A 49,305-nucleotide genomic window follows, 5' to 3' on the forward strand; every position below is an offset into this window, starting at 1 on the left:
CGCTGATCTGTATGTCGGCGTTGATCTTGATCAGTACCTGGAGGGCCTGAAAGGTGCCAGTCTTCAGGTTAACGTCACCAACCTGACCGACAAGTCCTACATCGGTGGTGTTGCCGGTGGCTGGGGTGGCTGGATCGCCCCACCGCGCACTGCCACGGCAACCCTGACAGTCGACTTCTGAGCGACGTCAATTGGCTAAACAAAAAGGCCTGCAGTGTTAGCTGCGGGCCTTTTTTTTCCGACACGCCGACATGGCTTGTCATGATTGCAGGAGAAAAAATGAAAACCCGGCTGCCAGTTATGTTTATGCTGCCGATCTTGTCTGGCCCCATCCGGGCCGCAGAAAATGTGATACTGATAACAATTGGTTGTCTTCGCTGGCAGGAATTGTATTGTGCCTGACAGTTGTCTCACTGCCGATGCTATTGCCGCGACCCTGATGCAGTGGCTCGGCGAGGACTACCGGGATTACAATGACGCCATGGTCGCACCGATGAAGGAGTTCTTACCGTGACAATAAGTATTGCAAGAGCAGGCACAGTGGTACTGGGTTTGATGTTGGCGATGACAATGTCGTCACAGACCTCGGCACAGAGTCGCACGGTCATCGCGTTTGGCTCGTGTGTGCATCAGGACAGGCCGCAACCGATATGGCAAGCGGTACTGGCGGATGCTCCCGAAGTGTTTGTGTTTCTGGGTGACAACATTTACGGGGACAGTGAAGATCCCGCCGTACTGCAATCCAAATACGAGCAGTTGGGCGCCGTTGAAGGCTTCCGGCGTTTGCGTGAACAGGCCGATGTGGTCGCCATCTGGGATGACCATGACTACGGCGTCAATGATGGCGGCATTGAGTATCCGGCTAAGGAGGCCTCGCGGCAGGTCATGCTGGATTTCTGGAATGAGCCTGAAGACTCCGTACGGCGCTCGCGCCCGGACGGCATTTACACGGCGTATGAGTATGGTGAGGCGGGTCAGAAAGTACAGCTTATCCTGCTGGATTTGCGCTGGAATCGCACGTCGTTGGTTGAAATAGAAGACACGGCCAAGCGTGAGGCGCGCCTGGCACAGGATATGGGACCATACGATGCCGATTTGTCTGCGGCGGCGACCATGTTGGGAGAGACTCAGTGGCAGTGGCTGCAACAACAGCTTGAGGTGGCGGCCGACCTGCGTATCATCGGATCCAGCATCCAGCTACTGGCAGATTTTACCGGCTGGGAAAGCTGGGCTAACTTTCCAGCCGAGCGGCAGCGTTTTTTTGAGCTGTTGCAGGCTGCGCCGCGGGTACCCACGGTGATTATTTCCGGTGATACGCACTGGTCCGAGGTCAGTCGTATTGATGATGCCGGTTTGCCATATGCGCTGGTGGAATTGACATCGTCAGGTCTGACTGAGGAATGGCACGCCATCAGCCCCAATCGTCACCGTGTAGGTGAAGCGTTTGCTGTGGCCAATTATGGTCTGTTGGAGGTGGACTGGTCCGGCGACTCCCCTGTGCTGGACATGTCCATTCGTGATGAGAGCGGGGCAACCTTACTCCAGCAAACCGTCAGTTTCTGAGGAAACCCCGGATGCGCCTGCAGCGTCAGGATGAGTTCAGGCCGGAAAACGCGTATGATGCCGGGCGTATAAACACTGAAACCATCCGGGTCTGATCACTATGGAAACGTTTGCCGCCGCTGTCACCCTGTTCCTGATTATGGACCCACTGGGCAATATCCCGATATTCCTCAGTGTGCTTTCCGGGGTTGTGCCTGAGCGCCGCCGACGTATCCTGATCCGCGAATTGCTGATCGCGCTTGGTATCATGCTGTTGTTCCTGTTCACCGGACCGACCATTCTGACGGTGCTGGGCTTGTCACGGGAAGCCATATCGATAGGTGGTGGCCTGGTATTGATGATTATTGCCATTCGCATGATCTTCCCCTCGCGCGGCGGCGTGATGGGAGATGATGGCAGTGAGGGTGAACCTTTGATTGTGCCGTTGGCAATGCCCCTGATTGCCGGGCCATCGGTGCTGGCGACACTGGTACTGCTGGCGGAAACCGGGCCTGATCGCAGTGGTGACTGGTTGCTGGCGCTGATGGGTGCCTGGACGCTGACCGCAGCAATACTGTTACTGTCGCAGCGTCTTTACAAGCTGTTGGGCGCCCGTGGCCTGAAAGCCATCGAGCGCCTCATGGGCATGATTCTGGTGACCATCTCGGTGCAAATGCTGCTCGATGGTTTCAAAAGCTACCTGGGCTGACAGGAACAGCGCAACGGCGTTTAATCCGCGATGCTGTCTCTGTCCTGGCTGCTGCCCTGGGTCGCACCTTGTGCCTTGTCGTGGCGCTTCTCCCAAAAGGTGGCATTCTTGATGCCCAGTTTGCGCGGATCAAAGGTGATCGGCTTGCCGCTTTTCAGTTGTTCCTCATAGTCCTTCAGACAGGCAATCGCCGGACCGGCGACGAAATAGATCGCCAGGATACCGACAATATTGATCCAGGCCATCAGGCCGACGCCAATATCACCGATGGTCCAGATGAAACCGGCATTGTTGACCATGCCATACGCCACCATAAACATGATCAGGAACTTCACTAGCACCAGCGGTATTCTGGCCTTGAAATAGCGATTGAGATACGCGGTGTTGGTCTCGGCGATATAGTAGTACGCCAGGATGGTAGTGAAGGCAAAGAAAAATAGCGATATCCCTACAAACATCGGTCCAAAACTGCCGAAGACGCTGCCCAGTGCCAACTGGGTAAATGCCGCCGAGTTGATTTCAGTGCCGGCATCAACGTTCTGTACGATGAACTGACCAACTTCCAGCGTGCCCTGTACGTTGTACTGCTGCGTGATCAAAATCATGAAAGCGGTTGCCGAGCACACAAACAGGGTGTCGACGTAAACCGAAAACGCCTGCACCAGGCCCTGCTGGGCCGGGTGGTCAACCTCAGCGGCGGATGCCGCATGCGGGCCGGTGCCCTGGCCGGCTTCATTGGAATAGATACCGCGGCGAACGCCCCAGCCGATAGCGGCGCCGAACCCGGCCTGCGCGGTGAAGGCGTCACTGAAGATCATGCCGATGACCCCGGGCAATTGACTCAGATTCAGGAAAATGATGATCATCGCCATGACAATGTAGCCAAGCGCCATAAATGGCACGACAATCTGGGTGAAGTGTGCGATACGTTTGATGCCACCAAAAATAATGAAGGCCAGGATCATCAGGATGACGGCCAGTGCGACCAGTTTGTTGGAGCCGACTTCACCGAACTCGGTCACTACCATGGTACCTTCGCCAAAGACCTGGGCGACGGCGTTGCCCACGGCATTGGCCTGAACGCCGGGCAGGAACATGCCGCAGGCGATGATTGCAGCCAGCGCAAACATGACCGCCAGCCATCGTTGTCCCAGGCAGCGCTCAAAATAGTAGGCAGGGCCACCCCGGTATTGTCCGTCTTCCTCAACCTTGTAGAGTTGACCCAGTGTTGATTCGGCGTAGGCTGTGCTGGCGCCCAGAAACGCAACCACCCACATCCAGAACACGGCACCCGGTCCACCAAAACCAATGGCTGCTGCAACCCCGGCAATATTGCCGACCCCGACTCGCCCGGACAGAGATACTGCCAGCGCCTGAAACGATGAAATACCCTGTTCGGATTCGTTGCCCTGAAATAGCAAGCGCCACATTTCGCGGAAATGGCGCAATTGCGCGAACCGCGTCAACACCGAATAAAACAGGCCGGCGGCCAGGCACAAAAAAACCAGTGCGCTGCTCCAGATAACATTGTTCAGTGACGTAACCAGACCTTCCATTTTACTGTCCTTGGGTTGTTTTTTTGTGGCTCAGCCGGCGAACTGGGTAGCTTGCCCGGCAACAATATACCAGCTCACGAACAGCGCATTGACAAAAGCGCCGGGCAGATAGCTGGCGGTGCGGCGATACGTGTAAGTACTGACAATGCCAACGATCAGCAACATGGGCACAAACTGTATCATAACAATGGTGTTCAGTGGCTCACCGGGCGTTATCAGCACGCCGCGTGTAAACAGGCTGCTGTACTGAGCAATCAGGAACAACAGAAAGCCGCCCATAAGCGCCAGTGAATTGCTGCAGTACTGAAGCAGTGGCCGGTCGCTGGCAACCGAAAGGCCGCTGTGTAATGCGCGCAGAGCCAGCACAAAAAACACGGTGAAAGGTATCAGGTAGACCAGCATGATCTGCAGTTGATCCAGGCTCATGGCCTTGACGCCGACGAACCAGAAGCGGAAGTCGACCTTGAACAGGAAGTCTGCTGCCAGTACTGATACATAGGCAATGCCTACCGTTAGCAGAGCAATGCTAATGGATGGCAGTAGTTGATGGGAATACGTCAATTTGCCCGTACGAATTATGAATCCGAGCGCAGTGAAAATCAGTCCATTGACTACCGCCCACACCGCAATCTGGCTGGTAATGGCTTGCGGGAACCATGCTGAGGCTGGCAGCAAGGCAGCGCCCCAACCCATGGCAGGATAGAAGGTGGCCACCGGGATGATGGCGGAGATGATGGCGGCAACCCACCATTTGCCGGTGCGGCGGACATACGCTGACGGGCTGTTGGCAGAGATGAGCCGACTGAAATAAGGGGTCAGGAGCAATACGTTGAAACTGCCCAGCATGAGCATCACAAATCCGATCAGTGCAATCAGGGTGCCGATTTCCTTGAAGAACCAGATCTGGTCATTGACCGCGTCGGGATTGCCGCCTTCCAGCGTTTGCGCAAACCAGTCGATGGCGTGTCCGATTGACGCGTGCGACAGGTGATTGCCGGGATGCGTCACCGGCGGTGATTGCCAGACCCGTGCGTTACCGTCAGCAATATTGCCATAGACTTGTCCCTCGACAATTGGGGCGCTGGTGCCAAACAAGGCCTGCAGTTTTGTGCTGTCGGCAGCATTCCGGCCTTCAGCCACCTCCCACATCAGCGGTGCAAACTCGTCGTATTGGGCGAACACCACTGACACGTTTCGTGGCCAGTCCGGCGTCCCCGGCAGTGCCATGCCACTGCCGGTGCTGGAGCCTTGCAGGACCATGGACCGGTAAGCGTCCGGCGCAGCGGCAGCTGCCGCCAGTACGGTCCAGCCGCCCATGGAGTGACCTTCCAGGCCAATGTTGTTGGTATCGACAATATCCAGGCTGCGCAGATAACTCAGCGCCGCAGGGCCACCAAAGCCGTTGGCAAAAGCAGGCGCATCCGAATAACCGTGACCGGCCTGATCCAGCGCCAGCACGACGTAACCACGTCGGGCGAATTCAATAGCAAAACCAGACTGCACTTCGCGTGAGTTGATGTAACCGTGAACCGCCAGAATGCCGGGCGCGGGCGTATCAGCAGTGGCATTGTCGGGGATGTAAAGCAACGCGCTTAAGGTGTTGCCGTTGGCGCCGGTGAAGCGTACATCCTTGATTTCGATATTGCCGGCGGTCTGTATCTGGTGCGCCAGTAACGAGCCGGCCAGGATCAGCAGGCAGGCGACAATAAACGTGCGCCAGTTAGGTTTGTCTGACATTGTTGTTCTTCCCCGCGCAGGTATGCGTCTGGTTTTAGTTGTTAAGCTCGTCGTAAATGATATCGATGGCTATCTGGCGCATATTGGCTGCCCCGGGTCGGTTGCCGCCCTGGCTTTGAATCATGCCGATCCAGAACATATCGTATACCGGATCGATCCAGAACCAGGTGCCGGCCGCACCGCTCCAGTAGTAGGTGCCTTCGCCCTGTTTCGAGCGCGCCGCCTCAGGGTCGAAAATAACGGCGAAATCGACACCAAAGCCCTGTCCGGCCTGTCCCGGGCGGTTGTCGCCACCACGCAGCAGCAAGCCGTCACGCAGACTGTTGGTGCGCATGGTCTCGACTGATTCGGGCGAGAGAATGCGCTGGCCGTCCAGTTCGCCGCCATTGACCAGCATCTGCAGAAAGCGGGCGTAGTCGTGAGTCGTGGACACCAGGCCGCCACCGCCGGATTCGAGCCGGTCGGCATCAAGGTAGCTGGGACGATCCGGTCGCGGCGGGTTGCGCATCAATTTGCCTTGTTCGCTATCCCAGCGGTAAACATCCGCGAAACGCTCGCGGTCTGCCTCGCTTACGTAGAACGCAGTGTCAGTCATGCCCAGTGGTGCATACAGGTGTTCAGCCAGGAATTCACCAAAGGGCTGGCCAGACAGTTTCTCGACGATGTACCCCTGTATATCCACGGCAACGGAATATACCCATTCATCACCGGGCTGATACATCAGCGGGATGTTGGACACCCGGCTGATCAGTGCATTCAGATCCGGTGACGCCAGTACTTCCAGCTCGCGAAAAGCATCGTTGACCGGGTCGTTGCCACTCAGACCATAACCGAAGCCGGCGGAATGGTTCAGCAGCTCCCGCATCGTGGGTTGGCGCGTTACCGGGCCCAGTTCGATATTGCCGGCCTCATCGTAATTCAGCACCACCTCGAGGTCGGCAAATTCGGGGATATGTTTGCTGACGGGGTCGTCGAAATCCCACAAACCCTGCTCATGCAGCATCATCAAGGCAACACCAGTGATGGGCTTGGTCATGGAGTAAATTCGGAACAGGGTGTCTTTGGTCATCACACGCTGATCTTCGATGGAGGCAAAACCGGCGCTGTCGTAGGTGGCGATCTGACCATCTTTGGCCAGCAGCCAGACCATGCCGGCAACGTCATTGTCGGCGACGATTTTTTCCATGGCAGCATCAAGGCGGTCGATGGTGGCGACAGAGAAGCCGGCAGCTTCGGCGCCATCGGCAGTTGTTGGCCAGCTGGTATCGGCATGGCCGAAGGTGGTCGCCAGCAGCAGACTGATGGCCAGCATGGCAGGCAATCTGAAGGTCGGGTGTCGCTGCTTGCGCGGTGACGTCATTCGCTGTGAAGTCATAGTCGTGGTGTCCTGTTAGTGTTGTTATTTACCTCCAAGAGTACCCGTTGCGGCGGCGTTGCACAATCATCAGGCGGGCTCAGGACAGCTTCAGAAGTACTCAAGCAGGGCGCTCAGACCGGCTGCGCCGCCGAAGATGTAAATGGCGCAAATGATACCCTCGCCAATGGAGGCGCCGAGCAAGGTCTTCCACAGTTTGATTCGCAGGACGCTGCATACGTAGACAATCATGTCGGTGGGCACGACAGGGATGAATCCCCAGGCACTGATGACGATCAATTCCCGTTTTTTCAGCAGGGCTGTTAAGCGCTCTACCTGGGTCGGGTAATGCGCATGGAAATAATGATCGAAGCGAAACTGACGGGCCATGAGATAAACGATGGCAGAGGAGGAATACACCGCCAGTTGATTGACCAGAAATAGCGGCCACGGCGGGAACACCAGAATGCCAGCGAGTACAATGGGTGTGGACGGGATCAGGGTGAACCCGCGCAACGTCGAAATGACGAAGTAGCCCAGCAGCCCCAGCGCCAGGTTATCGGAAAAAAACTGCCGGATATTTTGTGGTGCGAACAGGTCGGGGTAGAAAAAATACAGCGACAACGAAATCGCCACGACGGCCAGCCACGTGTACAAACCAAAAAAGTTGACGGTTTCCAGCTTCTCTTTATGCACGTTGTTCGACGGGGCCCTTGGTCATGCTGTACACAAACGCTGGCAGGATGTTCAGGGCGACAAAATCAACGTCATCCATGGGTTTGCCGAATATCGACTCAATGTCTGCCTTGTTGCTGCGGAAATACTGATATTGCAGGTAAATCCCGCCATCTCTGAGCCCGAACCTGAGCGCTTCGATGACTTTGTGCAAAAACGCATTGTTGTCCTTCATGCCCTCGAAGTTCTTCAGTGGCAGGGACGACAGGATGACATCATACCGACCTGCTTCCGTCAGCAATTCGGTGACACAACAATTATGTAATTGCACCTGTTTGTCAGGGTTGCCGGACATCAGCTGTTCAATCCAGGGGTTGTAGTTGGCTTTGATCTCGCACACATCCAGTTGCGACCGGTGGCACATGCGTTGAATGAGTTCGCGCGTGAATGCGCCACGCCCGCTGCCAATCTCCAGAATACGCAGTGGCCGGGAAAAATCTATTTTACCGACCATGGATTTGACCAGAAAACCTGAGCTACTGACGATAAGGCCGTCTTCGGCAATATTGCGTCTGATGTTTCTGTAGATTTTGATGAGCATCGTTCTCCCGGGCGCAAGCCCGCGTACCAGACTGAGTGTCGCACCTGCGCTGAGGAGAGATCATACCCTTAAAGGGCGTGTTGTTGTAGTCAATTCAAAGGCCTAGTCCCAGACCGCCACGAATACGGTGGTCAGCAACAGAGCAATAAGGCCGGTCACAACCATCTCGCCGGAGGGCTGCCAGAGCTGTTTTAATCCCAGTTGCCATGAGGTGCCGGAGAGCATTTGCCCGGCATGTGTGGCCCACGTTGAAGTCAGCGGCTGCAAGTGAGCCGCCCAGGTCTCAAACTGCGTGGTGGCAACGATCAGTGCCGCCATGATTGCCAGCGCCCATAGCGCCAGCAGCGTTTGCTGACGCCGCCGCCGCTGCGCGGCAATGCGGCGCAGGACGGCCTGGCTGAAGCCGTGGTCGGTAATGGGCGGCCGTTGCCGCAGTTGATCTTCCAGAGACTCAAGATCAATGGTCATACTGGTTTCTCCCTGCCAGCGCTCGCTGGGTTGTGCTCTGCGGAGGCGGATAACTGCAGTTTCAGTTTCTCCAGTCCTCGCTTGATGTGCGATTTGACTGTGCCCGGTGGCAGTTGCATCACGGTAGCGACTTCCCGGTGAGAATATCCCAGCGTCATGTTAAGGGTAATGGCGGCTGACTCTGGCGCCGGCAATCTTAGCAGGGCACGCTCCAGGTCGATGTGCATGGGGTCTGCGTCCGGTGTCGAGTTGCCGTTTGCCAGTTCTTGCCAGGCTCCGTACTCGGCATGAACGTCACGTTCCCGTTTCCGTTGACGGTGGTTCTGCAAGTACTGGCGGTAGGCAATGCTGCACAACCATGCGCTAAAACGCCCCTTACCTCTATAATCAGACAATTTCTGATAGGCAATGACAAAAACGTCCTGGGCCAGATCGTCTGCCGTATGAATGTTGTCGCACAAGCGGCGTAACAGCGCCCGCACCCGGCTCTGATGCATGACCACCAATTGCCCGAACGCCCTGTCATCCGCACCGCCGAGCGCTCGCAGAATCAGGCCCGCCTCCAGCGACCCGTTGTCAGTCACGCCAGTGTCCGTCAATCCAGTTCCTGCCGACCACCTTGATGACTGTTACCATATTTCATCACTACCAGATACGCCAGTCCTGCGCACAACAGTATGCCGCCAACAAAAATCGCGGCGGTCCAGTTACCTTGCACGATAAAACCCAGAATCACCGGCAAGCTGATCGCTATCAGGATGAGCCCTTTGCGCATGTCATTAACAGCTTTATTGTTTTCGCCCAACAACTGCAGCATCTGGTCAGTGACCTGGCCACCATGCTCGGCCAGCTTCAGTACCGTGTCCATTTTGCGGACCTGGCCAAGATGGCGCAGGTAGAGGAATACGATCAGACATGCAGCGATGCACAGAAACAGCACGATAGGGATCCACTCTTCATACATGGTCATTCTCCTGTCTTTCAATAATTGTGTTGTGTTGTTATATGATGCATGTCAGTGCAGGTTTGGATGCAGCTCCTTTACATTTGGGTGTACAGCGGCGGTGTCCGGCAGCTAGACTTGCGTTTTGCCATCAGTTGAATGCATTGCTTTCAGGAGAGTCAGGGGTGTCCGCGTTACTGGAGTTTGAACATATCATCGAGGTCAATGATCTGACGAACCCGGACTTGATTGCACTGAGCCGCGAGGTCTTGTGGCAAGGGCTGGTGTATCGAGCAAGTTATCCCGATCACTTCAATCCTGCGCTCAGCTGCACGCTGGAGCCGGATGCTGACGACCGGTTTGTGCGTTACATTGAGGTCGGCGAAGTGCAGCTGCGTGATGAAGTGACGCTGGTGCCGATGCAGGAAATTGTGACCCTGATAGATGGTCGTACGCAGGCGATGCACGCCGAAAGTATCACCGCGATTGAAGAGCCGGAGCCGGGACGGTTATTTGTCCGCTTCCGTTACCGGCGCGACGCCATCGTGGTTGAAGGCGGCCTCAACGCCAATGACTACCTCAAGGAAGCGTATCGCCAGCAGGATCGGGACGCCATCGTCACTATCCGCGAGATGGCGGCTAACAAGCAGTTGACCGTCAACAGCGGGCACTAAAGGAGATCTCCATGCATCCGCTGGATACCGCAATCAGTCTGCAACCGCAGTCGAAAGGCAGTTACCGGGCGCACACCAGTGCCGCCTATGCCAATATGATCGGCCCGTTTGGCGGCACGACGTCAGCATTGTTGCTGAATGCAGTGATGCAGCATGAGGACAAGCTGGGAGACCCGATTGCGCTGACGGTCAATTACGCCGCGCCCATTGCCGATGGCGAGATTCTGGTGGAGGCCCAGCCGGTGCGCACCAACCGCTCCACCCAGCACTGGCTGATGCAGGCCACACAGAATGACGAGCTGGTGGCATTTGCTACCGCGGTCACGGCTGTCCGCCGGGAGACCTGGTCTGCGCACGAAGCAACACCGCCGCAGAATGTACCTGAGCCATTAACGCTGGCCAGAATGGAAACCGTTGGCAAACCGACCTGGACGCAGTGTTATGACATGCGCTACCTGGACGGTGAGATGCCAGGAGAGGCTGGTGGCGACGAGCAGGACAATTCCTATTCCTGCCTGTGGGTGCGCGATGAGCCCCCGCGGCCGCTGGATTTCCAATCGTTGTCAGCGATTTGTGACAGCTATTTTCCGCGCATATTTATCCGGCGCCAGCGTCGGTTGCCGATTGGCACGGTCAGCCTGACCACCTATTTCCATGCCGACAGCGCCGTGCTGGCTGCTCAGGGCGAGCAGTTTCTGCTGGCGACGGCCAGGGCGCTGAATTTCCGCAACGGGTACTTTGACCAGACTGCCGAGGTGTGGTCGGCAGACCGACAGTTGCTGGCCAGCACCCATCAAATGGTTTATTTCAGAGACTGACACCAGCGGCCAGGGCGCATCAGCCAGCCGGTCGGGCACTTTCCTGTCGGGAGATGATCGCCATGGTCAGACGCGAAACACACACGGTTTTACCCGTTTCAGTTTCGATTTTTATTTCCCATACCTGAGTTGTGCCGCCGATATGCACCGCGCGCGCGGTGCCGATCACCCAGCCTGAGGAAATCGGGCGAATGTGGTTGGCATTGATATCCAGACCCACGGCGACCTGGTCATCGCGGCGCAGGCAGCGGTTGGCAGCAACGCTGCCCAGGGTTTCTGCGAACAGCACCGAGGCCCCGCCATGCAGAATGCCGAATGGCTGCACGGTGCGGTGATCAACGGGCATGCGCCCGCGCAGGTAATCTTCACCGATGTCAGTGAACTCGATGCCCAGCGCCGTGACGGCGGAGTTCCTGGCGCTCTCGGCCATTTGCTGAAGTGTTGTGTCGCGGGTCCAGATAGTCATGCAAAAGGTCTCGTGTTGGTTTAGCCCATGGGGTAAGGGAACTCTTTGTGCACCGCGTCGCATTGTTTCATGATCTCGTCGCTCAGCGTCACATCCAGGGCCGCCAGTGATTCATCAAGTTGGTCCGCAGTGCGGGCGCCGATGATGGTGGAGGCAACAAAATCAAAATTCATGCTCCAGGCGGTGGCCAGCGTGGTTGGCGACATGCCAGCCTCGCGTGCGATGTCTATATAACGGGCGGTAGAGGCCAATGTGCCGTCATTGACAAAGCGGTCTGCCATGGCGCGTTGTCGCGGATTATCCATTTGCAGGTATTCACCGAAGCGGCTGTTGGGCGGCGCTGTCTCTTTGTTGTATTTGCCGCTGAGCACGCCGCCGCCGATTGGCGAGTAGGGCAGCAGCGACACGTTTTCGCGGCGGCAGACAATGGCCAGCTCATCAAGAAAGCGTCGGTTGAGCAACGAGAAGTTGTTCTGGATAGACTGGAAACGCGCGTAGCCTTCGTATTCGGCAACCGTGTTGGCTTTGGTCAGGCCGTAGGCGTTTTCATTTGACGTGCCCAGGTAGCGCACTTTGCCTGACTCCACCAGCCGGTCCAGCGCGTCCATGGACTCATCAATCGGCACCACGGTGTCAGGCCAGTGCACCTGATACAGATCGATATAGTCGATGCCCAGCCGCTGCAGGCTGCCTTCCACGGCGCGCTCGATATGGTGACGGTCGATGGCGGTCAGGCCCTGTCTGATCGGCGGTACAAACCAGCCTGAGGCAGCGCCCGCGACTTTGGTGGCAATGATCAGCGAATCGCGGTCGCGGGTCTTGATCCATTTGCCGAAGATGGTCTCGGTGATGCCAACGGTTTCCTTGCGTGGCGGTACCGGGTAGACCTCGGCGGTATCGTAGAAATTGATGCCGCGTTCATAGGCCTTGTCCAGAATCCGGAAAGACTCTTTTTCATCACTCCAGCTGCCAAAACTCATGGTGCCCATGCAGATGGGACTGACGCGCAGGCCGCTGCTGCCTATATATCGATAATTCATAACAGGTCTCTCTAGTGTCTCCGGGATCAGATCTTCCGGGTGGCGGGTCGAATTTACAGGTAATCCTCCGATTATGGCATTACTTGCTTGTGGGCTGTCAAACTACGTTAAGGTGATGCTAAGCTTCGATCACGCACAATAGTCGAACAACTGTCCGAACAAACATTTGTAACAACATCATCAATACGGGAGTCAACATGAATACAACCATCAAGTCTGTCTTTGTCGCCGGTCTGCTGAGCCTCGGGGCCAGCGTCAGTTTTGCTGCCGGTCCGGCCGCTACCATCGATCAACTGGCATGGATGACTGGCAACTATGCCGGCAACCTGGGTCCGAACACGCTGGAAGAAAACTGGATCGCGCCCGAGGGCGGCTCCATTGCTGCGATGGTGCGTATGACCGGTAACGGCGGCACCAGCATGTTTGAAATGATAACCATCGAAGAGGTAGACGGTTCGCTGGTGTTGAATGTGCAGCAGTTTGATGCCGGTTTCAAACCCCGCGCGCCTGAGCCCACCACCATGGAGCTGGCCATGATCATGGACAACCATGTGCACTTTAATGCCGTGACAGAGGGCGGCATGCGTTCGCTGGGATACACTCTGGAGGGTGACACTTTCACCATTCACGTTGAGCAGGCCAGCGGACAGACCATGAACATCGAACTGCAGAAACGCAGCCTGTGGGATTGATCACCAGCGTGAAAGGGTAGCTTTGATGGCTGAGTTCCAAGGTAAAACCGCCGTCATCAGTGGCGGCGCAGAGGGCATTGGTTTCAGTATCGCCAGGGCAATGGGTGCTCAGGGCATGAACATTGTGCTCGGTGATATTGACCCGGTGCAACTGGAGAAAGCAGTTGCCACCTTGACCGCGCAAGATGTGCCGGTACTGGGTGTGGTGATGGATGTCACCCAGCCTGCACAGTGGCAGGCGCTGGCCCGGCAGGCCAGTGAACGCTTCGGCAACATCCATATGCTGGTCAACAATGCCGGTGTTGGCGGCGGCACCGGTACCGTGGAGCAGATTTCCGAGCGCGACTGGCGCTGGGTGCTCGACGTCAACCTGATGGGTGTTATCTACGGCACACAAACGGTGGTGCCTCTCATCAAGCAGCACGGCGAGGGAGGCTGGCTGATCAATGTCGCGTCCATGGCCGGTATGGTGGGCGTGCCGTACGCGGGTGCCTACACTGCCACCAAGGTCGCTGTTGTGGGCATGTCGGAGAGCTGGTTTGCCGAACTTCAGCCGCATCACATCAAGGTATCTGTGCTGTGCCCGGCGTTTGTGCAGACCCGCATCAATTTGTCCGAGCGCAACCGGCAGGCAGGTTATCAGCACGCGGAGGATGCCACTGAACAGGACGCTGCCATCGCCGCGCGCATGCAGGCCATTATCGACAATGGTCTGGCCGTCGACGTCGTCGGGGAACGCGTCGTGGAAGCGGTCCGTCAGGGCGAGCTGTATATTTTTACTCACCCCAATTATCGCAAGGTTGTGCAGCAGCGTTATCAGGCCATTGACGATGCGTTTGCGCGCGCCGCCGACAGTCCCTTGCTGGCCTCGGTGCTGGATGAGGACATCGTTGGTTTTACCTGATTCAATCTGAAAATTTCACTTCCAGGCGGGAGCAGAGTGATGGCAGAACGTAAGCTGGACATCGTGGTTTATGGCGCCACCGGCTTTACCGGTCGACTGGTATGCGAGTATCTCAACCAACAATACGGCGCCGATGGCGACGTGGCCTGGGCGATGGCCGGCCGCAGCCAGGACAAGCTGGCGCGTGTGCGACAGGAATTGGGGATACCTGACTCTATTCCGTTGGTGATCACCGATGCTGAGGATCCCGCCAGCATTGATGCCATGGTCGCTGATACCAAAGTGGTACTGACCACTGTTGGTCCATATCAGTTGTACGGCAGCGCGCTGGTCGCCGCCTGCGCTGCCGCGGGCACTGACTATGTGGATCTGTGCGGCGAGCCCAACTGGATGCATGACATGATTCAGACGCATGGAGAAACTGCCAAGGCCAGTGGTGCCAGGATTTTGTTCTCCTGTGGCTTTGATTCCATCCCGTTTGAACTGGGTGTTTATTTTTTACAACAGCATGCCAGAGAAACGTTTGGCGCCGTCCTGCCCCGGATCAAGGGGCGCGTGCGCGGTATGAAAGGCGGTTTTTCCGGCGGTACGCTGGCCAGTCTGAAAGCAACGATGGCAGCCACTGCGGTTGAACCATCATTGCGCGAATTGCTGGCCAGTCCGTTTGCGTTAACTGAAGGTTTTACCGGCCCTGATCAGCCTGCCGGACTCGCACCGGTGCATGACGCCGATATTGGCAGCTGGTCAGCGCCGTTTGTCATGGCCACCATCAACACCAAAAATGTGCATCGTTCGAATCTGCTGATGGGCCACCCTTATGGCAAGGATTTTGTCTATGACGAAATGCTGCTGACGGGGCCCGGGGAGAAGGGCGAGGCGGCGGCCAAAGCGGTGGCTGCGGACAACTCAATGGCATCCAGCAAACTGCAGCCTGGAGATGGCCCGTCACGGGAGGAGCGCGAAAGCGGCATGTTTGATGTGCTGTTTGTGGGTTCAAATGCCCACGGTGATGCGTTGGCGGCAAGCGTTAAAGGCACCATGGATCCCGGTTATGGCACTACATCAAAAATGATTGCAGAAACCGCTATCTGCCTGGTCAAACATCCGGATGTGGCCAAAGGCGGTATCTGGACGCCAGGCGCAGCTTTGCAGGACTTGCTGATTGCACGGCTGGAAAAGCATGCGGGCATGAGTTTCGCTGTCGAGCAGCGCTGAGCCTGAAACGTCTGACAAACCTGCCTGTCATGATACAATTGAGGACTTAAGCAGTTCCCTGAAGAGACAGATTTCATGAAACAGATTTTGGCATTGGGCATATTACTGAGCGTCAGCATCAATGCGTACGCCGATATGTTCGCCGTATTCCGCGACGAGGACGGCACCACCAACTGGCAATACATCGCAAATACCAGCGCCAGCCTGCTGATTCTGATTCTGTTGGTGGTATTGTTTTTCCTGGTACGTGCCAACCTGCGGGCAGGTCGCTCGAACCGGGCGCTAAAAGAAATCAAAGCGACGCTGGAAGATCGTGTGGCCAGGCGCACCCAGGTACTGGAGGAGACTGCTGAGCAGTTGCGCAAGCGTGAGGCCTATATCACCAGCATAGTCAATTCCATGCCGGTGATGCTGATTGGTATCAATGATCAGCTTCAGGTGACCCAGTGGAACAAAACTGCCGAAGAAATTACTGGCCGGCCATTTGCTGATGTCACAGGTAAAAACCTGTGGGCGGCGTACCCGGCCATCACGCTGACCGATGAGCAGGTCAACAGTGTACTGACCTCCGGACAAACGCTGCACCTGAAACATACCCAGCGCGGTCAGTACAGTTTTGACATCACGTTGTACCGTCTGCGCGACTCCGATGACACCGGAATTGTGATTCTGATCTCCGACATCACCAAGCAGGTGAATGCCGAGAATAAGGTGGCGGAGCGCGACAAGTTGTCTGCGCTGGGCGAACTGGCTTCTGCCATGGCCTATGATATCAGTCTGCCCATCAACACCATTTTGCAGCATGTGTCTGATGCCAAAGACAAGATAGAGGCGACAGACCTGGGATCGGTGCAGCCGGCGCTGTTGCAGGAGGTTGAGGTTGTGCGCCAGAGCGCTCAGCAGGCGACGGCGATTTCGCAAAACCTGCTGGATCTTGCCCGCAGTCATAGCAATGCCAAACAGGTTGCTGATATTCCTGTGATCATGGATCAAAGTATCGAACAGGCCAGTGATCTGTTTACTGACAGTGATGGCCTGGCTTTCAGGGATATCGAGATTCGTCGCAGCTACGCCGATGACCTGCCGCCAATGTCGTGTTTCCCTGCCGAACTGGAGCAGGCCTTTTCGCGTGTGCTCCGCAGTGCGTACTACGCGCTCAAGGCCAGTGCGCTGAAAGACGGCGAACAGTCGCCACCTCGTATACATATCGAGATCGGTCAGTTCTTCGACTCACTGTGGATCAAGGTACTGCATAAAGGCAAGCCACTGGCTGCCAGTGAGCAGCTGGAGATATTTGAGCCGTTTTTTGTGGCAACGTCGGATAACGGGTCGTATCCGGTCGAGTATCGGCTGTCATACCCCTATTTCATCATCACCGAACATCATCGGGGCCATATGTCAGTGACGTCTGATGAGCATTTTGGTACCTGCTTCAATATTCAATTGTCACTGGTTTGATTCAAAACAGACCATCTGCGTCGAACTACCCAGGCCCGGGTGCAGCTGGCCAATGTCTGCATAACGTGCAGTGTAGTGGTGACGTCCGGCAACGCCTTCACACCATGATCTGAACTGTGCCCGGGTCCACTCGAAGTAGTGGCCGGGATGACGGATTTCGTGATCGGCCATGCCATGTATCGGGTTGTATTCCTTGTTTGGCGTGGTGATGACCACCAGTGGCGGCCGCAACACGCGGAACACGGTGTCCTCAACACGTGACAGGCGGCCCGGCTCAATATGCTCAATGGTTTCCAGCATGATCGCGGCATCAATTTTTCCGTCGACGCCTTTTGCGTACCAGTCGGTGTTTTCAAACGAGCCGCGGCAGACCTTGAGCTGCGCCGGCGGATTGAGCAAGTCGATATTCAGCGCATCACGCGCATCGTCCAGAGCGGCGGCATCAATGTCGATGCCGATCAGGCGGGATATCTGTGTGAGCTCGCGTAACCACACCAGCAGTTCGCCATTACCACAGCCCAGGTCGACCACGCGCCGGGCACCACTGTGCTGGATTTCATGGAGGACGGCGTCGATACGCGCACGGTGCAGGTCAGTTGTCATGCGCGTATTATACCGCGTGTGAGGCGCCGTGTATCACGGAGTTGAGGCAGGTGCGCGACGCTGCGACCAGGACTGCTCAATGGCATAACCGAGCGCCAGCAACTCTGCATCGCTTAGCTGCCGACCCAACAACTCCATGCCCATGGGCAATCCCGAGCCGCTGAAACCAATCGGCAGGGACAGCGCCGGGAAGCCGGAATTGCCGCTAAGGCTGCAGTTGTTGCCGGGCTGGTTTTCCCCGATCAGCACGGGCAGCGCGGAAATCGGTGGATAGGCAATCAGGTCCAGTTGTTGTGAGTCCATCACGGTGTTGATGGCGCTTTTCAGGTCATCACGCGCGGCCATGGCTGCGGCGTAACGTTGCGGGTCCTGCTCGCCGGCCGCGCTGCGGCTCAGCAGCGTGGCCACCGCGGCATGATACTGTCCACTGGCGACTATGGCTTCCAGGTCGGGATATTGCGTGCTGCCAAAGGTCTGCAGGTAGACGTCCAGGTCGGTCTCGAATTCGTGACCAATCAATCCTGAATTGCTGATCAGTGTCGCCATGTCGGGAATGTTGATGTCGACGATGTCGGCGCCCAGTGACTCCAGGTGCGCAAAGGCCTGTTGAAACAAGTCCCGGATTGCCGGTTCGGCGTCAGCCAGGTAGGCGTCCAGCTTGCCTATCCGTAAATCCTGCAATGACGCGGTGCCCAATGCCGCTGAGAATTGTATTGCGTCGTGCTGGTGCATCAGTGCGGTATCAGCATCCAGCGGGTCGTAGCCGATGGTCAGGTCGAGCACGATCGCCAGATCTTCGATTGTTCTGGCCAGCGGGCCGGCAACATCCTGAGTATGGGATAGCGGCATGATCCCATAAATACTGCTTAAACCTTTGGTCGGCCGCAGACCCACCAGGTTATTGAAGGCAGCAGGAATACGGATGGAGCCACAGGTGTCAGAGCCCATGCCGGCGGCGGCAAAACTGGCGGCCACCGCGGCTGCGGTGCCGCCACTGGAGCCGCCTGGCACCCGGGCCGGATCATACGGGTTACGGGTCTGTCCACCCAGCGAGCTGACACTGGTGATGCCGTAGGCAAATTCGTGTAAGTTGGTTTTGGCCAGGATCACCGCGCCGGCTTCTCGCAGCAGGCGCACCTGGGTGGCCTCCTGATTGGGCACAAAATCAGCCAATGCCTGCGAAGCGCCGGTGGTTGGCATATCGGTGGTGTTGTAGTTGTCCTTGATCACCACGGGTATGCCATGCAGCAAGCTGCGCGGACCACTGCGCTGGCGCTCCGCGTCCAATGCACGAGCCTGTTCGCGCGCGTTGTCATTGAGCCTCAGAATGGCATTAAGCTGCGGGCCCTGCTGATCATAGGCTTCAATGCGGGCCAGATAGCTGTCAACCAGTTGCACGGAATTCAGTCTGCCTTCAGCCATCTGCTGCTGCAGTGTCAGGATGCCGGTTTCAGTGATGTCATCAGAAGTAGTGGTAACTGGCGCTTCAGCAGTTTTCGGTAGCGGCATGGCCTGCATTTGCATGACGCTGCGCAGTCGGTCAGGGTAGTCAGTGATGATGCCATCAACCCCTATGTCGATCAGGTGTGCCATGGTGGCTGTGTCATTGATGGTCCAGGGGATCACTGTCATTCCCAGTGTATGTGCCTGCTCGACCATCTCACGCGTAGTGAAGGCCTCGTAGCCGGCATCGTCGATTCGCCCGCTCTGTGGCGAGCCGTGGACCGGTGAAATGGCGTCGGCGCCAAATGACGCTGCGGCGGCCGGCAGGTTGCAGTCGAAATCGTCCATGTCGATGCCACCGGTCCAGGGTGATGCCCCCGGCATGCCACATTGCAGGAAGGACTGCGCATTGGACAGGGCCACAATCGGCAGCTCCGGCGCGAGCTCGCTGACCCGCATCAATGTGGCCCAGTCGAAGCTTTGAATGCTGACCTGATGCTGCATCCGGTGCTGGCGAATCTGCCCGACGACGGCCGCGACAAATACATCACGCGGCGCGGTTTCCTGCGGTGCCCCGGCTTCCACTTTGGTTTCGATGTTCAGCATGACATCGTAGGCACGATAACGTTTAACCAGATCAAACACTTCGCTGAGCAACACCATGCGAGCGCCCGGCACGGTCTGCTGGCCGGCATACGCCTCGGCGCGCTGCGTGCCACAGTCCAGCGTGCGTATCTGGTCCCAGTGCAGGTCCTTGATGTACTTGCCCACGTAGGGAAATTCGGGGTCATTGGCGGTGGCCGGCCCGGTGTCCAGGCAGCGATGAGCCAGCACCTGGCGGTCGTGGGTAACCACCACATAACCGTCCTCGCTGACCTGGGTATCCAGCTCCAGCGTGCTGACGCCCAGTTCCAGGGCGTTGGCGAAGGCTTTCAGCGTGCTTTCGGTGACCAGGCCGATGCCGCCGCGATGGGCTTGCAGATCGAAGGGCCGGGCCTGTTCCTGGGCGAGGATAGGCAGGCTGGTCAGTCCCAGCATAGTGGTCAGGAGTAGGGTGGCCCGGCGCATGTAATGGCATTCCCGTCTTTAGAAAATTGGCAGATAGCACATGGAGAGTCTATAACACTTATGCAGGGAGCGTTAATCGAAAGAGGTATGACAAGATGAGAGTTCTTAGTGAGAAGGAAATACTCTGTGTGTCGGGCGGATCAGACTTTGATCCGATGGATGTGGCCATCAGCTACTCGTCTACTGTTATTGGCGCTGGCGTGGGTATGGTCGCAGGCGGTCCAGTAGGTGGTGTCGTTGGAGCTGCCGTTGGCTTTGGCGCGGGTTTGGCGATGTCGTTTGGCTACTCTTCGGCCTCGGGACCAGGTGGGTCCTACTATGACGATGGGTCGTCCTGTCAGGCGTCGAGTTAATTGAGTAACCTGGCTCAGGGCTCGCATGGGGCACACGCAGGGCTGCGAAAAATCATAAGAATCAATGGGGGTTATTGTTTTGAACGCTGCAAAAACTTCAAAGAGATTTCAACTGCAACAGGCGTCCCGTATGGCAGCCAGAGGAAGTCACAGGACGCTTTTTAATTTCTTGTTTCCGATCACTATAACTCTATCTTTCACTCTGTTTTATCTTGCACCTCTGGTTGTGACCCAATATACGGAACCGTCTGCTCTGGCTGAGTTCATTAGAATCTATCTCAAATGGAGTGTATTGGTAGTTGTTACAGCGACTCTGCTTTTGTATCACAAAGCCCGGCAGTGGATGCTGGCACCTTTTATCAAGCAGATCGAAGAACAGGCAGCAGAGCACTGCAAGGAACCCTGAGACTTCTTCAAAGGTTCCCGTCAGGGTGTGGCGACATCACCGTCGAACGACTATCTCGTTCCTGACTTCGGTGACGCCGTTGACACCGCGAGCGATAGACCCGGCCGTTGCTTTCTCAGTGGCGCTGGTTGCGAATCCTGAAGGCATCACCGTGCCATCGAGCGTTTCGACGCTGATGCTGGTGCCTGAGACGTCCGAGTCACTGAGCATGCGCGCCTTGACCTGTGTTGTGATAGTTGCATCGTCTATATAGGCGCCGACTGTCTGTTGATCGCGTGCGACCGAGCAGCTGACGGTGCCGGAGATGATGACCAGGCCCGTGATAATGGCGATCAATGTCGTTTTCAATTTCATGATAAAGCTCCTGTCTTGCTAGAGGAAGTCGGTGAACAGCAGGAGCACATTAGCGACATAGCGAGATTCTGTCTGTGCGGTCCAGCACGCAGGAGGGGAGTCAAACAACCATTCGTCGTCGACGAATAGAACGTCAGTGCTCCCCGGTGAGCCAGTCTATTCCGCGTACAGAAAGCTGTAGCGATATTCCTGCGCCCGCGTTGCCGTCAGCACGCCCGCCGGGACAAAGTGGCTGTTGGGCACTGCGCCCGCAGTAAGCTCTGCAAACACTGTATCGGCATTGCCGCCCGTTGCGGAAGCAATGGCCATGGCAAAGCGTCGGGTGGCTCTGCCGCAAATGGCGAAATGAACGCCTCGGGCCACGGATGAGGCAATACTGTTCTGGCCATTGGATGCGCTGGGGGTACTTAGCGGGTTGCGGGTTGGCGCTGGGTCGGCATTGCGATTGAATATGGTGCCGTATTTGGCCCAGATGCCATCGTCGAAACCATAGGGCGTTGACATGTGCCGGAAACAGACCACCATGGCGAAATCCGACGCTTCGCCGTCGTACTCTTCTTCATGGGCACTGATCATATTGTTCGCATACCAGAGGCCAGCAGGGCCGCCTGCCATGGTAGATGAATCAATAAAAACGCGGTGGCTGCCGGACAGCTCGTTCAGCCACGCATCCTTGTCATGGCGCGCTGGCTGAAACCCCTCTGTTGCTGGCTGCGCCTGAGCCGGGCCCGCGCTGACAGCCAGCCCGGCGACGGCGGCGACACTCATGCCTGTCAACAAGCGACGACGTGCTACTTTATTGTGATCGTTATTTTTCATGATGCTCTCCGGTTGCGGCAGTTGGTTTAAGAATCCTGGAAGTTACAGTGATACCAGCTCAAGCTCGCTGCTTGCGCCAAGTCTCTCAAGAAACTTGCGTTGTTCGTCGTTGATCAGCAGTGTCAGTTTGGTGCCTTGAGCAGCCATTTGTCTGGATTCGCGGATAAAGAAATCCACCGCAGACTGATCGACATGAGTCGTGTATTGAAGGTCGACGGTGAGGTCTCCATCAAGGTGGCGGTGAAATTTTTCTGTGAGGTGCGCCACTGACGCATAGAATAGTGCGCCTTTTACTTTGAGGACGGTGCCTGTGTTCGCTGACTCCATCTTCAGTTCCAACTGACTGATATGCAGCATGAACACACTGACAGACAGGACGACCGCAACGGCAACGCCTGCTGCGAGGCCGAAAAACATGATACAGAGGAAGGTGGTGAAATAGATGATTAGCTCTGAGCGGACCTGGGCGTAATGTTTTATATCCCGCCACTTGATCATGTTAGCGCCGACGATAAACAGTGTTCCTGACATGGCGGCCATTGGCATGAAGGTCAAGATGGGACCAAGAAACGTGATGAGGATCAGCACAAACCCGGCAGCAGTGATGCCGGAAAGTGGCGTTGTGGCTCCCAGACTCTGGTTTGCCCGGGTACGGTTAAAGCTGCCGGCGCCGGCAAAACCGGAAAAAAACGGAGCCAGAAAATTGGCCATACCCTGAGCATAGACTTCTTTGTCCAGGTTGATGTCCTGGTCAGTCTCCATTTTCAGTTCGCGTACAATCACCAGTGACTGGGCCAGACCGATAAACGCGATGGCAATCGCATAAGGGATCAGTTTTGTACTGATCATCAGATATTCGATGTTGATATTGGGAATACTCAGCGGCAGCCACTCCAGCGGCATGCGGCCAAGGTATTCCAGCTCGGTAATTGGCTGTGGCCAGACAAAGGCGACTAACACGCCGCACAGATAACCTGCGGTTACCGCAATGATAATAAAGTAGCGAGGGGAGTACCGTTTACCAAGATAGCCGCTGGCTATAGTAGTCAGGCCGATGGCAAGACTGTAGGGGTTAACCAGATTTCCAGCGTCACTCGCGATGACGTAGAGCTTTTCGTAGAAAAATGTAGTTTGGAACGTGGACAGGTCAAGCATGCTGTCCAGTGAAGACATGATGATCAGGAAGCCAGCGCCTGCTGAAATACCGGAAATTGATGCCGGTGACAGATATTGAAAAATGCGGGCTCCTCGCGCCAGCCAGAACATCAATTGAATCAGGCCGACCATCAGGCAAAGCAGGAATACAAAATCGATATACAGCGGGCTGCCGCGGCCGGCAAGCGGAAGAACTGCAGTACCGATAAGAATCGCCACAGCAGTGTTTGGTCCACTCATCATGGATGAACTGCCGAGCAGACTACAAAACAGCGTAACAAAAATGGCGCAATACAGGCCGTACTCCGGCGGCAAACCTGCCAGGTAAGCGAAGGTAATGCCCTGGGGAATCACCAGTATGGCGCCCACCAGGCCAGCAAACACTTCCACACGCCAGTTTCCCGATCGGCTTCTCCAGCTAAGTGAAGGCGTCGCCTCTGCAATCAGTTGTCTGATCAATTTATCAGTTGTTCCAGTAGCTTAAGAAACTTGCTGTCTCTGGGGTCAGCGGGGCGGACCTGCAGATTCAGATAGGCCGACACATCCAGTGCCTGTTGGTGAGTCAGGGATTTGCCGTTGCCCAGTGGCATATTGGCCCAGATAAAACCGGCGGCTTGCTGGATGTCATTCATGCCCGCGCCCTTGTTATAAGCATTCAGCCCCCACACTGGCGGCATGCCTGCCGTGCCGCCGCCCCTTTCGCCATGACAGCTTGAGCATTGCTCAAGATAAACGGCGCGGCCATTGGCGGGGTTGGGATCGTAACCGGTATCGGGCAGCGTGGGCACGCCGCGGCCCGGGGGTTCGGCGCCCATCACCTGCCCCTGTGACAGGTAAGTGACATAGGCGGAGAGTGCCAGCACTTCCGGAGCATCTTCCGGTGGCATGATGCCATCCATACTGTAGAGAAAACATTCTCGAATGCGCAGGCCAATACCATTGCGCTTGCCGTTCTTGGCTCGCCATTTGGGGTACATCCCTGCCACATTAAGCGGCAAGGCGTCCGGTTGCGTGCCAGCCTGCAGGTGGCAATTACTGCACTGAAGGCTGTTGCCAACATAGCGACTGGCATTATCCTGAGTATTGGTAGTGATTTCGTAGCCATAGACTACATTGGAATAGTAATCGTCCAGAAATGGCTCCTGCAGCAGCTGCTCGATAGAGGGCTGGTTTTGTTGCGCGTGAGCAGTCGCCAGGGCAAAAGATAGCCCGACGAGCAAAAAGACAGGACTGATTTTCATGATATACAATTCGGGAATAAGTTTATTCCTGAATTGTATGTGAAATTTGGTTGTTAGAACACGATTTAGATCAAGGCTTGTGAACAAAGGCGGAGTAATGAGTCTGCCAGGAGAAGCAAAAAAGGCCACCTTTGTGGGGTGGCCTTTCTGCGGTGTTTGGTGGAGGCGGGGGGATTTGAACCCCCGTCCGCCAGCTCTCTGTCCTTGGATCTACATGTTTAGCGTCGTCTATTAAGTTAACCCGTGCCGACCCGACGAGCAGGGTGGTTTGGGCGAGCTCGATACTTTTAGCCGCTTCACGTCGAGCGCGATCCACTGGCGATCCTGTTCTATATGACAGTCGCAAAACACCGGTTTACAGGCATCCCGGGGCGACCGCTAGCCTTACTTAGTTCTTAAGCGGCTAGTGCGTAGTTTTCGTCGTTGGCAACTATAGAAGTTGCATAGATTGATTTACGAGAGTCTATACCCTCTCGACATGCACCTTGGAGTTTGATACCGGCGTCGAATCCTGATCGCCCCCAATGTGTTTAACGCTATCAGTCTAACACACTATAAGACATGCGGCCGGGCATATTTATTTCAAGGGGGTGCGCGGAGCATGGCCGCTATCGAAGCAGGTCGCGCAACTCGGCAACACTGTTGACGATGGCAATGGGCTGGTGCCGTGCCAGCACGTCGCGATGGTGGGCGCCCCAGGGCACGCCGATAGAGGGCATGCCGATGTTGGCGGCCATTTCCAGATCATAACTGGTGTCGCCGATCATGACTGCGTCAGCGGGCTCCAGTTCCAGATGAGCCAGAATCTCGACCAGCATGGACGGGTCGGGTTTGGAGCGGGTTTCATCGGCGCAACGGGTAACGTGGAACCAGTCGCCCAGTTGGCTGTGCTCCAGGGCGCGGTCCAGGCCACGGCGGCTTTTGCCGGTAGCTACTGCGCAATGACGGCCGCTATTGTGCAAATCCTGCAGGATGTCAGTGATGCCGGGAAATACTTTCTGCGCTGTTGCGGCGGTTGCCATGAAATGCGTGCTGTAGGCATCGCGCATGGCGACCATGTCGTCACTGGTGATGGTGGGGTAAAGCGTTCTGAGTGCTTCAACCAGGCCCAGGCCGATAATATTGCTGTAGGCGGAGCGCTCCAGCGCGGGATATCCGATACTGGTGGCAGCGTGATGCAGGCAGGTCGAAATATGTTCGATGGAGTCCACCACGGTGCCATCCCAGTCGAAGATGGCGGCTTTGATAGTCATAAACGGCTTACCGGTTTTTGTGACGGACGATGCGTTGTTTCTCGATCTGCCACTCGCGATCCTTTTCGGTATCACGTTTGTCGTGGTCCTTCTTGCCCTTGGCCAGGGAGACCTGACATTTGATCAGGTGGCCTTTCCAGTACAGTTTGGTTGCGACACAGGTGTGACCTTTCTGTTGCACGCTGGCAAACAGTTTGGCCAGCTCCTTTTTGTGCAGCAGCAATTTCTTGGTGCGGTCGGGATCAGCGATAACGTGGGTGCTGGCGCTGTTCAGCGGGTTGATATGGCAGCCAAGCAGGTAGGCCTCGCCGTCCTTGAGCACGACGTAGCTGTCCACCAGTTGCGCTTTCTTCTCGCGCAGGCTCTTCACTTCCCAGCCTTCCAGTGCCATGCCCGCTTCAAACGAGTCTTCCACGAAATAATCGTGAAGGGCTTTCTTGTTGCGGATAATGGTATTATCCGGTGCTTTAGACTTCTTTGCTTTACTCATGGCGGCGGATTATACCTTGAATCTGCCATTGCCGCTCAAATTGACCGGCTAAATTTCCGGTTGCTACACTTTGCACAGTAAATGTGAGTGCCGGTGCACGTGGACAGTGGACAGGACGACTGCCGGCGAGGCATCCTAGACGCTTTGTGGCGGCTGATGGCGACTGCCAGGTACAGGGTCTGACACGCAGATCCAATAACAATACAGTGAGGGTAGTATGTCAGCAGACCGCGGTCAGTTCAGTTCACGTCTGGGGTTTATCCTGGCGGCAGCGGGCTCCGCTGTTGGTCTGGGCAATCTGGTCGCGTTTCCGGTCATGGCCTCAAAAAATGGCGGCGCTGTTTTTCTGATCGTTTATGTGATGTTCGTGGCCCTGATCTGCTTCCCAGTGCTGTTGGCCGAGATAGCCATGGGGCGACACTCAAGGCGCAATCCGGTCGGTGCCTTCTCCGCCCTTACCGGTGGCCACAAGGGCTGGCGCTGGGCCGGCAAACTGGCGATCCTGACGCCGTTCATGATCGCAGTGTTTTATACCGTGGTAACCGTCTGGATTCTGATATACCTGTTCCGGGCCGCCACGGGTGGTCTCAATGAGCTGGCTGACCCCGCTGCGTTTGGCCAGATGATAGGTTCACCTTCAATATTTCCCTGGTTTGTGCTGCTGCAGGTCGCGGTCTTCGGTGTTCTGCTGGGTGGCGTCAAGGGCGGAATCGAGCGCATGGCCCGGGTCCTGATGCCGACGCTGGCAGTCATGCTGGTGGGGCTGATCGTGTTTGTCATGACGCTGGATGATGCCATGTTGGGCGTGCGGTATTACCTGGTGCCGGATTTCAGCCGCCTCAACGGCGCCGTCATCAGCGCCGCCCTGAATCAGGCTTTCTTCTCGCTGTCGTTGGGTATGGGTATCATGATTACCTACGGCTCCTATTTCAGCCGCGAGGACCGGATTGTCAATTCGGGGCGTCTGGTGGCGGTGGCCGATACCAGCGTGGCGTTTCTGGCGGGTCTGTTGATCCTGCCCGCGATTTTTGCCTTTAATCCGGCAACCAACCCCGATGACCTGTCCAGCAGTAGCATCGGGTTGATATTCAGCTATCTGCCACAGATTTTCCTGTCCATGCAGGAAGTGGTCGGGTATTGGGGCGCGAGTACAGCCGCCGCCGTGTTCTTTGCTCTGGTGTTTTTTGCCGCGATGACATCGCTGGTGTCGATCCTGGAGATCCCGATCGCTTTCATGATTGATGAGTTGTGCTATTCGCGACGAAAGGCGGTCCTGATACAGGCCGGGCTGGTGACTTCCATCGCCATTCTGGCTGCGCTGTCGTTTGGCATGTCGGGTTTCCTGACCGATTTCATTTCTTACGGCGGGGCACAGAAATCGTTTTTTGACCTGATCGCTGACACTTTCTCCGAGGTCATATTGCCGCTGGTCGGTTTCTTTGCCTGCGTCATTTGTGCCTGGCGTTGGCGGGATGGTTTCATGCAGGAGCTTGCCGTTGGTGATGATGGCTTTCGAAATTCTGCCCTGTCGCGATATCTGGGCTTTTCGTTACGAACCTTTGTACCGGTGGTGCTGCTGTTCGTTTTTATCAATTCGGTGGCGCAAAAGTACTTCGCCGTCGATCTGCTGCGCCTGTTCGCGTCCTGAGCTGAGTTATGGTAACGATTGAGCGCAGTGCGCTGGTGAACTATTCAGCGACACAAATGTATGCCCTGGTAGACGATATCGAACAGTATCCTGCGTTTATGCACGGCTGTCAGTCTGCCGAGGTATTAAGCCGTACAGACAACGAAGTGGTCGGCAAGCTGACTTTGGGCAAAGCCGGATTGCGCTATACCTTTACCACGCGTAATGAGCTGGCGCCGGGTGAGTCCATGGACATGAGCCTGATAGAGGGTCCGTTCAAAAAATTCAGTGCTACATGGCGCTTTGATGAACTGGCCGCCGATGCCTGTAAAGTCAGTTTGCGCATGGAGTTTGAGTGGGCGGGCGGGTTGTTGGGTGCGGCGATGGGAAAGCTGTTTCAGCATTCGGCGAACACACTGGTCGATGAGCTGGTTAACCGCGCTCAGGTGCTTTACGGGAAATCGACAGGATGATCCGCGTTGAGGTCGCTTATGCGTTGCCGGACAGGCAGATCCTGATTCCTTTGCAGCTTGCTGAGGGAACCACCGCGCTGCAGGCTGTGCAGATGTCAGGCATTGCCGGGGAAGTCGGTGGCCTGGATTTGTCTGCCATTTCCATGGGTATATTTTCGCGGCTACTGGACGGGCGCGCGTCCCCGATGCCCAAAGACTATGTGTTGCGTGACCACGACCGCATCGAGCTCTACCGGCCATTGCAACTGGACCCCAAGCAGGCGCGCCTGCTTCGCGCCGCCCGCAAAGTGGAACGTGAACAGCGCGCCGTTCAGCACAACAAAGAGCAGGCATAGCCCGGTCGGGCTTGATCGCGATCAAATTGAATCAGGTATTGTTATGACGGATAAAAAAACAGGTCGCCCGGAAGGATTTTTTACGCGGCTGGAAAAAGGCTTGCGGGAGTTTTACGTTGCCCCCTATCGCCAATCATTTGCTCGCGCTCAGCGTGATGAAGATGATCTGTTTATGCTGATGGTGTTCTCCGAGTCGCTGGGAGTGCCCAACCCGGCCGCATTCTACACCCTGGAGCTGCTGCCGGTGGCCTATGACCGGTTTCACGACTGGCATCGCCGCATGGGTATGGAGCGCTCGCCACTGGATCATATCTCATGTTGTTAGAATTGATAGCACAGCGCCGCATCGTTTTTTTTGGCGGCAAGGGCGGTGTCGGTAAAACCACCGTGTCGGCAGCACTGGCTGTTGCTGCAGCAGATGCGGGAAAAAAAGTATTACTGGTGTCAACCGATCCGGCTCACAACCTGGGGCATCTGTTTAACCGGAAGGTGGGTGCGGCGCCGGTGAAACTTGCGCCGGGGCTGGATGGCCTGGAGCTGGATCCCGAGCAGACGGTCAGGCAGCACCTGGACGAAGTGACACGCGCCCTGCGTAAACTGATGCCTGCGCATTTAAGCGGAGAAGTGGACAAGCACATGGCGCTGTCCCGCGATGCCCCTGGTATGCAGGAAGCGGCGATGCTGGAACGTATCGCGGAGGTTGTTGAACAGGCGTCTGCCTATGACCTGATAATCTTTGATACCGCGCCATCGGGACACACGGCAAGGCTGATGGCGTTGCCGGAGATGATGTCGGCGTGGACGGACGGGCTGATCAAGCGTCGCGACAAGGCAGACCGCTTCAGTGCCGTGCTGAATAGCCTGAACCGCGACAGTAGCGTTGGCGACAAGATGCTGGGTGATGACTCGGATGATGGTGGGGAGGATCGGGAAAGCCGGATCCGGCGGTTGTTGAATCGCCGCAAACAGCGTTTTGCGGGGCTGCGCGATGTCCTGTCTGATCAGCATCAAACCGGCTTTGTGATCGTGTTGGCGGCCGAACGGCTACCGGTACTGGAAACCATCGAGCTATACGCGCAGTTGCAGCGCGCCAGGGTTGATGTCGCCGGGCTGGTGGTTAACAAGCGATTGCCTGAAGGCATGACAGGGTTTCTGGCGGAGCGGCGCGAACAGGAAGACGTCCATCTGGCTACGCTACGGGAAAAGCTGGCGCATCTGCCGCGCAAGGATCTGCAACTGGCGGCGCATGATGTGCTGGGAGTTGAGGCGCTGCGGGCATTTGCCGCAAGTTTCTGAACACACAGTCATGGCCTGTCATGGTATTGTGATTGTCTGGCAGTGATGATTGTCTGACAGGGATGATGGGCGTAGCATAACAATCTGAAAATACACGCGATAACGATTCCGACCGGGAAGTGACCCACCTACAAAAACAACGACACAGGAGTGACGCGATGCAGAGCAGTACACGGTTGATTAAAATGGCAGTTGCGGGATTGACGCTGACGGCACTGGTAGCCTGCAGTGATAACGGAACTACGTCTCAGTCCGGCAGTCAGGGGCCTGCCCTGCCGGTCAGCCTGAATGATGTCATGGTGGCGATGGTCAATAAATCGACCGACCCTGCCTGGACCGCAGTGTGGAACAATCCTCAAAGCGAGCGCGACTGGCGCGAGCTTGAACATCTGGCATTCCAGGTACAGGTCGGCGGTGGTCTGATGCAGGCGGCGGGTACCGGCCCCATGGATGCTGAGTGGGTCGCAGAACCCGAATGGCAGCGTCTGGCTGCGCAGCTTGAGCAGGATGGAATCAGGGCAGTGAACGCGGTCCGCAGTCGCAATATCGAGTTGATGCAACGTGCCGGCGGACAATTGATTGAAACCTGTGAGTCCTGCCACCGACTCTTTGCTGAAGACCTGCCAATGCTGAGCGAGATGAGCGAGCCGCCGGCAGTGTCTCGGTAAGTCAGTGGCCGTCGCCTGGCAGGGGTCGGGTTCAGGTGCCGGCTTGCTGACAAGCGTTGCAAATACCGTGGAATTCGATTTGCTGCCGTGCCAGGGTAAAACCGGTGTCTTCGATATTGGCGCTCAACTCGCTTAGAATTTCCTTGCGGATACCGACCTCGTTAACACCGTGACATTTGTCGCAAATCAGGAACTGCGGCACTTCATGATCATGCTTGCAGGTAATGTGTGAGCACGGTAAGTACTGGTTGGTTGTTTCCAGCCGGTGCACCAGCTCGTTCTCCTTGAGAAAGTTCAGCATCCGGTACACTGACATCACTGACAGGGTCTGGCCGTGATGATCCCGGTATTGATCAGCGATCTGATAGGCGGACAATGGCTCGGAGGACTCCAGCACGACCTGAAGCACCCGTCGCCGTTTTTCCGTCAGCCGGGCACCCTGCTCGGCGCAGATTGTCTGTGCCTGGTCCAGAACATTGGTAACATCACGATCGGCTGTGGGATGGGGCTCGGTGCGCATATCGATTCCGGACTCAGGAGTTGCTTTCTGTCTCATCAGTGCTGGTGCCACGTTGTGACCATGCAGCATCCTCGCCGGGCTCGAAATCACCTTCAAAACGACTCAACAGGTCATTCTCGAAAAACAGGGTCATGCGTTCCTGACCACGTTCACCGCCACCAGGCTGGTAATTGAAGACATAGTCCCAGCGATCCTGATGATAGGGGTCGCGAACCAGCGGAGTACCCATGACAAAAACAACCTGGCGCCTGGTCATGCCGGGCTCCAGCTGATCGATCATTTCCTGGGTAATGATATTGCCCTGGGCAATGGGTATTTTGTAGACGCCGGGGAACTGCGGCAAAGGTATGGAGGAACAGGCGGCGACGGTCAGGGTCGCAACCAGCAAAACAAGAATTCTTAGCATGAAACGCACCTGGTGTAGTGTAGGGCTGAACTTTCATCTGCCGACATTAGTGTGCATAATACCCTAGCTGTTGCCTGCGGTAAAACGGCCTGTTCGGGCAGCATCACCAAACGACAACCAAGAGAAACGATATGTCTGCAGAAAATCAGGAGTTACGCAAAGCAGGGCTGAAAGTTACGTTGCCCCGCGTGAAAATCCTGCAATTGCTGGAAAACTCGGAAACCCGTCATCTGAGCGCGGAAGACGTATACAAGGCGCTGATCGACGCGGGTGAGGAAGTAGGGCTGGCAACAGTCTATCGGGTTCTGACCCAGTTCGAGTCGGCCGGGCTGGTGATGCGGCATCGGTTTGAAGGTGGTCATTCGGTATTTGAGCTGACCACAGTGGAGCATCATGATCATCTGGTCTGCAGCAAATGCGGACTGGTGGAAGAGTTTTTCGACGAGATCATTGAAGATCGCCAGGATAAGATTGCCGCCAATTTCGGGTTCGAAATCACCGATCACAGCCTCTATCTGTATGGTATCTGCGCAGATTGTCAGAAAAGCTGAACACCGGTGGCGTCCTCAGGCGCTTGTGGTCAGCTCCCTGGCATGGGCCAGCGCTTCGTTGCTGAGCGCAGGTCCATCGGAATCTCCGCCCAGCATGCGGGCGATTTCCTGCAATCTCTCCTCTTCATCCAGTTGATAAATTCTGCTCTTGGTGGTTTTCGCGCTGGCCTCCTTGCTGACCAGCAGGTGCTGATTGGCGAGGCTGGCCACTAACGGTTGATGCGTCACGCAGAGTACCTGACTGCGCGTGCCAAGTTGCTTCAAGAGCTTGCCGACGACGCGAGCCACGCCACCGCCAATACCCACATCCACTTCATCAAATACCAGGCTCGGGGTGTCCGAGGTCATGGCCGTGATGACCTGAATGGCAAGGCTGATTCGTGACAACTCGCCGCCGGATGCGATTCTGGCCAGAGGTTTGGCGGGTTGGCCCGGGTTGGTGCTGATCAGAAACTCAACCTGCTCCAGGCCATGAGGCTGCGGTTTGTCGCTGTCTGTGCTCTGCAGTTCAATGCTGAGCCTGGCGTCCGCCATGCCCAGCGTGCCCAGTTGTTCGTTGACCGCCTTGGTCAGTTTGCGGGCAGCCTGCTGGCGCTGGCTACTTAATTCACGCGCCAGCTTCAGCCACTCCGTTTGCAGCGTCTGGGTTTGTTTTATCAAGGTGTCCAGGGTCCCGGTGCTCTGCGAAGCGGCCGCCAATTGCTCTTCCAGCTGCTGCTGCAGCGCACCGAGCTCTTCCGGACGTACCTTGTGTTTGCGCGCCAGTTGGTGAATGCTGGCCAGTCTCGCATTCAGCTCCTCCAGCCGTGCCGGGTTGATTTCAATCTGATCCAGTTGCCGGTTGAGTTCGCTGGCGGCCTCATCCACCTGAATCAGCGCCGTGTTCAGCATCTCCTCGACGTTTGCCAGCGATTTGCCGGCCCCGCTCTGGCGCAGCAGGCTTAAGGCCTGATGCAGGCTCTGGCTGATATTACTGTCATCATCTTCGTGACACAGTTGCACCAGTGCGCGCATACCCACAATTCGGGATTCGGCATTGCTGAGATTGTCCAGCTCCTGTTCCAGCTCATCCAGCTCGGCCTCGCCCAACGCCAGCTCTTCCAGCTCGGTAAGCTGATAGCGCGCGAGCTCGTTCTGCGCCGCCTGTTCGCTGAGAGTCGCTTGTAAGGCCGAGAGCTGTTTATTGGCCGATTTCCATTGTTCGCTGAGCTGTCTTAGCTGTTGCACGCGTGATTGTTGGCCGCCAAAATCGTCCAACAGCATTTGTTGAGTGGGTTTTTGCAGCAAAGAGTGGTGTTCATGCTGGCTGTGAATATCCATCAGCAGGCTGCCCAGTGCGGTCATGGCCTGCAGGGTGACCTGGGAGTTGTTGATCCAGGCCCGGGAGCGGCCATCGGCGGCCACGCTGCGGCGCAGCAGACACAAGCGGTGGTCGCCTTCAGCCGTCAGTTCGTGCTCGCTCAACCATTGGCAGGCCAGCGGCAATCGGTCGACATCGAATTCAGCGCTGATGTCGGCACGTTCGCTCCCGCTACGCACCACATCCCGGTCGGCCCGATCGCCCAGAGCCAGGCCCAGTGCGCCCAGAATAATGGATTTGCCGGCACCGGTTTCGCCGGTGATCGCGGTCATGCCAGCCTTGAACTCGATATCGAGCTGCTCAGCGATGGCGTAATTGCGGATCGAAAGGTGTGTCAGCATAGTATTGGTAATATAGTCCGGCCGCTTATGTTTGACACGGTTAATTGAATCCGTGAAAGGACTTGAATCATATCATGCCGTCCCCATATTGAGCAGATATCAGCAATTGTTGTGTGCGCAGGACCTGAGCCTAGCGACAGGCATGAGTGCGGCAACAATCAGAATTTTGAGCAACACTGACAATCAGGGTGGGGACATGGCAGATCAGAAAACCAGTGAGCAAGAACACAAGGATCAGGAAGCCCAGGCGCAGGAGCCCGGACAGCAGGACGCGCCGGAGCAAAAGGGCAATGACAGCAGCAATGGCGTTGATATCCCGGTTGAGGACCTGACGCTGGAGCAGGCGCTGGACCGTTTGCAACAGGCGGAGGCAGCGGCGGCCGGGCACCAGGCCGATATCCTGCGTTTGCATGCAGACATGCAGAATGTGCGTCGACGTGCGGAACAGGATGTGGAAAAGGCGCACAAATATGGTCAGGAAAAACTGGTTTCGGATTTGTTGCCGGTGCTGGATAACCTGGAGCGGGCTCTGCAAGCGGCCGAAGGTGATGAAAACGAAAAGCTGGGTGCGCTGCGCCAGGGTGTTGAATTGACGCTTAAAAGCTTTCTCGATTGCCTGAAAAAATTCAATGTGGACGTTATTGATCCGAACGGTGAGCCGTTTAATCCGCAATATCATCAGGCCATGGGCATGCAGGAAAGCGCTACCGCGGAACCTGACACGGTGATTGCGGTAATGCAGAAAGGTTACAGCCTGCATGGGCGTGTCTTGCGCCCGGCCATGGTGATGGTATCCAGGGCGCCGACAGAGGGCGTGGATGTCAAGGCATGATCAGGGTAAGTCGGGATGATAAAGCCTGATGAATTTGACCCTCTGGCTCTTGAATTCTGCGCAAAAGTACCAATATAGAGCTTCAACGTTACTTTAAACACAAATTTTGGATTGATCAGCCCGGGTCTCGAGTCAGACAGGACGGGTAGATTTAAGTGGAGATGAGATTATGGGCAAGATTATCGGTATAGATTTGGGTACGACCAACTCCTGTGTCGCCGTAATGGAAGGCGGCAAGGCAAAAGTGATTGAAAATGCCGAGGGTGATCGCACCACCCCGTCAGTCATCGCCTACACAAAAGACGGCGAGACTCTGGTTGGTCAGCCGGCCAAGCGCCAGTCTGTGACCAACCCCAAAAACACGCTGTTTGCGATCAAGCGATTGATCGGGCGTCAGTTTCAGGATGATGTCGTGCAGAAAGACATCAAAATGGTGCCTTACGAGATTACCAAAGCTGACAATGGCGATGCCTGGGTGCGTGTGAACGACAACAACATGTCGCCGCCGCAAATTTCTGCACAGATTCTGAAAAAGATGAAGAAAACGGCCGAAGACTACCTCGGCGAGTCGGTAACGGAGGCGGTGGTGACAGTGCCGGCCTACTTTAATGACTCGCAACGCCAGGCCACCAAGGATGCGGGCAAGATTGCCGGTCTGGAAATCAAGCGTATTATCAATGAGCCAACTGCTGCGGCACTGGCCTATGGTATGGACAAGAAGGGTGGTGACAGCACTATCGCGGTTTATGACCTGGGTGGTGGTACCTTCGATATCTCCATCATCGAGATTGCAGAAACCGATGGCGAGCACACCTTTGAAGTGCTCTCCACCAATGGTGATACCTTCCTGGGTGGTGAGGATTTCGACCTGCGCCTGATTGATTACCTGGCAGACGAATTCAAGAAAGAGAGCGGCATGGATCTGCGCAGCGATCCGCTGGCACTGCAGCGTCTGAAAGAAGCAGCAGAAAAAGCCAAGATTGAACTGTCGTCTGCCCAGCAGACCGAAATCAATCTGCCTTACGTGACTGCCGACGCATCGGGTCCCAAGCACCTGGTGCAGAAGCTGACACGCGCCAAGTTCGAGTCGCTGGTGGAAGAGCTGGTCGAGCGCACGATTGCGCCGCTGAAGATGGCGCTGAAAGATGCCGGCCTTGATGTCAAGAAGATCGATGATGTCATTCTGGTCGGTGGCCAGACCCGTATGCCGCTGGTGCAGAAAAAAGTTGCTGAATTCTTTGGCAAGGATGCGCGGCGTGACGTCAACCCGGATGAAGCCGTGGCAATTGGTGCATCCATTCAGGCGGCGGTACTGGCCGGTGAAGTAAATGACGTATTGCTGCTCGACGTGACTCCGTTGTCTCTGGGTATCGAGACCATGGGTGGCGTCACCAGCATACTGATCGACAAGAACACCACCATCCCGACCAAGAAGACGCAGGTGTTCTCGACGGCAGATGATAACCAGACTGCGGTTACCATTCACGTGGTACAGGGTGAGCGCAAGCAAGCCAACCAGAACAAGTCTTTGGGGCGTTTTGACCTGAGCGACATCCCGCCCGCTGCGCGTGGCATGCCACAGATTGAGGTTGCTTTTGACCTGGATGCCAACGGTATCCTGAATGTGTCGGCCAAAGACAAGGCCACAGGCAAAGAGCAATCCATTGTGATCAAGTCATCCAGCGGTCTGTCTGATGACGAGATTGATCGTATGGTCAAGGATGCCGAAGCACACGCAGCCGATGACAAGAAGTTCGAGGAGTTGGTGACGGCTCGCAACACCGCTGATGGCCTGATTCATGCTACCCGTAAGACGCTGACGGATGCAGCCGACAAGGTAGAGGCCGATGAGAAGGAGAAAATCGAGTCCGCTATCACAGCACTGGAAGAGGCCATGAAGACGGGGGACATTGAGCAGATCAATACCCGTACCAATGAGCTGACTGAAGCTTCGTCCGGGCTGGCGCAGAAAATGTACGCCGAACAGCAGGGTGCCGAGCAGGCTGGTGACGCGGGCGATGAGGCCGGTGGTGAATCAACTTCAGACGACGCCGTAGATGCCGAGTTCGAAGAAGTTAAAGACGATAAATAAAAAAACAGCCTGGCTGATGGACTATGTCGAAAAGAGATTATTACGAAGTATTGGGTGTAGGTCGCGACGCGACGGAAGGTGAATTAAAAAAGGCCTACCGTCGGGTAGCGATGAAACACCACCCCGATCGGAATCCGGATAACAAGGAGTCCGAGGAGAAGTTCAAGGAGGCCAACGAAGCTTTCGAAGTGCTGTCCGACCCTGACAAAAAGGCACGCTATGATCAGTACGGTCATGCCGGTGTCAATCCGCAGGGTGGTGGCGGTGCCGGCGCCGGTGATTTCGGGGATATCTTCAGTGATATTTTCGGCGATATTTTTGGTGGCGCTGGCGGTCGCGGTGGTCGCGGCGGCGTTCGTAAGGGCGCCGATCTGCGTTATAACCTTGAGCTGGATCTGGAAAGTGCCGTCAAAGGTACCACCGTCAAGATTCGTATTCCGACTGCGGTTAATTGTGGAACCTGTGACGGCACGGGGGCCAAGAAAGGTTCGTCGCCGGTTGATTGTGCCACCTGTAATGGTATCGGCCAGGTACGCATGCAGCAGGGATTCTTCTCTGTGCAGCAGACCTGTCCGCGCTGCCAGGGCAGCGGCAAGCAGATCAAGGATCCGTGTAATACCTGCCATGGTCGAGGCCAGGTAGAGGAGCAGAAAACCCTGTCGGTGAAAGTGCCTGCTGGTGTTGACGACGGCGACCGCATTCGTTTGACCGGTGAGGGTCAGGCCGGTGTCAACGGTGGCCCGCCCGGCGACCTGTATGTGCAGGTGCATATGCGGGCGCACAAGCTCTTTGTCCGTGACGGACGGGACCTGCACTGTGAAATTCCGATCAGCTTTGTCGATGCGGCCCTGGGTGGCGAGCTTGAAGTGCCGACGCTGGACGGCCGTGTGAAGTTGAAAATACCGGCGGAAACTCAAACCGGCAAACTTTTCCGTTTGCGTGGAAAGGGTGTCACGTCGGTACGAGGTGGTCCTCCGGGCGATCTGTTGTGCCGTGTAGTGGTGGAAACGCCGGTCAAGCTGACGCGGCGTCAGAAAGAAATTCTGCAGGAGTTTCAGGCAATCGGCGAAAGCGAAGGCCAGCAATCACCCAAGATGACCTCCTGGTTTGATGGTGTGAAAAAGTTTGTTGATGACCTGCGGGCGTAATGCCGGCTTGTCTTTCTGAGCTACAAAAAAGGCGCCATTTGGCGCCTTTTTTGTAGCAACGATGTCTGGCCCGTCTCAGGCGGCCTGAAATTTCTGCAAAACTGCACCATGTGCGTCTGGCGCCAGTCTGGGTCCGAACTCGGATACGACGGTAGCCGCTGCCAGGCTGGCCAGTTCACCAGCCTGTTGAAAATCCATGCCCTGGGTAATCGCGAACATGAAGGCACCGGAGAACATGTCGCCGGCACCGTTGGTGTCGACCGCCTTCACGTTGTGCGCCGCAATATCAATATAGCCGGAACCATCAAACAGTCGTGCTCCGCGAGCGCCGCGGGTTATGGCAAACTGTCTGGCTATGGTTTTGAGTTTACTGCAGGCAGCTTCAAAGTCGTCTTCGCCTGACCAGATTTTGGCTTCCTGTTCGTTACAGAACAGCAGGTCTACACCGTCGCCCAATACTTCGTTTACACCATCCCTGAAGTATTCAACCATGGCAGGGTCGGAGAAAGTCATCGCTATTTTTACATTACTGTCGCTGGCTATCTGTCGGAGGCGTTTGGCCGCTGCGCGGGCAGAATCCGAGGTAACCAGGTAACCTTCGATGTAAATGTATTTGGCCTGTTTTACCGCATCCACTTTGATGTCCTGCTCTGACACATACTGCGAGATACCCAGATGAGTCAGCATGGTCCGTTCTGCGTCTGGCGTTACCATGACCACACAGCGGCCGGTGGTGCCAGCTTCACGCTGGGGTAGCAGATTGGTTTCGATATTGTGGTTGCCCAGCTCCTGCATGTAAAAGTCACCGGGTTCGTCGCCGGCGACTTTGCATGTGTAGAATGCCTTGCCGCCGAACTGGCTCAACGCATACAGAGAGTTTGCGGCAGAGCCGCCGCCAGCCTGTTTCTTGAGCGGGTAGCGAGTGCTAAGCAGATCCAGAAGCTGCTGCTGTTTGTCTTCTTCGATCAGCGTCATAAAACCCTTTTGGATGCCTGCTTCAGCGAAGAAGCTGTCATCAACTTCGAATTCTTTGTCGACCAGCGCATTGCCGATGGCGTACACATCATAGTGATTCATAAAAACTGTCCTTGCATTTGGTGACTGATGATTGGCGCCTCAAAGTGCGGCAAACGCTTTTTCGGCTGCAGCGAATGTGGTGTCCAGTTCCGGCTGGCCATGTGCGGCTGACACAAATCCGGCTTCAAATGCTGACGGGGCCAGATAGACATTGTTGTCCAGCATGGTATGGAAGTATTTGCGGAACTGTTCGACATTGCATGCCATGACCTGATCGAAGCGGGCGATTTTTTCTTCGCCGGAGAAGAAACAGCCGAACATGCCGCCTACCTGATTGGTAGTGAAGGGTATGCCTGCGGCTTTCGCGCGTTCGCTTAAGCCTGCGAGCATGGCCTCGGTGATTGCGCCCAGGTCTTCATAGAAGCCGGGTTTCTGGATTTCCCGCAGCATGGCCTGACCGGCAGCTACTGCCAACGGGCTGCCCGACAACGTGCCTGCCTGATATACGCCACCCTGAGGCGCGATGCAGTCCATGATGTCTTTGCGGCCGCCAAAGGCACCTACCGGCAAGCCGCCACCAATGACTTTGCCCAGTGCGGTCAGGTCGGGCGTTACCCCGTAGACAGACTGTGCGCCGCCCAGAGCGACTCTGAACCCGGTCATAACTTCGTCGAAAATCAGCACGCTGCCATGTTCGGTGCATAGTTCGCGCATCGTTTCCAGGAAGCCTGGCACCGGAGGCACCATGTTCATGTTGCCGGCAATGGGTTCGACTATGATGCAGGCAATTTCGTCGCCGTGTTCCCTGAACAGGGTTTTCATGGCGTCGATGTCGTTGTATGGCAGTACATAGGTCAGGTCGGTGTACGCTTTGGGCACACCCAGCGAATCAGGTTCGCCCAGTGTCAATGCGCCTGAGCCGGCCTTTACCAGCAGACCGTCGACGTGACCGTGGTAACAGCCTTCAAACTTGACGACTTTATCGCGGCGCGTGTAACCGCGTGCCAACCGGATCGCGCTCATGGTGGCTTCGGTGCCGGAGGTTACCAGACGCACCCGTTCGATGGATGGCACCAGCTTGCAAATGGTGCGCGCAATTTCGACCTCGGCCGCGGTCGAGGCGCCGTAGCCCAGGCCGCGGCTCAACTGTTCCTGCAGGGCGCCAATCACGGCCGGGTGACAGTGTCCCAGTATCAGCGGGCCCCAGGCGCCGACGTAATCGACGTAGCGATTGTTGTCTTCGTCAATCAGCCAGGCGCCTTCGCCGTGATTAAAAAACAACGGCGTGCCGCCAACGCCACGGAATGCCCGAACCGGTGAGTTAACGCCGCCGGGGATGAATAGTTGTGCTTCATCAAACAGCGCTGCCGAGCGACCGGTAGCATGGTGATTGTCAGATGTGGTCTGGGACGGAGTTTGAGACATAAGTTACCTCTGATTACAAAAAAAGCTGTTAGAACAAATCGCTCAGTGCGTGTGCCCGGCTCTTGATATCCGGCGCGGCGAACAAATAATTGATCACTGCCAGCAGGTCGGCGCCAGCGTCGATCAGTGAACGGCCATTGTCTGCGGTAATGCCGCCGATCGCGACGATCGGCAACGACGTCTGCGCGCGTATCAGGCGCAAGTTTCCGATGCTGGCGGCCGGGGCATCAGGCTTGGTGAGAGACGGAAAAAAGCGCCCCAGCGCAATATAACTGGCACCTTGTTGCTCAGCTACCGCAGCCAGCGCGGGTTCGTCGTGACAACTGATGCCGATAATCGCCTGTGGCCCAAGCCGGTAACGCGCTTCGGCGAGAGCGGTATCGGACTGGCCCAGATGGACGCCGTCAGCCTCAATAGCCTGGCACAGATCGATATCATCGTTAATAATCAGGCAGGCATGATAGCGTCGGCACAGTGTCCTGAGTGCGGCAGCCTGCAGGACCCGGTCACGAAACTCACCGTTTTTGCGGCGATACTGGAGTACCCGGACACCGCCCGACAGGGCCTGTTCCACACACGTTAACAAAGTGACGTCCGTCAGCAGATGTTCATCGGTAATAGCGTAGACACCTGATGCGGGAAATACGCTGGTTGCGGCTAAATGGACTGACAATGGGGTACCTGCTGTTGCCTGATAAAGGTCATGACGCTGAATTATCGCGGCTCTATTCTAGCAGAGCCGTCCCGCAGAATGACAAGTCCGGTGCAAACAGGTTCGCGGCTGTGGCGCGTGTCAGCGATTTCGCCCGCGCCGGTCGGGCAAAAACTGACCCTGACCCGCCCGCCAGCCATGCTGTAGCGCCTGCCAGGTAAATGCCTGTGCGTTCGCCGCCGCCTGTGACAATGGTATCGTCTGCGCCAGGCCTGCAGCCAATGCCGCTGCCAGCGTGCAGCCGGAGCCGTGAAAACTGCCGGGCAGCCTCGGCCAGGTCCAGCTTTCGGCGGGTGCATCCGGGTGATACAGGGTGTTGACGACGTCTGGAGTGCTGGCGTGAGTCCCGGTGAGTAAGATATGCCTGCAACCCAGATCCATCAGTGCCGAGGCGGCACGTTCGGGGTGGTCGCAGTCCGGGCTCAACGCCAGTAATTCGTCGGTGTTCGGTGTCAGCACAGTGACCCGTGGCAGGATGAGGCTGCGATAGGCCGCAATCAGTTCAGCGCCACTGAACTCGAATCCGCCGCCTGCCTTCACCACCGGGTCCGCGACCACCGGAATAGCTGGATGGTCAGTCATCACTTCGGCTATCAGTCTTAATACATCGATGTTGTCGATCAGCCCGATTTTGATGGCGTGCACCTGGATATCCGCAAATACGGTGCTGATTTGTGCGCGCAGCACGTCAACGCCGACGGTCTGTGTGCGGCTGACATTGCAGGTGTCCTGCACCGTCAGCGAGGTGATCACAGGCAGGCAGTGACAGCCGTTGGCGAACAGCGTTTCGATGTCAGCCTGAATGCCGGCGCCGCCGCTGGGGTCTAGCCCGGACAGGCAGAGCACTGCGGGTTTGCCTGCCATGGAATCGGGATCTGACTGGATCAAAATGGTTTCACAACAACAAGAATGACAATGGCGATCAGCGCCAGCACCGGAGCCTCATTGTAGTATCGGAAAAATACATGGCTGTGGGTATTGCGATTCTCCCGGAAGCGCACCAGGAACCACCAACAGCTTATGTGGTAGACGATGACCAGCGCCACCAGAGTGAGTTTGGCGTGCAGCCAGCCCTGGGACAGATAGAAGTCGGGCGCCGACGCCACCAGCGCTGTCCCCAGCACAACCGTGGCGATCGCCGAAGGTGTGCTGATGCCCCAATACAGTTTGCGCTCCATAATGACGAACCGGTCTTTGCTGATCTGATCATCGCTCATGGCATGATAAACAAACAAACGAGGCAGATAAAAAATGCCGGCAAACCAGGTAATGACGGCAATAATGTGGAAAGCTTCGATCCAGGCCATGGTATTCCGTTATGATTTTCAGTGACTGAGTCCTGATTATGACGTCCACAGGCAGGTGCGTATAGCGCAAGCCAGTAAAAAGGCAGGATATTTGGCCGTCAGCAGATGTTAGAATCAGGTGTTAGAATACAGTTTACCATTTGTCAGACAGCGCAGGAGAATGCCGTGATTAAAGCAGGAATTGTCGGAGCCACTGGATACACCGGGGTGGAGTTGTTACGCCTGCTGGCATTGCATGATGCCGTCTCTATCGAGGTGGTGACCTCCCGCGAACTGGAAGGCACGGCGGTGTCGGCCCTGTTTCCGAATCTGCGTGGTTACGTGGATCTTGCGTTCACTGCCCCCGATGATGATGCGCTGGCCGCCTGTGACGTGGTGTTTTACGCGACACCGCATACGGTAGCCATGAAAACAGCGGCCAAGCTGTTGGCGCGAGGCGTGCGTGTTATCGACCTGTCGGCCGATTTCCGGTTGAAAGACAAGGTGGAATGGGAGCAGTGGTACAAGGAGACTCATGAAAGCCCGGAGTTGATTGCTCGTGCCGTGTACGGGTTACCGGAGGTGAATCGTGACACGATTCGCGATGCACAGCTGATTGCGGTGCCCGGATGTTATCCGACGGCGGTCCAGCTAGGGTTTCTGCCGTTGCTGGAAAACGCCCTGATAGACCCGTCCCGCTTGATTGCTGATGCCAAGTCCGGTGTCAGCGGTGCCGGGCGCAAGGCTGCTGTCGGCAGTCTGCTGTGCGAATCGTCAGAATCCATGAATGCCTATGGCGTGGCCGGGCACAGGCATCTGCCGGAAATTTCACAGGGGCTGCGCGCGGCAGCCGGGCAGGATGTCGGCCTGACTTTCATACCGCATCTGACGCCGATGATACGGGGTATTCACGCGACCTTGTATGCCGCGCCGGTCACAGATGTAAGTGCTGCGCAATTGCAGGAATTGTTCGAGGATCGCTACCGTTCAGAGCCCTTTGTTGACGTTATGCCGCAGGGGGCGCAACCTGCGACGCGCAATGTCAAAGGCTCCAATCGATGTCAGTTGGCTGTGCATTATCTGGAGCGCAGCAACAATATCGTTGTCTTGTCAGTTATCGATAATCTTGTGAAAGGTGCATCCGGCCAGGCAGTACAGAACATGAATATCATGTTTGGACTGGACGAGACTGCCGGCCTCAAGACCATTTCGCTGCTATTGTAAGTACATATTATGTCACGTGCGGTTAAAGGCAGCAGACAACAACGAATGACTGTGGTGCCGCATCGCCCGTGGCAGCGTGCGGCGATTATGGCGTCGGGTTTGCTGGTGTTGAGCATTGCGCTGGTGATGGCGTACCGCACCGGATTTGAGCGCGGCGCTGATAATCTGGCCGAACTCGACCTCGCACACTCGCAAGGCCTGTCCGATGTTCAGCGCGCAGCCCGGGAGGTAGCTGAACTGAAGGCAGCGTTGTCGGTGGCCGAGCGAAACCGACAGGTTGATGACGAGGTCAACGCGCAGGCGCAGGCCTCAATTGCAGCCCTGCGCAGTGAAATTGCGTTGCTTGAACGTGATGTGGCCCTGTATCGGCAAGTCATGGCGCTGGAGGCTGAGTCACCGTCTTTAAGTTTGCGTTCCTGGCAATTGTTGCAAACCGAGCTGCCGGGGTATTATCGTTACCGGCTCACCCTGGCCTACACCGGCGCTGGCGGCGCGGCAGTAGCGGGTGTTCTGAGTATCATGGTTGGCGACGAGCAGGCATCGGTGGTCAGCGTGACTGAACCGGTTAATCTGCGCTATCTGCAGGTGCTGGAAGGGGACGTGCAGATTCCGGAGGGTTTTATTGCCAGCCATGTTAAGCTCGAGTTCAACGCAGACTCGTCACCCGCGCCCGCTTTCAGCGAAAGCAGGCCGTGGCAGCCCGAGGGGGGCATTTGATGTTCGGATCGCAGAATAAAGTACGCAAAGGCAAGGTGATGGCACATACCTTGATATCCGCAGTCACCGAACTGCAGGGCGACCTGAAGTTTGATGGCGAGCTGATTGTGGAGGGGCGCATTGTTGGCAACATCAATGCTGCGAACGATTCCGGTGCGATGCTGAGAGTGGCCGAATCAGGTGTCATAGAGGGTGAAATCAACGTGCCCAATGTTGTGATAAACGGCACTGTGAATGGCGATATTCATGCCTGCAAACATATCGAGCTGGCCGCCAAGGCGAGCATCAACGGCGATGTACATTATCAACTGATCGAAATGGTGATGGGCGCCAGGGTTAATGGCAGCCTTGTCTGCAACAAAGAGCAGCATCAACCTCGCAAAGCATTGACCTATCAGCACCAGGCTGTCAGTGACAGTGAGCCGGAACCACCCCGCCAGGGGCAGGGTGATCCGGCTTAGCGCCGTTGGCAATTGGCGTTGGTGCTGATCCGGACGTTTCCCGCTGTGCCAATAAGCGCCCAAGTACAAATGGTTATTACTTGCATTAGCCGTAAGAACAGGATATTCGCCGGCAATAGTTGACTAAATTACTCGGTTAACCCCATAATTCTGTCTGCCGTCCCGGTTTCCTATCCGGAGATGCCCAATCAGTATTCAGATAGTTGTTGTTATGTCCACTGTACAATCGCACGATCCCATTATTATCGCACTTACCGATAACGCGGCCGACAAGGTGAAATCCCTGATCGCGGAAGAGGGCAAGCCTGGCCTGAAATTGCGGGTTTTTGTCACTGGCGGCGGGTGTTCAGGTTTTCAGTACGGTTTCAGTTTTGACGAGGATATGGCTGAGGACGATACGGTCGTGGATCACAAGGGGGCGACAATGCTGGTGGATCCGCTTAGTTATCAATATCTGGTCGGTGCCAAGGTGGATTACGTGGAAAACCTGGAAGGATCACGTTTTGTAGTGAATAACCCGATGGCCAGCACCACCTGCGGCTGCGGATCTTCTTTTTCCATATGATGCCCGCACACACGGCTCAGGCGTAGTAGATCCCACCCAGGATCACAGGATGGCTGGCGCCAGTCAGGTCTCTGCTGTCAACCGTCTGCCGGTTTAATGCCCGATGGGCCAGCCATGCGAACGTGACAGCCTCCACCCAGTCAGCAGACAATCCACACGCATCGCTAGGCTGTACCCGGCATGTCGGCGTCAGTTGCTGCAACCTCTGCATCAGTGCGGCATTGTAAGCGCCACCTCCGCACACAATCAGCTCCGTCGTCACATCATCCAGCGCCCGGCTGATACTCAGTGCTGTCAGCTCAAGCAGAGTGCGCTGCACGTCTGCTGCGCGCACGCTGTGTGAGACAGCAGCGAGTTTGTTCTGCAACCAGGCAAGATTGAACAGCTCGCGGCCTGTGCTTTTGGGTGGTGGTACGCTGAAATAGGGTTCATCCAGCAGCAGTCGCAGGAGAGTCTCGTCCACCTCGCCCGATGCAGCCCAGTTGCCCGCTTCATCGAATCGCGCGCCACGCTCTTGCTGTATCCAGGTGTCCATCAGTACGTTGCCCGGGCCGGTATCATAACCACGAGGTGTTGCTTCGTGGGCCGGGTTCAGCAAAGTAATGTTGGACATGCCCCCTATGTTAACGACGCAGCGGCGATGTTCTGCCGAGTAGAAAAAATGTTGATGAAAAAGCGGGGCAAGAGGGGCACCCTGGCCCCCGGCAGCCATATCCCGGCGGCGAAAATCGCCGACCGTGGTGACGCCGGTCAGCTCGGCCATGATGTTCGGATCACCCAGTTGCATACTGAATCGGTGATCGCCTGCTGGCTGGTGAAAAACGGTTTGCCCGTGACTGCCAATGGCTGAAATCTGACTGGCGGTAAAATTTGACTGCGCCATCAGCTCATTGATGGTGTCGGCGAATGCGCGCGCAATCCGGTTGTCCAGAGTTCCGAGATCCTGCAGGCTGATGCTGGCAGTGTCGCACAGGGACAGAATGTCGCTGCGCAGCTTGTCGGGGTATTTGCCGGAACATGTCGCCAGCAGTTTTGTATGGCTGGGCGTGGTTTCGATCAGCGCACAATCAATGGCGTCAACACTTGTGCCGGAGATAACGCCTACATAATAGCCGGTATCAGACATGAGGCCTCACTCCGAGTCAGGGGCCTGGCTCGGTGTGTTGGTGTATGTCAGCAGGCGTCCGTCGGGCTTGGTTTCATTGAAGCGCTTGAGGATTTGATCTGCGTGTTCCAGAAACCGCGGCATTTCTTTTGGATCCAGGCTGATGGCCTGCGGGAGCTCGTCGACAATGGTGCGCGGGTCTTTGTGAACGCCATTGACCAGAAATTCGTAATGCAGGTGGGGGCCGGTCGCGCCGCCGGTAGAGCCTACGTAGCCAATGATCTGGCCCTGTTGTACCCGGCTGCCTTTCTTGATGCCACCGGCATAATCGTTCAGGTGTGCATATTTGGTTTCAAAGCTGCCATTGTGTTGTATGACCACCAGTTTACCAAATGAGCCGTTACGGGCTGCCCAGGTCACTGTGCCATCTGCAGTCGCGCGAATCGGTGTGCCGGTCGGTGCGGCATAATCAGTGCCGCGGTGGGCGCGAATAGTGTTCAGAATCGGATGTCTGCGATTGGGGTTAAAGTTGGAGCTGATACGAAAAACGTCAAGCGGGTTACGCAAAAATGCTTTTTGCATGCTTTCGCCATCCGGGCTGAAGAAGCCGACATCGCCCTGTGTATTTTGATAACGCACGGCGACATGCTCGCGTCCGCGATTGATAAACTGTGCGCCAAGAATCTCGCCGGTACCAATGAATTCGCCGTTCAGGTACTTTTCTTCGTAGGCTATGCTGAATTGATCGCCGGAGCGCGGATCCATCAAGAAGTCGATGACGCCGCCGAAAATGTCTGCCATGCCCATAATGACACTGGCCGGAATTTCTGCCTGCTGTCCGGCCAGAAACAGACTGTCAGCAATGGCACCCTGTTTGACGACCTGCACCACATCAGGGGTTAACTGTATCGGTTCAACCTGATAGAAAGCGTCCTGGCGGGTAAAAACAAAGCCCTCAAGGGGTGACATGAATACCTGAAGTTGTTCCAGCTTGCCGGGCTCCGGGATGTGAAAACTCAGCTCGTATCCCGGGAACAGTCGATTCAGGATGCCGGCCTCGTCAGAGCTGTTAATGATGCGGTAAAGCTCCTGGGCTGACAGGCCAACGCGCCCGAAGATTGCTGACAAATTGTCACCGGGTTGCACTGTCAGAGAGTGCCAGTTGACCCGGCTGTCAATTGCCCCGGCATCGACAAGAGAATTAGCCGGTAGCGTGGGGCCTACAATCAGTGCCGGATCCGTCGCGTCTCTCTGCGCCGCAGCCTCACCGGTCTGGCTGGTCAGGGTGTTGTCACGCCGAAGGCGGTCTCCATTGGCAGGAGCGTCCGGAACGAGGATAGTGACAATAATCAGTGCTACCCCAAGTGCGCTGGCCAGCCAGAGGTGGTTGCGTGGGTAATATTTGCGGATGATATGTTGGGCTTTGGCTATCGAGTCCATGGAGGCTGTTTTTATCTCGTTACATACATTACTGCTGGTGCGTTGCGGAGCCAAGAGACACCCTGAGTGCGCACACAAACTCCAATTCTTATGGCTTTTGCTGCTCAGGTCAAGTCTTATTCCGGCTGATAGTGTAGAATCCGTGCTGGGTTTTAAGCGTGGATTAACAACGGAAAAAGTCATGGCAGAGAAAACAGTAGATATATTGGCGGACCTTGAGGCAAGAGGTCTGGTCTCCCAGATGACCTCGGAGGAGGAGTTCAGGTCTCATCTGCTCTCCGGTAGTCGCACTATATATAGTGGCTTCGATCCGACTGCCGATAGTCTGCACATTGGTAGCCTGGTACCTTTGCTGGCGTTGCGTCGCTTTCAGCTTGCCGGGCATAAGCCATTGGCGCTGGTGGGTGGCGCTACCGGCCTTATAGGCGACCCCAGTTTCAAGGCTGCTGAGCGTCAGTTGAACTCGGTTGAGGTGATTGGCGGCTGGGTTGATTCATTGAAAGAGCAGATGAGCCGGTTTCTGGATTTTGACTGTGGCACAACGTCTGCCGAGGTGGTTAATAACCTGGACTGGACCCGCGAGCTTAATGTTCTCAGCTTCCTGCGTGATGTCGGCAAACATTTTTCGGTCAATGCGATGATTCAGAAGGAATCCGTCAAGCAGCGTATCGAGAGAGAGGGCTCGGGTATATCTTTTACCGAGTTCAGCTACATGATTCTGCAGTCCTACGACTTTGCCGAGCTTTACCAGCGTCATGCGTGCACTATCCAGATTGGTGGCAGTGACCAGTGGGGAAACATTACCGGTGGTATAGACCTCTCCAGGCGGATGTATCAGGGGCAGGTTTATGGTTTGACGTTGCCATTGGTAACCAAGGCCGACGGGCAGAAGTTTGGTAAAACCGAGACCGGCACCGTGTGGCTGGATCCGGCCAAGACATCGCCTTATGCCTTTTTCCAGTTTTGGCTCAACACGGCTGATGCTGACGTATACAGGTTCCTGCACTATTTCACTTTCCTGTCGCCAGCGCAGATCGCAGACATAGAGGCGGCCGATGCCGCCGCTACCGGCAAGCCGTCGGCACAGGGGATTCTGGCGCGTGAAGTCACCGGGCTGGTCCACGGCGAGGACGGATTGCGGGCGGCCGAGCGCATCAGTTCGGCACTGTTCTCTGGTGAGCTGGGAGATCTGACTGAGTCGGATTTTGAGCAGCTGCGACAGGATGGTCTGCCGGCCACTGATGCGGCGGGTGACGCTGTTGCCATCATTGAGGCGTTGGTCAGCACCGGTCTGGCAGCGTCGAACCGGGTGGCCAGGGAGTTTGTGGCTGCCGGCGCGGTGTCCGCCAACGGTGCGAAAGTACCGGATACCGATGCATTGCTGTCAAAAGCCGGGGCTCTGTATGGCAAATACATTGTGTTAAAGCGAGGCAAAAAGCTGTTTCACCTCTTGCGTTTTACTTAAACAGCGCTGTCAGCCAAAATTTATGACGACATGATGAAATTCTGCTTGCAGAGGGGAAATACTGTGGCATAATGCGCGCCCTTGACGAGATAACGCTCTGGTCAAGGGAAGACAGCAGCAGTTTTTTCAGAGTTATTTGCCGGTGACAAGCTGGCAAAGAAAGTGAAAAAAAGTGCTTGCCAGATTGCTTGAAACGCGTATA

53 protein-coding genes and 1 other RNA gene (1 of these 54 cut by a window edge) are annotated in these 49,305 nt (G+C 56.2%); 25 read left to right on the forward strand and 29 right to left on the reverse strand.

All coding sequences use genetic code 11. The features are described from left to right. The 3 genes from ENH71_RS14310 to ENH71_RS14320 form a co-directional block, all read left to right on the forward strand. A protein-coding gene (locus tag ENH71_RS14310; protein ID WP_294137914.1) for a TonB-dependent receptor crosses the window boundary here: on the forward strand, window positions 1-181 show its 3' end. Its footprint begins 2,174 nt before the window's first position; only the last 181 of its 2,355 coding nucleotides appear in the window; the start codon falls outside the window, past its left edge; it ends in the stop codon at window positions 179-181. A 329-nt stretch (window positions 182-510) separates the two neighbouring features. Further along, window positions 511-1,563: an alkaline phosphatase D family protein gene (locus tag ENH71_RS14315; RefSeq protein ID WP_294136183.1), complete on the forward strand. Its 1,053-nt coding sequence runs from the start codon at window positions 511-513 to the stop codon at window positions 1,561-1,563. A gap of 100 nt (window positions 1,564-1,663) precedes the next feature. Further along, on the forward strand, window positions 1,664-2,251 hold the full coding sequence (locus ENH71_RS14320; protein WP_294136186.1) for a YhgN family NAAT transporter: 588 nt from the start codon (window positions 1,664-1,666) through the stop codon (window positions 2,249-2,251). Between the two features lie 20 nt (window positions 2,252-2,271). Here the strand turns inward: ENH71_RS14320 and ENH71_RS14325 are convergent, their stop codons facing one another. The 8 genes from ENH71_RS14325 to ENH71_RS14360 all read right to left on the reverse strand — a co-directional run bounded on the left by ENH71_RS14325 (window position 2,272) and on the right by ENH71_RS14360 (window position 9,606). Next, window positions 2,272-3,807 carry an alanine/glycine:cation symporter family protein gene (locus ENH71_RS14325; protein WP_294136188.1) on the reverse strand — a complete coding sequence of 512 codons (1,536 nt, stop codon included), beginning with the start codon at window positions 3,805-3,807 and terminating at the stop codon, window positions 2,272-2,274. Window positions 3,808-3,837: 30 nt separating this feature from the next. Continuing rightward, window positions 3,838-5,544 carry an alpha/beta hydrolase family protein gene (locus ENH71_RS14330; RefSeq protein ID WP_294136190.1) on the reverse strand — a complete coding sequence of 569 codons (1,707 nt, stop codon included), beginning with the start codon at window positions 5,542-5,544 and terminating at the stop codon, window positions 3,838-3,840. A 34-nt stretch (window positions 5,545-5,578) separates the two neighbouring features. After that, on the reverse strand, window positions 5,579-6,919 hold the full coding sequence (locus ENH71_RS14335) for a serine hydrolase domain-containing protein (RefSeq protein WP_294136192.1): 1,341 nt from the start codon (window positions 6,917-6,919) through the stop codon (window positions 5,579-5,581). 90 nt (window positions 6,920-7,009) lie between these two features. After that, a complete protein-coding gene (locus tag ENH71_RS14340) occupies window positions 7,010-7,594 on the reverse strand; it encodes a TVP38/TMEM64 family protein (RefSeq protein WP_294136194.1) in 585 nt (194 codons plus the stop codon). Then, the gene (locus tag ENH71_RS14345; protein WP_294136197.1) at window positions 7,587-8,174 is read right to left on the reverse strand and encodes a class I SAM-dependent methyltransferase; all 588 of its coding nucleotides are present in this window, start codon (window positions 8,172-8,174) and stop codon (window positions 7,587-7,589) included. The genes ENH71_RS14340 and ENH71_RS14345 overlap by 8 nt, the downstream gene beginning before the upstream one ends. A 102-nt stretch (window positions 8,175-8,276) precedes the next feature. Then, a complete protein-coding gene (locus ENH71_RS14350) occupies window positions 8,277-8,642 on the reverse strand; it encodes a DUF5056 domain-containing protein (protein WP_294136200.1) in 366 nt (121 codons plus the stop codon). Next, on the reverse strand, window positions 8,639-9,241 hold the full coding sequence (locus ENH71_RS14355) for an RNA polymerase sigma factor (protein WP_294137916.1): 603 nt from the start codon (window positions 9,239-9,241) through the stop codon (window positions 8,639-8,641). The genes ENH71_RS14350 and ENH71_RS14355 overlap by 4 nt, the downstream gene beginning before the upstream one ends. After that, window positions 9,238-9,606: a DUF6249 domain-containing protein gene (locus ENH71_RS14360; protein WP_294136204.1), complete on the reverse strand. Its 369-nt coding sequence runs from the start codon at window positions 9,604-9,606 to the stop codon at window positions 9,238-9,240. Before ENH71_RS14360 ends, ENH71_RS14355 begins: the two co-directional genes overlap by 4 nt. Before the next feature lie 164 nt (window positions 9,607-9,770). Here ENH71_RS14360 and ENH71_RS14365 point away from each other — a divergent pair, with 164 nt between their 5' ends. Both ENH71_RS14365 and ENH71_RS14370 read left to right on the forward strand, forming a co-directional pair. Beyond that, entirely contained in the window at window positions 9,771-10,259 is a 489-nt protein-coding gene (locus ENH71_RS14365; protein WP_294136206.1) for an AtaL-like protein, read from the forward strand. An 11-nt stretch (window positions 10,260-10,270) separates the two neighbouring features. Continuing rightward, on the forward strand, window positions 10,271-11,077 hold the full coding sequence (locus ENH71_RS14370) for an acyl-CoA thioesterase (protein WP_294136208.1): 807 nt from the start codon (window positions 10,271-10,273) through the stop codon (window positions 11,075-11,077). A gap of 19 nt (window positions 11,078-11,096) precedes the next feature. Here ENH71_RS14370 and ENH71_RS14375 read toward each other — a convergent pair whose 3' ends face one another. Both ENH71_RS14375 and ENH71_RS14380 read right to left on the reverse strand, forming a co-directional pair. Continuing rightward, window positions 11,097-11,543: a hotdog fold thioesterase gene (locus ENH71_RS14375; protein WP_294136210.1), complete on the reverse strand. Its 447-nt coding sequence runs from the start codon at window positions 11,541-11,543 to the stop codon at window positions 11,097-11,099. A 20-nt stretch (window positions 11,544-11,563) separates the two neighbouring features. Beyond that, window positions 11,564-12,583, reverse strand: a complete 1,020-nt coding sequence (locus ENH71_RS14380; protein WP_294136212.1) for an aldo/keto reductase — start codon at window positions 12,581-12,583, stop codon at window positions 11,564-11,566. Between the two features lie 197 nt (window positions 12,584-12,780). On the opposite strand from ENH71_RS14380, the gene ENH71_RS14385 reads away from it, so the two are divergent. The 4 genes from ENH71_RS14385 (at window position 12,781) to ENH71_RS14400 (ending at window position 16,852) form a co-directional block, all read left to right on the forward strand. Beyond that, on the forward strand, window positions 12,781-13,275 hold the full coding sequence (locus ENH71_RS14385) for a DUF6265 family protein (protein ID WP_294136214.1): 495 nt from the start codon (window positions 12,781-12,783) through the stop codon (window positions 13,273-13,275). A 25-nt stretch (window positions 13,276-13,300) separates the two neighbouring features. Further along, entirely contained in the window at window positions 13,301-14,179 is an 879-nt protein-coding gene (locus ENH71_RS14390) for an SDR family NAD(P)-dependent oxidoreductase (protein WP_294136217.1), read from the forward strand. 39 nt (window positions 14,180-14,218) lie between these two features. Beyond that, window positions 14,219-15,394, forward strand: coding sequence for a saccharopine dehydrogenase family protein (locus ENH71_RS14395; RefSeq protein ID WP_294136220.1), 1,176 nt, complete (start codon window positions 14,219-14,221; stop codon window positions 15,392-15,394). A gap of 75 nt (window positions 15,395-15,469) precedes the next feature. Continuing rightward, a complete protein-coding gene (locus tag ENH71_RS14400) occupies window positions 15,470-16,852 on the forward strand; it encodes a sensor histidine kinase (RefSeq protein ID WP_294136222.1) in 1,383 nt (460 codons plus the stop codon). On the opposite strand, the gene ENH71_RS14405 is transcribed toward ENH71_RS14400, so the two are convergent. Then, entirely contained in the window at window positions 16,841-17,455 is a 615-nt protein-coding gene (locus tag ENH71_RS14405) for a methyltransferase domain-containing protein (RefSeq protein WP_294136224.1), read from the reverse strand. The genes ENH71_RS14400 and ENH71_RS14405 overlap by 12 nt on opposite strands. Before the next feature lie 33 nt (window positions 17,456-17,488). After that, window positions 17,489-19,966: an amidase family protein gene (locus tag ENH71_RS16100; protein WP_317622422.1), complete on the reverse strand. Its 2,478-nt coding sequence runs from the start codon at window positions 19,964-19,966 to the stop codon at window positions 17,489-17,491. A gap of 95 nt (window positions 19,967-20,061) precedes the next feature. Between ENH71_RS16100 and ENH71_RS14420 the strand changes: the two genes are divergently transcribed. Then, window positions 20,062-20,319 (forward strand): hypothetical protein, encoded by a 258-nt coding sequence (locus ENH71_RS14420; RefSeq protein ID WP_294136227.1) that lies wholly within the window; start codon window positions 20,062-20,064, stop codon window positions 20,317-20,319. A 442-nt stretch (window positions 20,320-20,761) separates the two neighbouring features. Here ENH71_RS14420 and ENH71_RS14425 read toward each other — a convergent pair whose 3' ends face one another. The 7 genes from ENH71_RS14425 to smpB form a co-directional block, all read right to left on the reverse strand. After that, window positions 20,762-21,079, reverse strand: a complete 318-nt coding sequence (locus ENH71_RS14425; protein WP_294136229.1) for a BON domain-containing protein — start codon at window positions 21,077-21,079, stop codon at window positions 20,762-20,764. A 156-nt stretch (window positions 21,080-21,235) separates the two neighbouring features. Next, window positions 21,236-21,898 (reverse strand): hypothetical protein, encoded by a 663-nt coding sequence (locus ENH71_RS14430; RefSeq protein ID WP_294136231.1) that lies wholly within the window; start codon window positions 21,896-21,898, stop codon window positions 21,236-21,238. Window positions 21,899-21,940: 42 nt separating this feature from the next. Continuing rightward, complete coding sequence (locus tag ENH71_RS14435) at window positions 21,941-23,443, reverse strand: SulP family inorganic anion transporter (RefSeq protein ID WP_294136233.1); 1,503 nt, start codon at window positions 23,441-23,443, stop codon at window positions 21,941-21,943. 65 nt (window positions 23,444-23,508) lie between these two features. Further along, the gene (locus ENH71_RS14440) at window positions 23,509-24,294 is read right to left on the reverse strand and encodes a c-type cytochrome (protein WP_294136235.1); all 786 of its coding nucleotides are present in this window, start codon (window positions 24,292-24,294) and stop codon (window positions 23,509-23,511) included. Window positions 24,295-24,451: 157 nt separating this feature from the next. Then, window positions 24,452-24,817: a transfer-messenger RNA gene (ssrA, locus tag ENH71_RS14445) on the reverse strand. Between the two features lie 85 nt (window positions 24,818-24,902). Continuing rightward, window positions 24,903-25,547: an HAD family hydrolase gene (locus tag ENH71_RS14450; RefSeq protein WP_294136238.1), complete on the reverse strand. Its 645-nt coding sequence runs from the start codon at window positions 25,545-25,547 to the stop codon at window positions 24,903-24,905. Window positions 25,548-25,554: 7 nt separating this feature from the next. Continuing rightward, window positions 25,555-26,037: an SsrA-binding protein SmpB gene (gene smpB, locus ENH71_RS14455; RefSeq protein ID WP_294136241.1), complete on the reverse strand. Its 483-nt coding sequence runs from the start codon at window positions 26,035-26,037 to the stop codon at window positions 25,555-25,557. A 217-nt stretch (window positions 26,038-26,254) separates the two neighbouring features. Here smpB and ENH71_RS14460 point away from each other — a divergent pair, with 217 nt between their 5' ends. The 6 genes from ENH71_RS14460 to ENH71_RS14485 all read left to right on the forward strand — a co-directional run bounded on the left by ENH71_RS14460 (window position 26,255) and on the right by ENH71_RS14485 (window position 30,436). Further along, window positions 26,255-27,685, forward strand: coding sequence for a sodium-dependent transporter (locus tag ENH71_RS14460; protein ID WP_294136243.1), 1,431 nt, complete (start codon window positions 26,255-26,257; stop codon window positions 27,683-27,685). 8 nt (window positions 27,686-27,693) lie between these two features. After that, complete coding sequence (locus tag ENH71_RS14465; protein ID WP_294136245.1) at window positions 27,694-28,137, forward strand: type II toxin-antitoxin system RatA family toxin; 444 nt, start codon at window positions 27,694-27,696, stop codon at window positions 28,135-28,137. Continuing rightward, window positions 28,134-28,472 carry an RnfH family protein gene (locus ENH71_RS14470; RefSeq protein WP_294136248.1) on the forward strand — a complete coding sequence of 113 codons (339 nt, stop codon included), beginning with the start codon at window positions 28,134-28,136 and terminating at the stop codon, window positions 28,470-28,472. Before ENH71_RS14465 ends, ENH71_RS14470 begins: the two co-directional genes overlap by 4 nt. 43 nt (window positions 28,473-28,515) lie before the next feature. After that, window positions 28,516-28,797 carry a cory-CC-star protein gene (locus tag ENH71_RS14475; RefSeq protein WP_294136250.1) on the forward strand — a complete coding sequence of 94 codons (282 nt, stop codon included), beginning with the start codon at window positions 28,516-28,518 and terminating at the stop codon, window positions 28,795-28,797. Then, window positions 28,788-29,768: an ArsA family ATPase gene (locus ENH71_RS14480; RefSeq protein ID WP_294136251.1), complete on the forward strand. Its 981-nt coding sequence runs from the start codon at window positions 28,788-28,790 to the stop codon at window positions 29,766-29,768. The genes ENH71_RS14475 and ENH71_RS14480 overlap by 10 nt, the downstream gene beginning before the upstream one ends. Window positions 29,769-29,926: 158 nt before the next feature. Next, entirely contained in the window at window positions 29,927-30,436 is a 510-nt protein-coding gene (locus ENH71_RS14485; protein WP_294136253.1) for a hypothetical protein, read from the forward strand. A gap of 31 nt (window positions 30,437-30,467) precedes the next feature. On the opposite strand, the gene ENH71_RS14490 is transcribed toward ENH71_RS14485, so the two are convergent. Beyond that, the gene (locus ENH71_RS14490; RefSeq protein ID WP_294136255.1) at window positions 30,468-30,956 is read right to left on the reverse strand and encodes a Fur family transcriptional regulator; all 489 of its coding nucleotides are present in this window, start codon (window positions 30,954-30,956) and stop codon (window positions 30,468-30,470) included. A 13-nt stretch (window positions 30,957-30,969) separates the two neighbouring features. Further along, on the reverse strand, window positions 30,970-31,362 hold the full coding sequence (locus ENH71_RS14495) for an outer membrane protein assembly factor BamE (protein WP_414704719.1): 393 nt from the start codon (window positions 31,360-31,362) through the stop codon (window positions 30,970-30,972). A 131-nt stretch (window positions 31,363-31,493) separates the two neighbouring features. Between ENH71_RS14495 and fur the strand changes: the two genes are divergently transcribed. Beyond that, window positions 31,494-31,913 carry a ferric iron uptake transcriptional regulator gene (gene fur, locus ENH71_RS14500; protein WP_294136256.1) on the forward strand — a complete coding sequence of 140 codons (420 nt, stop codon included), beginning with the start codon at window positions 31,494-31,496 and terminating at the stop codon, window positions 31,911-31,913. 15 nt (window positions 31,914-31,928) lie between these two features. On the opposite strand, the gene recN is transcribed toward fur, so the two are convergent. After that, entirely contained in the window at window positions 31,929-33,614 is a 1,686-nt protein-coding gene (gene recN, locus ENH71_RS14505) for a DNA repair protein RecN (protein WP_294136257.1), read from the reverse strand. A gap of 196 nt (window positions 33,615-33,810) precedes the next feature. Between recN and grpE the strand changes: the two genes are divergently transcribed. From grpE to dnaJ, 3 genes are all read left to right on the forward strand, one after another. Beyond that, window positions 33,811-34,446, forward strand: a complete 636-nt coding sequence (grpE, locus tag ENH71_RS14510) for a nucleotide exchange factor GrpE (protein ID WP_294136258.1) — start codon at window positions 33,811-33,813, stop codon at window positions 34,444-34,446. 169 nt (window positions 34,447-34,615) lie between these two features. Next, window positions 34,616-36,538 (forward strand): molecular chaperone DnaK, encoded by a 1,923-nt coding sequence (gene dnaK, locus ENH71_RS14515; protein ID WP_294136259.1) that lies wholly within the window; start codon window positions 34,616-34,618, stop codon window positions 36,536-36,538. A gap of 23 nt (window positions 36,539-36,561) precedes the next feature. Further along, complete coding sequence (dnaJ, locus tag ENH71_RS14520) at window positions 36,562-37,686, forward strand: molecular chaperone DnaJ (protein ID WP_294136260.1); 1,125 nt, start codon at window positions 36,562-36,564, stop codon at window positions 37,684-37,686. 75 nt (window positions 37,687-37,761) lie between these two features. Here the strand turns inward: dnaJ and ENH71_RS14525 are convergent, their stop codons facing one another. The 5 genes from ENH71_RS14525 to ENH71_RS14545 all read right to left on the reverse strand — a co-directional run bounded on the left by ENH71_RS14525 (window position 37,762) and on the right by ENH71_RS14545 (window position 42,147). After that, window positions 37,762-38,763 (reverse strand): adenosine kinase, encoded by a 1,002-nt coding sequence (locus ENH71_RS14525; protein WP_294136262.1) that lies wholly within the window; start codon window positions 38,761-38,763, stop codon window positions 37,762-37,764. 39 nt (window positions 38,764-38,802) lie between these two features. After that, a complete protein-coding gene (gene hemL / locus ENH71_RS14530; protein ID WP_294136264.1) occupies window positions 38,803-40,128 on the reverse strand; it encodes a glutamate-1-semialdehyde 2,1-aminomutase in 1,326 nt (441 codons plus the stop codon). Window positions 40,129-40,156: 28 nt separating this feature from the next. After that, the gene (gene thiE, locus ENH71_RS14535; protein ID WP_294136265.1) at window positions 40,157-40,801 is read right to left on the reverse strand and encodes a thiamine phosphate synthase; all 645 of its coding nucleotides are present in this window, start codon (window positions 40,799-40,801) and stop codon (window positions 40,157-40,159) included. A 120-nt stretch (window positions 40,802-40,921) separates the two neighbouring features. Then, window positions 40,922-41,704 carry a bifunctional hydroxymethylpyrimidine kinase/phosphomethylpyrimidine kinase gene (gene thiD / locus ENH71_RS14540; RefSeq protein ID WP_294136266.1) on the reverse strand — a complete coding sequence of 261 codons (783 nt, stop codon included), beginning with the start codon at window positions 41,702-41,704 and terminating at the stop codon, window positions 40,922-40,924. Between the two features lie 20 nt (window positions 41,705-41,724). After that, a complete protein-coding gene (locus ENH71_RS14545) occupies window positions 41,725-42,147 on the reverse strand; it encodes a CopD family protein (RefSeq protein ID WP_294136268.1) in 423 nt (140 codons plus the stop codon). Window positions 42,148-42,312: 165 nt separating this feature from the next. On the opposite strand from ENH71_RS14545, the gene argC reads away from it, so the two are divergent. The 4 genes from argC (at window position 42,313) to erpA (ending at window position 45,093) form a co-directional block, all read left to right on the forward strand. Then, window positions 42,313-43,350 carry an N-acetyl-gamma-glutamyl-phosphate reductase gene (argC, locus tag ENH71_RS14550; RefSeq protein WP_294136270.1) on the forward strand — a complete coding sequence of 346 codons (1,038 nt, stop codon included), beginning with the start codon at window positions 42,313-42,315 and terminating at the stop codon, window positions 43,348-43,350. Between the two features lie 45 nt (window positions 43,351-43,395). Next, complete coding sequence (locus ENH71_RS14555) at window positions 43,396-44,067, forward strand: DUF6776 family protein (protein WP_294136272.1); 672 nt, start codon at window positions 43,396-43,398, stop codon at window positions 44,065-44,067. Beyond that, window positions 44,067-44,528, forward strand: coding sequence for a bactofilin family protein (locus ENH71_RS14560; RefSeq protein ID WP_294136273.1), 462 nt, complete (start codon window positions 44,067-44,069; stop codon window positions 44,526-44,528). Before ENH71_RS14555 ends, ENH71_RS14560 begins: the two co-directional genes overlap by 1 nt. Window positions 44,529-44,739: 211 nt before the next feature. Continuing rightward, window positions 44,740-45,093 carry an iron-sulfur cluster insertion protein ErpA gene (gene erpA / locus ENH71_RS14565; RefSeq protein WP_294136274.1) on the forward strand — a complete coding sequence of 118 codons (354 nt, stop codon included), beginning with the start codon at window positions 44,740-44,742 and terminating at the stop codon, window positions 45,091-45,093. 16 nt (window positions 45,094-45,109) lie between these two features. On the opposite strand, the gene ENH71_RS14570 is transcribed toward erpA, so the two are convergent. Next, complete coding sequence (locus ENH71_RS14570) at window positions 45,110-46,219, reverse strand: anhydro-N-acetylmuramic acid kinase (RefSeq protein WP_294136275.1); 1,110 nt, start codon at window positions 46,217-46,219, stop codon at window positions 45,110-45,112. Window positions 46,220-46,225: 6 nt separating this feature from the next. Beyond that, on the reverse strand, window positions 46,226-47,638 hold the full coding sequence (locus tag ENH71_RS14575; RefSeq protein ID WP_294136276.1) for a M23 family metallopeptidase: 1,413 nt from the start codon (window positions 47,636-47,638) through the stop codon (window positions 46,226-46,228). Between the two features lie 181 nt (window positions 47,639-47,819). Here ENH71_RS14575 and tyrS point away from each other — a divergent pair, with 181 nt between their 5' ends. Next, on the forward strand, window positions 47,820-49,103 hold the full coding sequence (gene tyrS / locus ENH71_RS14580) for a tyrosine--tRNA ligase (protein WP_294136277.1): 1,284 nt from the start codon (window positions 47,820-47,822) through the stop codon (window positions 49,101-49,103). Window positions 49,104-49,305: the final 202 nt, after the last annotated feature.

It is taken from the genome of Pseudohongiella sp., assembly GCF_011050365.1.
In the GTDB taxonomy this organism is placed as follows: Bacteria; Pseudomonadota; Gammaproteobacteria; order Pseudomonadales; family Pseudohongiellaceae; genus Pseudohongiella.

Bases quoted from the DNA above. Each gene is read 5' to 3' on its own strand.
- ENH71_RS14470 (WP_294136248.1), top strand. From the start codon at position 28,134: ATGATCCGCGTTGAGGTCGCTTATGCGTTGCCGGACAGGCAGATCCTG.
- ENH71_RS14405 (WP_294136224.1), bottom strand. From the start codon at position 17,455: ATGACAACTGACCTGCACCGTGCGCGTATCGACGCCGTCCTCCATGAA.
- ENH71_RS14460 (WP_294136243.1), top strand. From the start codon at position 26,255: ATGTCAGCAGACCGCGGTCAGTTCAGTTCACGTCTGGGGTTTATCCTG.
- ENH71_RS14555 (WP_294136272.1), top strand. From the start codon at position 43,396: ATGACTGTGGTGCCGCATCGCCCGTGGCAGCGTGCGGCGATTATGGCG.
- ENH71_RS16100 (WP_317622422.1), bottom strand. From the start codon at position 19,966: ATGCGCCGGGCCACCCTACTCCTGACCACTATGCTGGGACTGACCAGC.
- ENH71_RS14395 (WP_294136220.1), top strand. From the start codon at position 14,219: ATGGCAGAACGTAAGCTGGACATCGTGGTTTATGGCGCCACCGGCTTT.
- ENH71_RS14380 (WP_294136212.1), bottom strand. From the start codon at position 12,583: ATGAATTATCGATATATAGGCAGCAGCGGCCTGCGCGTCAGTCCCATC.
- hemL (WP_294136264.1), bottom strand. From the start codon at position 40,128: ATGTCTCAAACTCCGTCCCAGACCACATCTGACAATCACCATGCTACC.
- ENH71_RS14385 (WP_294136214.1), top strand. From the start codon at position 12,781: ATGAATACAACCATCAAGTCTGTCTTTGTCGCCGGTCTGCTGAGCCTC.
- ENH71_RS14320 (WP_294136186.1), top strand. From the start codon at position 1,664: ATGGAAACGTTTGCCGCCGCTGTCACCCTGTTCCTGATTATGGACCCA.
- ENH71_RS14575 (WP_294136276.1), bottom strand. From the start codon at position 47,638: ATGGACTCGATAGCCAAAGCCCAACATATCATCCGCAAATATTACCCA.
- ENH71_RS14525 (WP_294136262.1), bottom strand. From the start codon at position 38,763: ATGAATCACTATGATGTGTACGCCATCGGCAATGCGCTGGTCGACAAA.
- ENH71_RS14390 (WP_294136217.1), top strand. From the start codon at position 13,301: ATGGCTGAGTTCCAAGGTAAAACCGCCGTCATCAGTGGCGGCGCAGAG.
- ENH71_RS14350 (WP_294136200.1), bottom strand. From the start codon at position 8,642: ATGACCATTGATCTTGAGTCTCTGGAAGATCAACTGCGGCAACGGCCG.
- smpB (WP_294136241.1), bottom strand. From the start codon at position 26,037: ATGAGTAAAGCAAAGAAGTCTAAAGCACCGGATAATACCATTATCCGC.
- ENH71_RS14450 (WP_294136238.1), bottom strand. From the start codon at position 25,547: ATGACTATCAAAGCCGCCATCTTCGACTGGGATGGCACCGTGGTGGAC.
- erpA (WP_294136274.1), top strand. From the start codon at position 44,740: ATGTCCACTGTACAATCGCACGATCCCATTATTATCGCACTTACCGAT.
- ENH71_RS14335 (WP_294136192.1), bottom strand. From the start codon at position 6,919: ATGACTTCACAGCGAATGACGTCACCGCGCAAGCAGCGACACCCGACC.
- ENH71_RS14440 (WP_294136235.1), bottom strand. From the start codon at position 24,294: ATGAAAATCAGTCCTGTCTTTTTGCTCGTCGGGCTATCTTTTGCCCTG.
- ENH71_RS14475 (WP_294136250.1), top strand. From the start codon at position 28,516: ATGACGGATAAAAAAACAGGTCGCCCGGAAGGATTTTTTACGCGGCTG.
- ENH71_RS14345 (WP_294136197.1), bottom strand. From the start codon at position 8,174: ATGCTCATCAAAATCTACAGAAACATCAGACGCAATATTGCCGAAGAC.
- ENH71_RS14545 (WP_294136268.1), bottom strand. From the start codon at position 42,147: ATGGCCTGGATCGAAGCTTTCCACATTATTGCCGTCATTACCTGGTTT.
- dnaJ (WP_294136260.1), top strand. From the start codon at position 36,562: ATGTCGAAAAGAGATTATTACGAAGTATTGGGTGTAGGTCGCGACGCG.
- tyrS (WP_294136277.1), top strand. From the start codon at position 47,820: ATGGCAGAGAAAACAGTAGATATATTGGCGGACCTTGAGGCAAGAGGT.
- ENH71_RS14485 (WP_294136253.1), top strand. From the start codon at position 29,927: ATGCAGAGCAGTACACGGTTGATTAAAATGGCAGTTGCGGGATTGACG.
- ENH71_RS14400 (WP_294136222.1), top strand. From the start codon at position 15,470: ATGAAACAGATTTTGGCATTGGGCATATTACTGAGCGTCAGCATCAAT.
- ENH71_RS14430 (WP_294136231.1), bottom strand. From the start codon at position 21,898: ATGAAAAATAACGATCACAATAAAGTAGCACGTCGTCGCTTGTTGACA.
- grpE (WP_294136258.1), top strand. From the start codon at position 33,811: ATGGCAGATCAGAAAACCAGTGAGCAAGAACACAAGGATCAGGAAGCC.
- ENH71_RS14560 (WP_294136273.1), top strand. From the start codon at position 44,067: ATGTTCGGATCGCAGAATAAAGTACGCAAAGGCAAGGTGATGGCACAT.
- ENH71_RS14420 (WP_294136227.1), top strand. From the start codon at position 20,062: ATGAGAGTTCTTAGTGAGAAGGAAATACTCTGTGTGTCGGGCGGATCA.
- ENH71_RS14325 (WP_294136188.1), bottom strand. From the start codon at position 3,807: ATGGAAGGTCTGGTTACGTCACTGAACAATGTTATCTGGAGCAGCGCA.
- ENH71_RS14425 (WP_294136229.1), bottom strand. From the start codon at position 21,079: ATGAAATTGAAAACGACATTGATCGCCATTATCACGGGCCTGGTCATC.
- thiD (WP_294136266.1), bottom strand. From the start codon at position 41,704: ATGGCAGGCAAACCCGCAGTGCTCTGCCTGTCCGGGCTAGACCCCAGC.
- ENH71_RS14360 (WP_294136204.1), bottom strand. From the start codon at position 9,606: ATGTATGAAGAGTGGATCCCTATCGTGCTGTTTCTGTGCATCGCTGCA.
- fur (WP_294136256.1), top strand. From the start codon at position 31,494: ATGTCTGCAGAAAATCAGGAGTTACGCAAAGCAGGGCTGAAAGTTACG.
- ENH71_RS14370 (WP_294136208.1), top strand. From the start codon at position 10,271: ATGCATCCGCTGGATACCGCAATCAGTCTGCAACCGCAGTCGAAAGGC.
- ENH71_RS14495 (WP_414704719.1), bottom strand. From the start codon at position 31,362: ATGCTAAGAATTCTTGTTTTGCTGGTTGCGACCCTGACCGTCGCCGCC.
- ENH71_RS14375 (WP_294136210.1), bottom strand. From the start codon at position 11,543: ATGACTATCTGGACCCGCGACACAACACTTCAGCAAATGGCCGAGAGC.
- recN (WP_294136257.1), bottom strand. From the start codon at position 33,614: ATGCTGACACACCTTTCGATCCGCAATTACGCCATCGCTGAGCAGCTC.
- ENH71_RS14490 (WP_294136255.1), bottom strand. From the start codon at position 30,956: ATGCGCACCGAGCCCCATCCCACAGCCGATCGTGATGTTACCAATGTT.
- ENH71_RS14330 (WP_294136190.1), bottom strand. From the start codon at position 5,544: ATGTCAGACAAACCTAACTGGCGCACGTTTATTGTCGCCTGCCTGCTG.
- dnaK (WP_294136259.1), top strand. From the start codon at position 34,616: ATGGGCAAGATTATCGGTATAGATTTGGGTACGACCAACTCCTGTGTC.
- ENH71_RS14480 (WP_294136251.1), top strand. From the start codon at position 28,788: ATGTTGTTAGAATTGATAGCACAGCGCCGCATCGTTTTTTTTGGCGGC.
- ENH71_RS14570 (WP_294136275.1), bottom strand. From the start codon at position 46,219: ATGTCTGATACCGGCTATTATGTAGGCGTTATCTCCGGCACAAGTGTT.
- ENH71_RS14465 (WP_294136245.1), top strand. From the start codon at position 27,694: ATGGTAACGATTGAGCGCAGTGCGCTGGTGAACTATTCAGCGACACAA.